Origin of the sequence: Enhygromyxa salina (genome assembly GCF_002994615.1) — a bacterium.
GTDB lineage: Bacteria > Myxococcota_A > Polyangia > Nannocystales > Nannocystaceae > Plesiocystis > Plesiocystis salina_A.
The window spans coordinates 1-55,410 of record NZ_PVNK01000017.1 but is presented as its reverse complement, the minus strand read 5'-3'; the positions used below and the strand labels follow the sequence as shown (position 1 = coordinate 55,410).

The 55,410-nt window shown below is 69.4% G+C and carries 45 protein-coding genes; 20 read left to right on the top strand and 25 right to left on the bottom strand.

The genetic code is table 11. The features are described from left to right. The 13 genes from ENSA5_RS02150 to ENSA5_RS02090 form a co-directional block, all read right to left on the bottom strand. Positions 1–1,027: Rossmann-fold NAD(P)-binding domain-containing protein (locus ENSA5_RS02150; RefSeq protein WP_219906713.1), on the bottom strand; the 1,027-nt coding region annotated here is incomplete at its 3' end. An 81-nt stretch (positions 1,028–1,108) separates the two neighbouring features. Next, positions 1,109–1,594: a hypothetical protein gene (locus tag ENSA5_RS02145; protein WP_106389884.1), complete on the bottom strand. Its 486-nt coding sequence runs from the start codon at positions 1,592–1,594 to the stop codon at positions 1,109–1,111. 6 nt (positions 1,595–1,600) lie between these two features. After that, positions 1,601–2,560 (bottom strand): DUF8581 family protein, encoded by a 960-nt coding sequence (locus tag ENSA5_RS02140; protein ID WP_106389883.1) that lies wholly within the window; start codon positions 2,558–2,560, stop codon positions 1,601–1,603. 11 nt (positions 2,561–2,571) lie between these two features. Then, positions 2,572–2,967, bottom strand: coding sequence for a hypothetical protein (locus tag ENSA5_RS02135; RefSeq protein ID WP_106389882.1), 396 nt, complete (start codon positions 2,965–2,967; stop codon positions 2,572–2,574). Positions 2,968–3,120: 153 nt separating this feature from the next. Then, positions 3,121–5,490: an FG-GAP repeat domain-containing protein gene (locus ENSA5_RS02130; RefSeq protein ID WP_146155224.1), complete on the bottom strand. Its 2,370-nt coding sequence runs from the start codon at positions 5,488–5,490 to the stop codon at positions 3,121–3,123. A gap of 240 nt (positions 5,491–5,730) precedes the next feature. Then, positions 5,731–6,240 carry a hypothetical protein gene (locus ENSA5_RS02125; protein WP_106389880.1) on the bottom strand — a complete coding sequence of 170 codons (510 nt, stop codon included), beginning with the start codon at positions 6,238–6,240 and terminating at the stop codon, positions 5,731–5,733. Positions 6,241–6,570: 330 nt separating this feature from the next. Beyond that, positions 6,571–7,176, bottom strand: a complete 606-nt coding sequence (locus tag ENSA5_RS02120; RefSeq protein ID WP_181197212.1) for a glutathione S-transferase family protein — start codon at positions 7,174–7,176, stop codon at positions 6,571–6,573. Continuing rightward, positions 7,173–7,853, bottom strand: a complete 681-nt coding sequence (locus ENSA5_RS02115; protein WP_106389878.1) for a YukJ family protein — start codon at positions 7,851–7,853, stop codon at positions 7,173–7,175. The genes ENSA5_RS02120 and ENSA5_RS02115 overlap by 4 nt, the downstream gene beginning before the upstream one ends. A gap of 8 nt (positions 7,854–7,861) precedes the next feature. Next, positions 7,862–9,085: a JmjC domain-containing protein gene (locus ENSA5_RS02110; RefSeq protein WP_106389877.1), complete on the bottom strand. Its 1,224-nt coding sequence runs from the start codon at positions 9,083–9,085 to the stop codon at positions 7,862–7,864. Positions 9,086–9,135: 50 nt separating this feature from the next. Beyond that, positions 9,136–9,423, bottom strand: a complete 288-nt coding sequence (locus tag ENSA5_RS02105; RefSeq protein ID WP_106389876.1) for a hypothetical protein — start codon at positions 9,421–9,423, stop codon at positions 9,136–9,138. 47 nt (positions 9,424–9,470) lie between these two features. Continuing rightward, a complete protein-coding gene (locus tag ENSA5_RS02100) occupies positions 9,471–11,828 on the bottom strand; it encodes an FG-GAP repeat domain-containing protein (RefSeq protein ID WP_146155222.1) in 2,358 nt (785 codons plus the stop codon). A gap of 24 nt (positions 11,829–11,852) precedes the next feature. Continuing rightward, on the bottom strand, positions 11,853–15,539 hold the full coding sequence (locus tag ENSA5_RS02095) for a WD40 repeat domain-containing serine/threonine protein kinase (RefSeq protein WP_106389875.1): 3,687 nt from the start codon (positions 15,537–15,539) through the stop codon (positions 11,853–11,855). A gap of 141 nt (positions 15,540–15,680) precedes the next feature. Beyond that, the gene (locus ENSA5_RS02090; protein WP_106389874.1) at positions 15,681–17,480 is read right to left on the bottom strand and encodes a peptidylprolyl isomerase; all 1,800 of its coding nucleotides are present in this window, start codon (positions 17,478–17,480) and stop codon (positions 15,681–15,683) included. 278 nt (positions 17,481–17,758) lie between these two features. Between ENSA5_RS02090 and ENSA5_RS02085 the strand changes: the two genes are divergently transcribed. Then, complete coding sequence (locus ENSA5_RS02085; protein WP_106389873.1) at positions 17,759–18,793, top strand: rod shape-determining protein; 1,035 nt, start codon at positions 17,759–17,761, stop codon at positions 18,791–18,793. 17 nt (positions 18,794–18,810) lie between these two features. Continuing rightward, positions 18,811–19,695, top strand: a complete 885-nt coding sequence (gene mreC / locus ENSA5_RS02080; RefSeq protein WP_106389872.1) for a rod shape-determining protein MreC — start codon at positions 18,811–18,813, stop codon at positions 19,693–19,695. 29 nt (positions 19,696–19,724) lie between these two features. On the opposite strand, the gene ENSA5_RS02075 is transcribed toward mreC, so the two are convergent. Then, positions 19,725–21,176, bottom strand: a complete 1,452-nt coding sequence (locus ENSA5_RS02075; RefSeq protein ID WP_219906712.1) for a sodium/proline symporter — start codon at positions 21,174–21,176, stop codon at positions 19,725–19,727. Positions 21,177–21,497: 321 nt separating this feature from the next. On the opposite strand from ENSA5_RS02075, the gene ENSA5_RS02070 reads away from it, so the two are divergent. The 3 genes from ENSA5_RS02070 (at position 21,498) to ENSA5_RS02060 (ending at position 24,404) form a co-directional block, all read left to right on the top strand. Further along, a complete protein-coding gene (locus ENSA5_RS02070; protein ID WP_181197209.1) occupies positions 21,498–22,112 on the top strand; it encodes a DUF4331 family protein in 615 nt (204 codons plus the stop codon). Positions 22,113–22,114: 2 nt separating this feature from the next. Continuing rightward, positions 22,115–22,819: a DUF4331 family protein gene (locus ENSA5_RS02065; protein ID WP_181197207.1), complete on the top strand. Its 705-nt coding sequence runs from the start codon at positions 22,115–22,117 to the stop codon at positions 22,817–22,819. 451 nt (positions 22,820–23,270) lie between these two features. Further along, on the top strand, positions 23,271–24,404 hold the full coding sequence (locus ENSA5_RS02060) for an acyl-CoA dehydrogenase family protein (protein WP_106389869.1): 1,134 nt from the start codon (positions 23,271–23,273) through the stop codon (positions 24,402–24,404). A 3-nt stretch (positions 24,405–24,407) separates the two neighbouring features. Here ENSA5_RS02060 and nhaC read toward each other — a convergent pair whose 3' ends face one another. After that, complete coding sequence (gene nhaC, locus ENSA5_RS02055) at positions 24,408–25,817, bottom strand: Na+/H+ antiporter NhaC (protein ID WP_106389868.1); 1,410 nt, start codon at positions 25,815–25,817, stop codon at positions 24,408–24,410. A 150-nt stretch (positions 25,818–25,967) separates the two neighbouring features. On the opposite strand from nhaC, the gene ENSA5_RS02050 reads away from it, so the two are divergent. Then, on the top strand, positions 25,968–27,323 hold the full coding sequence (locus tag ENSA5_RS02050) for an FAD-binding protein (protein ID WP_181197205.1): 1,356 nt from the start codon (positions 25,968–25,970) through the stop codon (positions 27,321–27,323). 44 nt (positions 27,324–27,367) lie between these two features. Then, positions 27,368–28,759, top strand: a complete 1,392-nt coding sequence (locus ENSA5_RS02045) for a tryptophanase (protein WP_106389866.1) — start codon at positions 27,368–27,370, stop codon at positions 28,757–28,759. Between the two features lie 108 nt (positions 28,760–28,867). On the opposite strand, the gene ENSA5_RS02040 is transcribed toward ENSA5_RS02045, so the two are convergent. After that, the gene (locus tag ENSA5_RS02040; RefSeq protein WP_146155220.1) at positions 28,868–29,329 is read right to left on the bottom strand and encodes a hypothetical protein; all 462 of its coding nucleotides are present in this window, start codon (positions 29,327–29,329) and stop codon (positions 28,868–28,870) included. 249 nt (positions 29,330–29,578) lie between these two features. Beyond that, positions 29,579–30,568 (bottom strand): tryptophan dimethylallyltransferase family protein, encoded by a 990-nt coding sequence (locus tag ENSA5_RS02035; protein ID WP_181197203.1) that lies wholly within the window; start codon positions 30,566–30,568, stop codon positions 29,579–29,581. A gap of 555 nt (positions 30,569–31,123) precedes the next feature. Here ENSA5_RS02035 and add point away from each other — a divergent pair. Next, positions 31,124–32,197, top strand: a complete 1,074-nt coding sequence (add, locus tag ENSA5_RS02030) for an adenosine deaminase (protein ID WP_181197201.1) — start codon at positions 31,124–31,126, stop codon at positions 32,195–32,197. A 2-nt stretch (positions 32,198–32,199) separates the two neighbouring features. Here the strand turns inward: add and ENSA5_RS02025 are convergent, their stop codons facing one another. Further along, a complete protein-coding gene (locus ENSA5_RS02025) occupies positions 32,200–33,600 on the bottom strand; it encodes a carboxymuconolactone decarboxylase family protein (protein WP_146155219.1) in 1,401 nt (466 codons plus the stop codon). A gap of 15 nt (positions 33,601–33,615) precedes the next feature. Further along, on the bottom strand, positions 33,616–34,365 hold the full coding sequence (locus tag ENSA5_RS02020) for a pseudouridine synthase (RefSeq protein ID WP_106389861.1): 750 nt from the start codon (positions 34,363–34,365) through the stop codon (positions 33,616–33,618). Positions 34,366–34,435: 70 nt separating this feature from the next. Between ENSA5_RS02020 and ENSA5_RS02015 the strand changes: the two genes are divergently transcribed. The 9 genes from ENSA5_RS02015 (at position 34,436) to ENSA5_RS01975 (ending at position 43,715) form a co-directional block, all read left to right on the top strand. Next, a complete protein-coding gene (locus ENSA5_RS02015; RefSeq protein ID WP_181197199.1) occupies positions 34,436–35,044 on the top strand; it encodes an RNA polymerase sigma factor in 609 nt (202 codons plus the stop codon). A gap of 114 nt (positions 35,045–35,158) precedes the next feature. Next, positions 35,159–35,827: a hypothetical protein gene (locus ENSA5_RS02010; protein WP_106389859.1), complete on the top strand. Its 669-nt coding sequence runs from the start codon at positions 35,159–35,161 to the stop codon at positions 35,825–35,827. Between the two features lie 2 nt (positions 35,828–35,829). Beyond that, positions 35,830–36,378 (top strand): tetratricopeptide repeat protein, encoded by a 549-nt coding sequence (locus ENSA5_RS02005; RefSeq protein WP_106389858.1) that lies wholly within the window; start codon positions 35,830–35,832, stop codon positions 36,376–36,378. Further along, a complete protein-coding gene (locus ENSA5_RS02000; protein ID WP_106389857.1) occupies positions 36,375–37,139 on the top strand; it encodes a hypothetical protein in 765 nt (254 codons plus the stop codon). Before ENSA5_RS02005 ends, ENSA5_RS02000 begins: the two co-directional genes overlap by 4 nt. Beyond that, positions 37,123–37,659: a hypothetical protein gene (locus ENSA5_RS01995; RefSeq protein WP_146155218.1), complete on the top strand. Its 537-nt coding sequence runs from the start codon at positions 37,123–37,125 to the stop codon at positions 37,657–37,659. The genes ENSA5_RS02000 and ENSA5_RS01995 overlap by 17 nt, the downstream gene beginning before the upstream one ends. 52 nt (positions 37,660–37,711) lie before the next feature. Next, entirely contained in the window at positions 37,712–38,392 is a 681-nt protein-coding gene (locus ENSA5_RS01990; protein WP_181197197.1) for an HAD family hydrolase, read from the top strand. After that, a complete protein-coding gene (locus tag ENSA5_RS01985) occupies positions 38,385–39,620 on the top strand; it encodes a hypothetical protein (RefSeq protein WP_106389854.1) in 1,236 nt (411 codons plus the stop codon). Before ENSA5_RS01990 ends, ENSA5_RS01985 begins: the two co-directional genes overlap by 8 nt. Positions 39,621–39,911: 291 nt before the next feature. Continuing rightward, entirely contained in the window at positions 39,912–42,380 is a 2,469-nt protein-coding gene (lon, locus tag ENSA5_RS01980; RefSeq protein WP_106389853.1) for an endopeptidase La, read from the top strand. A gap of 546 nt (positions 42,381–42,926) precedes the next feature. Then, positions 42,927–43,715 (top strand): hypothetical protein, encoded by a 789-nt coding sequence (locus ENSA5_RS01975; RefSeq protein ID WP_146155217.1) that lies wholly within the window; start codon positions 42,927–42,929, stop codon positions 43,713–43,715. A gap of 99 nt (positions 43,716–43,814) precedes the next feature. Here ENSA5_RS01975 and ENSA5_RS01970 read toward each other — a convergent pair whose 3' ends face one another. Together ENSA5_RS01970 and ENSA5_RS35465 are read right to left on the bottom strand one after the other, a co-directional pair. Then, a complete protein-coding gene (locus ENSA5_RS01970) occupies positions 43,815–44,765 on the bottom strand; it encodes a serine/threonine protein kinase (RefSeq protein ID WP_106389851.1) in 951 nt (316 codons plus the stop codon). 19 nt (positions 44,766–44,784) lie between these two features. Beyond that, positions 44,785–45,024 (bottom strand): hypothetical protein, encoded by a 240-nt coding sequence (locus ENSA5_RS35465; RefSeq protein ID WP_146155216.1) that lies wholly within the window; start codon positions 45,022–45,024, stop codon positions 44,785–44,787. 148 nt (positions 45,025–45,172) lie between these two features. Here ENSA5_RS35465 and ENSA5_RS01965 point away from each other — a divergent pair, with 148 nt between their 5' ends. Together ENSA5_RS01965 and ENSA5_RS01960 are read left to right on the top strand one after the other, a co-directional pair. Further along, entirely contained in the window at positions 45,173–45,805 is a 633-nt protein-coding gene (locus tag ENSA5_RS01965) for a cell surface protein (protein WP_106389850.1), read from the top strand. Positions 45,806–45,869: 64 nt separating this feature from the next. After that, the gene (locus ENSA5_RS01960) at positions 45,870–47,996 is read left to right on the top strand and encodes a phytanoyl-CoA dioxygenase family protein (RefSeq protein WP_106389849.1); all 2,127 of its coding nucleotides are present in this window, start codon (positions 45,870–45,872) and stop codon (positions 47,994–47,996) included. A 173-nt stretch (positions 47,997–48,169) separates the two neighbouring features. Here ENSA5_RS01960 and ENSA5_RS01955 read toward each other — a convergent pair whose 3' ends face one another. The 4 genes from ENSA5_RS01955 to ENSA5_RS01940 form a co-directional block, all read right to left on the bottom strand. Next, positions 48,170–49,381 carry an NHL repeat-containing protein gene (locus ENSA5_RS01955; RefSeq protein ID WP_106389848.1) on the bottom strand — a complete coding sequence of 404 codons (1,212 nt, stop codon included), beginning with the start codon at positions 49,379–49,381 and terminating at the stop codon, positions 48,170–48,172. Further along, the gene (locus ENSA5_RS01950; RefSeq protein ID WP_106389847.1) at positions 49,381–51,057 is read right to left on the bottom strand and encodes an AMP-binding protein; all 1,677 of its coding nucleotides are present in this window, start codon (positions 51,055–51,057) and stop codon (positions 49,381–49,383) included. Before ENSA5_RS01950 ends, ENSA5_RS01955 begins: the two co-directional genes overlap by 1 nt. A gap of 33 nt (positions 51,058–51,090) precedes the next feature. Next, the gene (locus ENSA5_RS01945) at positions 51,091–53,244 is read right to left on the bottom strand and encodes a TonB-dependent receptor plug domain-containing protein (RefSeq protein ID WP_106389846.1); all 2,154 of its coding nucleotides are present in this window, start codon (positions 53,242–53,244) and stop codon (positions 51,091–51,093) included. A 104-nt stretch (positions 53,245–53,348) separates the two neighbouring features. Next, positions 53,349–54,476, bottom strand: coding sequence for a TolB family protein (locus ENSA5_RS01940; RefSeq protein ID WP_106389845.1), 1,128 nt, complete (start codon positions 54,474–54,476; stop codon positions 53,349–53,351). 675 nt (positions 54,477–55,151) lie between these two features. Here ENSA5_RS01940 and ENSA5_RS39650 point away from each other — a divergent pair. Next, the coding region (locus ENSA5_RS39650; protein ID WP_146155215.1) for a type II secretion system protein at positions 55,152–55,410 on the top strand (259 nt) is incomplete at its 3' end.

Here is a 55,410-nt window from a genome sequence, read left to right as displayed (position 1 = left end):
GGCCTTTTCGCCGAGGGCTTTGTCGCCAAAACTTGCAGTACGCCCGGTACAGCGGCGTTTTGGCTTCGCGCCCTCGGCGAAAAATCCGGCGCGAGGCGACACGATGCATTGCACCCCGGGCTGCTAGGGCGGTAGCGAGCGCCTCTTGCATCGAGGTCGGCGCGAGCCCGAGCTCGCGCTGGAGCTCGAGGTCGCGCGCGATCATCGGGTGCTCGAGGCTCTCGATCAGCGGCGCGACGAGGTCCTTGGGCGCGCCCGTGATCAGCGAGACCCACAGCCGCGAGAGCCCCGTGGTCATGAAGGGCACGGGGATCATGCGCCGGGTCTTGCCCAGCGCATGGGCCGTGGCCTCCATCATCTCGCGGTAGGAGACGGCCTCGGGGCAGCCGATGTCGTGGGCCCCGGCGAGCTCCTCGCGCCCGAGGCAGGCGTCGAGGATCCGGATGACGTCGGCGAGGGCGATCGGCTGGGTCTGCGTCGCGGTCCAGACCGGACACAGCATCAAGGGCAGCCGGACCACGAGCCGCTGCATCATCACGAAGGACGAGCCGCCGCGACCGATGACCAGGCCCGCGCGCAGGGCCGTGACCGGGACGCCGTGGTCGGCGAGGGCCCGCTCGGTCTCGAGCCGGCTCGCGAGGTGGCGAGACAGGGCCCCGCGGGCCTCGCTCGGCGGCGTCAGACCGCCGAGGTAGATGATCTGTTTGACGCCGACCTCGCTCGCGGCGCGGCCGAAGTTGTCGGCGCAGATCAGATCGAAATTCTCGAACCGGCCCTGCGTGAGCCGGTCCGAGGGCATCATCGAGTGGACCAGGTAGACCGCGCGATCGCAGCCCTCGAGGCCCCGCTCGGCGTCGGCGAGGGAGAACAGGTCCGTCGCCCGCCACTGCGCGTAGCCGCCGCCGGGCGGCCGCGCTCGGCGAGACAGCCCGACCGTGTCAAAGCGGCGAGCGAGGACCGGACCGAGCGCGGAGCCGACGTAGCCGGACGCCCCGGCCACGGCGACCCTCTCGCGGACCTCACCCACGCGAGCACTTTAGTCCTGAATCGAACGCTGCGCGCTCGAGAGCGCTGCGCCCTCTCGAGGCGAGCGCCGAGGCCAGGGGCGTCATGGTCGCGCGGTGCGGCGCAGGAGGCTGCGGACGACGGCGCGCGCGAGCACGGCGAACAGCGCGCTGGTGGCCGTCGCGGCGCTCAGCAACACGAGCTGCCGCCAGACGTCGTGGACGACCACGCTGGCCAGGTCGCCGCGGACATCCAGGGCCAGGCCGAGGCCGTAGACGAGCGAGAACCCGAGCGCGCCGCAGATCCACGCGGGCGCGCGGACCCACCGACGCAGCGCCCTCGTGTGCCGGGCGAGCTCCTCGCGGACGTGGGCGATGTGTCGCGCGCAGGTCGCCGCGAAGTCCGGATCCGCGAGCGCCTCGGCGTGGATCGACATGCAGATGTCACCGTCGAGCTGGATGAGGGTGCGAAAGGCGACCTGCTCGCCCTCGACCGGGCTCGGGGGTTCGGTGATCACGACCCCACCTTCGATCAGGTCGACGAGCAGCTCGCGGAGCTCGGCGAGGCGGGGTGGCTTGGGCGCTGGCATGGCCGATCAGCGCGCAGAGATCCTGCCGAAGACCTTGTCGACGAGCTCGATCGCGACCTGGACGAGCGCGCGCCAGTGGCTGAGGCCGGTGTCGACGCTGCGGTGGTGACAGCCGAGGACCAGCTCCTGGACGGCGGCGGTGTGCGCTTCGATCAGGTCCTCGGAGATCCGCGTGATCACGTCGCCGTCGAGCTGCACGCAAGTCTGGGCGAGCACGCTCTCGGTCCCGACCTCCCAGATCTTGCGCACCGTGCTCTGATCCTCGGGCGAGAGGTGGTGGACGGGGACGCGTTGTTGACGCTGGTCGCGGCGCAGCAGGTCGTTGCGGGTCTTGTTCAGCAGCTCTGGCCAGCTGGCGAAGCGTCGGTCGCGACCGCGCAGGAGCTGGCCCAGGCGCTCGCCGAGGCTCAGCCTGGGCGCGTGGGCCGGCGCGTAGAATTGCTGCACGCCCTGGACGATGTACTTCAGCCGCGAGCACGCGCCGACGATCCGCGTGATGAGGACCTCGTGGCCCGCGCTCAGCTTGGGATCGGCCGCGAGCGCGGCGATGCGCAGGCGCTCGAAGCTGTCCCACCCGTTGGTGACCCCCGCCATCGAGAAGCTCCAGCCCTCGGTCGTGGGCCAGGAGTTGAGGCTCGGGTCGAGCGCCGGCCACAGGTCGCCGAGGTAGTCGTAGAGGTCGGACTCCTCGCGCGGCTGCCCGCCCCCGTTGGCAGCTGCATAGCTCGCGCGGGCGTCTTCGAGGTGCTGAGGGTCCGCGCGAATCTTGGCCCAGCACTGCTCGCGCGTGGGCGTGAAGTAGGGCTCGAGATCGACGCCGAGCTTCAGCAGCGCGGTCGCGAAGTTTTCGATGATGTCGAGGAGCGCGAAGGGCAGCGAGGGCATCTTCGCCGCCGTCATGTTGGGCTTGACGATCGTGTTGACCTCGACCGTGAGCAGGTCGCTGAAGATCCCGTGGGGGTCCATGGTCGGGCCGTCTAGGACTTGGGATCTTCGAGGGCCTTGAGGTCGCCGATCGCCTTGGCCAGGCCCGCGCCGAGCTCACCGATCAGGCGAAGGTTGCGCTCGACGATCGCGTTGCTCTTGTCGACCTGATCTTGGTGATACTTGCGGACGACGTCCTTGTCTGGGGTCCAGAAGCGATCGGGGACCACGCTGTTGATGTCGCCCTCGACCAGGTTGATCGAGGTCACGATCGCGTCGCCCTTCGCCCCGTCGAGGTTGACCTGGGGCTTGCCGATGTCGCCCTTGACGTTGGCGTCGCCGACGTAGGTCACGACGCGCAGCTCGACGGCAGACTTGATGCCGCTGAGGAGCTTCTCCCACAACTTTGTTGGCGCGCTGGGCTCGGTGGTGGCTGGTGACTCGGGCATGTCGACTCCTCACCTGACTCTACCCCTTCTAGGGGCCGCGAAGCTCATACCAGCCCACCGAGCGAAGGAGCGGAGCGACGCAGCGACCGGCCGCTCGCGGCCGTGCGTGGCAGAGTCGCCAACGCCCGGGGGGGTCTAAAGCACCACCCCCGATCAGCCGATACTGGGGCACACGTCCTGCGGCCCGATGCCGTTGTTGTCCTCGATGCACTCGTTGAGCGCGCCCTCGCCCATGCCGTCGTCGTCGATCACGGCCGAGACCGAGAACGGGTTGACACCCGGCGCGGGGACGGTGAGCTCGACCTTCTCGCAGGCCCCGGCCGGGATCGCGCCGTCGGTCAACACGGTCCCGAGCAGGCCCGCCTGGTCCTCGAAGAACGCGACCTCGACCCCCGGGCCGACGCCGAGGCAGCCCTGATTGCACACGCGCACGCGCACGGTCAGATCGGGCTGACAGGGGCCGACCGCCTCGAGGTCCTGGGCGACGAGATCGGGCGCGCAGTTCTCGACGCCGCCTTGCGAGTTGCGGCGATAGGAGTTCTCGGGCTTCTCGACTGGGAACAGCCAATTGGCCTCTTCGAAGATCGGCACGCCGCCCTTCGCGTCGATGTTGGTCACGTGGTAGGTGTGCTGATTCCAGATCGGCAGGGTCGCAACCCAGTTGTCGAGGCGATCCTCGAACACCTCGATCCCGGCGTCGCCGATGTTGCCCTGGCCGCTCCAATTGTTGGTCGCGACCACGATCTCGGCCTTGAAGTCGCCGTCGACGTCGGCCACGACCGGGTACTCGCTGCGGGTCTGGGACGAGTTGATGTCGATGAACAGGACCTCGGCGTCGGTCATGATCCCGTCGCATTCGGGCCCGGGCACCATCAGGGCGCAGTCGGGCTCGACGCCCGGGTAGATGCGCAGGTACCACTCGTCGAAGTACACGACCTCCGAGCGGCCGTCGCCGTCGAAGTCGAACACCGACGAGCCCGTGCGGCTCGACGAGCCGTCCTTGGTGTCGGCCCGCCACAGCTCGGTCAGGGTGTTGAGCCCGTCGTACTGCACGACGACGTAGAAGTCGCCGCCCGCGAGGCCGATGTCGGGGAGCTCGTCGCCGTCGAAGTCGGCGATGTTGGGCGGGCCCCCGGCCCCGCCGCCGGGGATCTGGATGCTGGCCACGGTCGTGCCGTCGACCGCGTCGAGCACGTCGATCCAGCCCGAGCGCACGACGACGATCTCGGGCACGCCGTCGACGTCGAGGTCGCCGAGCCCGCAGTAGCCGTCGCCGCCGTGGTCGACGTTGGACCACAGCGTCGAGCCGGTGAAGTCGACGCCGACGGTCCCGCTGAAGTCGTAGGCCGTGCCCCCGGCGATCAGCTCGGGGCGAAAGTCGTTGTCGATGTCGGCCACGCACGAGAGCTTGCCGACGCTGCCGTTGTTGCCCTGGGCGCCGTCGCCCTCCCACAGCAGCGCGCCCTCGCTGTCGAACACCGCGCGGCCGTAGGCGATCTCGGCGTCGCCCTGGCCGTCGAAGTTGGCGATGCTGGCCCCGCCGGACTTGCCGCTGCCCGAGTAGTTGTCGGACTTCCACAGCGGGGTCCCGTCGGCCGCGAACGCGAGCAGGTTGCGGCCCTCGCCCGGGGTCACGACCTCGGGCACGCCGTCGTAGTCGAGGTCGCCGATCGCCGGGCTCGCGGCCGAGTCGGTGTGCCACGCGGGGTCGTCGATCGTCCACAGCTTGGCGCCCGTGTCCCCGCGGATCACCCGCAGGCGGCCGTTCTCGAGGTAGTTGGGCGGGGCGAAGGAGTTGAACACGATCTCGGGGATGCAGTCGCCGTCGAGGTCGCCGACGACCGGCGTCGCGACCGACTGGACCGCGGTCGGGACGTCGTCGGGCTCCGGATCGATGTGCGGCCAGGTCACCGCGCAGGTGCCCATGTCGCAGATCTCTTCGGTCTGGCAGTCCGTCGCGTCGTCGCAGGCCCGGACCTTGCGCGCGCCCCAGGTGAAGCGCGGGACCGGATCGAACACGCCGGGCTCGGGGGTGAACACGCAGGTGTTGTCGGCGAGGTCGGGCACGCAGGCGCCGAGGTCGGGATCGCAGACCTCCCCGATCGCGCAGACCGAGCGGGTGTCGGTCGCGCAGGTCGAGGGCTGGCAGTCGTCGCCCGGGGTGATGCAGCCGCCCGCGAAGCAGACCTCCCCGGCGGCGCAGCACTGGCCCGGGTCGTTGCCGCAGACTGGGTCGTCGCCGCAGTCGAGCACGCACATCGTCGTGTTGGGGTCGCAGATCTCGTCGTCGCCGCAGCAGTCGTCGCCGCAGGGGACCGCGCAGGCGTCCCCGTCGCCGTCCCCCGGATCGCCGTCGCCGTCGCCTTCACCGATGGACTCGCCGGACTCGGCGGTGGCGCCGACGGTCTCGTTGCCGACCGTGACGCCCGTGCCCTCGTCGTCGGCGACGGGCGCGTCGTCGCTGCACGCAACGGTCAGGGTCAGGAGCAGGGGGGCCAGGCCAAGCGAGCTGCGGGGGCGCACAGCGAGAGCATACGCCGAGGGCGCCGCGCCCTGCCAGGAGAGCTGCAGAGTCCCCCGAGCTGCTAGCCCTGAATCAAGCGCTGCGCGCTCGACTCAGGCCTTCTAATCTTCAAGGGGCCTTTCGAAAAGGCCCCTCGCTGCGGCGGCAAAGCCCCCTCCGCTCACCCCAAACGCTCGCCTTGCGGCTCGTACTAGCCCTAAATCATTCAGCTTTTGAAATCAGCGCTTGATTTAGGGCTGCTAGATCGCCCCGGCTCGGAGCGCGCCGCAGCTCGACATCATGCGCACGAGCTCTTGGGCGTGCTTCTTGGGCGCTTCGAGGGTCAGCAACACGCGGCCCGCCGTGACCTCCTCCTCGAGCTCGCGGACCTGCGCGCGCTTGCCCGCGGTCCCGGCGATGCCCGACAAGATCGCGCCGAAGGACCCGGCCGCGAGGGTCACGAACACGACGTCGACCGGCTTGCTGCCGAGGATCGTCGCAGGTCCGCCGATGCTGGAGAAGGCCCCGGTCATCAGCAGCCCAAGCATCACGCCGACGCCGGTCCCGACGGCCAGCCCGCCCGCGAGGGCCGAGCGCGTGGCGAAGGTCCCGGACGGGGGCAGGTCGTTGGGACGAACCTCTTCGACGTGGATCGCCGCGCTCGCGGCCTCTTCGATGTGCTCGGCGTCCAGCGCTCGCTCGTGGATCGTCTGTCGCGCGGCCTCGGCGTTTTCACGGCTTGGGAAGACCCCGTAGATTAGCCGTTGCATTGGTGTGCTCCCTGAATGTGGTGACCGTGGAATATCGCTCGGACGGTGGGGGGAATTCGCTCAGATCCCAAACGCGCACTGTACGCCAGCGTCGATCGTGCATCCGATGAAGTCGTCGCAGCTCTCCTTGGCGCACGCGTGAGAACGCTTCTTGGACTTGGGCATGGGCTTCTCCTCGCTCGGAGAGTCCGCAATACCCATGCCAGGTGAGCGCGCTTCGACGCGCCCGCCAATTCTTGCCGTTCGCAGCTTGCTCGCACGAGCCGAGAGGCGAGCGTTTGGGCGAGCGAAGGGGGCTTCGCCGCCGCAATTGAGCGCGCAGCGCCTGATTCAGGCCGAGACAGGCGGCCGGGTCGCAACCAGGCTCGGGCGCGCGGCGTGGTGCTCGGCGACCCGGACGATCGCCGCGTGGCGCTCGATCGGGTAGGTCTGGCGAAAGCGCATCCACTCGACGGCGGTACACAACGCGAGCTCCGCGAGGCCAAAGCCCGCGGCCCGCGTCAGCGACAGGCCGTCGATGCGGGCGTCGACCCAGGCCATCGCGTCGGCCGCTCGGGCGTGCTGCTTCGCAATGTAGGACGCCGCGTCGGCCGCGACGCCGTCCTTGGCCAGGTAGACGGTGTTGACGAGGGCGTCGAGGGCCCCGTCGATCACCGTCACGAGGTTGCGAGCGTCGAGATCATCGGGCTCGTGGGGCGCGAGCGGCCCCGGCCCGTGGCGGGCGATCAGCTCCTCGTTGATCACCCGGGAGTCGAAGATCGCCTGGCCGTCGAGCTCGACGGTCGGCACCTTCCACAGCGGGTTGATGGCTCGCATCGCGGCCTGACCTTCGTCGCTCGCGGCGTCGACGAGCTCGACGCTCAGCCCGAGCTCGAGCGCGACCACGCGGACGCGGCGGACGTAGGGAGATGTCAGGGTCCCGTAGAGGCGGATCACGGCGTGAGCATGCCAGGCTCCGGCTCGCTGTCCCAGCGCTGCGACGCGAACGCGACGAAGACCGCGACCCAGCGCTCGGCCAGCTTGGTCCGGCCCTGCTCGATGATCGGCGGGAACCACAGCATCAGCGCGCCGTCTTGCCAGGCGCCGTCACGTTCGTCGTGGGCGCCGACGCTGCCCTGGTTCATGTGGACCCGGTAGATCCCCGTTGAGGGGCGAAAGCCGAAGTGGGGGTCGGGCGTGTGCTGCGGGCCGAAGCGCTCGCCGAAGGCGTAGATCAGCGCGTCCTCGTCGCGCAGGGCGCGGCCGACCCACAGGTGGAGCAGCTCGTTGAAGTCCTCGTCGGGGCCGGGCACGTCCCAGGGCAGCGCGGACATGCGCGCGCGGGTCAGCATCTGCCCGCGGACATAGTCGAGGGCCGCCGCGGCGTCGGGCCGCGACGGCTGGCCGCAAAAGCCCATCGGCAGCTCGCGGAGGCGCGCGAGCACCGGGTGGGTGAAGCGGTCGTCGATCAGGTAGAGCAGCTGCGAGGGCGCGGGCGCCGAGCGGACGGCGATCGACACCCGATAGTCCTCACCGTGATCGATCGCGTGGATGTGGTAGTGCGGCGCGCGGCCCCGACCCTGGCGGCTGGCGATCGGGCGGGCCTTGAGCACCCCGTAGCGTTCGAGCGGCATGGCGCAGTCTACACTCGGCGGAGCCAGCCGAGCCCCGTGAACATCGTCAGGAGCTCGAGCAGGTCGTCCTCGAACAGCGTCGTCGCTTCGACGAGCTCGTCGACGACCACGCGCTCGCGCTCGTTGAGCCCGTCGAACAGCTCGATCGCGGCTGCGATCGAGGCGCGCTCGGGCCACTCGAAGGTCCGACCGCAGACGCCGATGATGAGCGCGTCTTCCCAGCGGGCGTAGGCGATCGGAAAGCTCGAGCGCCGCCGCAGCGTGGTCCCGCGGGTGACGAAGTCGTGGTCCTCGTCGCCGTTGGGGGGCGGGAGCGCGGCCTGGCCCCCCATGGTCTCGACCTCGAGCGCCGCGACGACCTCGGCGCGGCTGCGCGGGCAGGCCCGATCGATGACCATGCTCAGGGCCATCGACGGGCCCTCGGGCGCGAAGCCGTGGACGTGGGTCCCGGGCCAGAACACGATGTCGCCGGGCTCGAGCTCGAAGCGGTGCTCGGGCTCGGTCCGCGGGCGGACGAGGCCGTTGGCGTCTTCGACCCAGTCGGCGTCGCGGTCTTGGAGGATCAGCCCCTCCCAAAAGGACACCTGCCGCCGGCCCTCGACGACGTACTGGAACACCGCCTCCTGGTGAGGATCGACGTGAAAGCCGAAGGGGGTCCGGCGGTAGTCGCCGACGAAGGCGTTGTAGCGATAGGTCCGCGGCCCGGTCAGCGCGAGGGTCGGCCCGAGCAGGGCCTGGAGGCGATCGAGGGCGTCGAAGCACGCGCACTCGAGGCCCGGGGCCTGCATCCCGAACTCGCCACCGAGGGCCGCGTGAGTCTCGCGGACCCAGTCGGCGAAGCTCGCGTGGTCCGGGCGCGGCAAGAAGGGCGCGGGCTCGAGCAGCATCGCGCCGCCTCGATACATCTCGGCCGGGCGGCCCGGGTCACGCGCTTCGCCGGCGCTCGGCAGCTCGTCGACGTCGAGCCCCCAGCCGCGCTTGAGCGCGTGGATCTTGGCCAGCGAGGTGCTCGCGCGGGCCTGGGGGTGGGCGCGCTTGATCCACTCGAACACCTCGGCGGTCTCGAACAGCGGCCCGGCCCCACGGAGCACGGCGGGGCTGCCGTCCTCGAACAGCGCGCGGAGTTGTTCGGCCGTGCGGGCGAGCCGCGAGGCGAGGTCGTCGGAGTCGGTCACGGCCTCGGTCTCGCAGCTTTGCGCGGCGCCGTAAAGTGAGCCCTCGACGTAGGCCAATTGCGAGGCGGTCTCGAGCCAGTCGCGAGGGCTTCGAAGAGCCCAACCCGCTACCAGCCGCGAGGCTGCTGGTGGGTCCCGACCTTGTTGACGATCACTTCTTCGGTATCGCTATTGAGCGTGAACCACACGCGGTGGCTCTGAGACATGCGGATCGTGCCCTTGGTCCCGGCGCCGTTGTAGAGCTCGTAGTTCGCGTCGCCTACCTCCTCCGCCGCGTCCTTGGGGTGGATGCCGCGGTCGCGGATCGCTCGACGCCACGCGTAGTAGGTCGAAGCGCAAGTCCGCGGCAGGTTGGGGGTTGGGGTAGCGTGAAGGTCGTCGATGGTCCACGGCATGATGGGGCGACGCTACCGCAAATGCGCGCGTGTCGCCATCGCGGAGCTCAGCCGATGTTTGGGCACAGCTCGACGGGCCCGAGCGCGTTGTTGTCTTCGATGCACTCGTTGAAGGCCCCGCTGCTCATGCCGTCGTCGTCGACCGACACCGTCACATTGTAGGGCGCGGCCCCGGGCGCGGGCACGGTCAGCTGGACCTTCACGCACCCGCCCGCGGGGATGGCCTGGGCGGTCGGGACCGTCCCGAGCAGGCCGGCGTCGGCCTCGGTGAAGCTCACGTCGACCCCAGGCCCGACGCCGAGGCAGCCCTGGTTGCAGACCCGCGCGGACACGGTCACGTCGTCGCGGCAGATGCCGATGGTCTCGAGATCCTGGGCGACGAGATCGGGGGCGCAGTTCTCGACCGCGCCCTGGCTGTTGCGGCGGTACGAGTTGTGGGGATCGCCGGCCGGGAAGTCCCAGTTGTCTTCTTCGATGATCGGGATGCCGCCGGCCGCGTCGACGTTGGTCACGTGATAGGTGTGCTGGTTCCAGATCGGAAGGGTCGCAACCCAGTTGTCGAGGCGATCCTCGAACACCTCGATCCCGGCGTCGCCGATGTTGCCCTGATCGAAGTTGTTGTTGGTCGAGACCACGATCTCGGCCTTGAAGTCGCCGTCGACGTCGGCGATGACCGGATACTCGACGCGCGTCCCCGACGAGGTGATGTCGATGAACAGGATCTCGGCGTCGGTCATGTCCTGATCGCAGCCGGGGCCGTCGGGGTCGAGCTGGCAGTCGGGCTCGACCCCGGGGTAGATCCGCAGATACCACTCGTCGGCGTAGATGACCTCGCTGCGGCCGTCGCCGTCGAAGTCGAACACCGACGAGCCCGTGCGGTTGGACGAGACGTCCTTGGTCACGGCGTCCCACAGCTTGGTCAGGGTGTTGACGCCGTCGAACTGCACGACGACGTAGCGCGCGCCCCCGGCGAGGCCGATGTCGGGGAAGCCGTCGCCGTCGAAGTCGGCGATGTTCGGCGGCCCGCCCATGCCGCCGCCGGGGATCGGGAACTGGGCCAGGAGCGCGCCGCTCGGGCCGTCGAGCACGTCGATCGAGCCGCCGCGGACGACGACGACCTCGGGCACGCCGTCGAGCTGGAAGTCGGCCACGCCGCAGTAGCCGTCGGCGCCGGTCTGCCACATGGTGCTGCCCATGAAGTCGACGCCGACCGTGCCCGTGAAGGTGTAGGCCGTGCCGCCGCCGATGAGCTCGGGCCGCAGATCGCCGTCGAGGTCGGCGACGCACGAGAGCGTGGCGTAGTTGGGGTTGGTCCCGATCCCGCCGTCCCCGGCCCACACGAAGCTGCCGTCGCTGGCGTAGATCTCCCGACCGAAGGCGATCTCGGCGTCGCCCTGGATGTCGAAGTTGGCCAGCGAGGGCGCGCCCGAGGTGAAGCTGTAGCCGACGGGATCGGCCGTCGCCCAGACCGGGTTGCCCTGGTGGTCGATCAGCTGGAGCCGGCTGTCGCCGCCGACGTTGATGATCTCGAGGTCGCCGTCGTAGTCGATGTCGCCGATCGCCGGGATCGCGGTGCCGTCGCTGCGCCACGCCGGGTCGCCGAGGGTCCAGACCGGCTCCCCGGTGTCGCCCCGGAGCGCGCGGAGGATCCCGTTGGTCGTCCAGGACGCCGGCTCGTAGCTGTTGAACACGATCTCGGGGATGCAGTCGCCGTCGAGGTCCGCGACCATCGGCGGGGCCATGGCCTGGTGGAAGGCCGGGTAGTCGTCGTCGCCCGGGACGTGGTGGGGCCAGGTGACCTCGCAGTTGCTGTCGACGCAGGCCTCCTCCTTTTGGCAGTCGGAGTCGTCCATGCACGCGCGGGGCTTGCGGACGCCCCAGGACCAGCGCGGGACCGGATCGAACACGCCCGGCTCGGGCGCGTAGGTGCAGGTCTCGTCGGCGAGGTCGGGCACGCACTGGCCGAGCTCGGCGTCGCAGATCTCGCCCTCGCCACAGTCGGACTCGGTCTGGGTCGCGCAGCTCAGGACCGAGCAGGGCCCGCCCGGGACCACGCACTGGCCGACGTAGCAGATCTCGTCGCCGCCGCAGCAGGTCTCGGGGTCGATCCCGCACGGCTCGGCGTCGCCGCAGTCGAGCACGCAGGTCAGGGTGTCCTCGTCGCAGGCCTCGCCCTCGGTGCAGCAGTCGTCGCCGCAGGGGGTCGAGCAGCTGTCGCCGTCGCCGTCGCCGGGGTCGCCGTCACCGTCGCCGACGCTCGTCGACGTCTCGTCGCCCGTGCTGGTGTCGCCGAGGGTCGCGACGCCGCTGTCGGTGCTCGGCGCGTCGTCGCCGTCGGCCCCGCTGTCGCCACAGGCGAAGAGGAGGGTTGCGGTGCTGGTCAGGATCAGGGTGCGGGTTCGCATGGCTTGGGTCCTCGAGGCAGATTCTCACGGCGTGGAGAGGGAGAGGTTGTGGCAGGCGGAGCTGGCCGCGGTCGCGGCCTCGGGCGACTGTCCGACGAGCTGCATGCGCTGCTCGGGGCTGAGGCACAGCGTCGACTCGTGCGCGAGGCGCTCGCGGAGGCTGTCGACGTCGAGATCTGTGCCGAGGTACCACAGCGGCAGGTCGGCCCCGAGGCCGCCGACGGCGACGCGGCGGCCCTCGTCGACGAAGGCCAGCGCGCTCAGCGGGAACCCGGCGTCGAGCTCGATCGCTTCGCCGCCCTCGCGCGGCCAGATGCGGAGGCTGCCGTCGAAGGACACCGCGCCGATCCAGCGACCGTCGGGGCTGAACTCGACGTCGCGGATCTCCCCGGACGCGCCCGTCAGCAGCGTCGGCGTGCGCGGGTCGTCGAGGTCCCACAGATAGGCGTTGGTGTCGCTGCACGCGGTGGCCAGCCAGCGGCCGCTGGGGTCGAAGCTCGACGCGTTGACGAAATAACCGTGGTCGAGGGCCAGGGGCTCGGCGTCGGGCTCGGCGAGGTTCCAGACCCGGGCGGTATCGTCGGTGCCGGCCGACACGAGCAGGCGGCTGTCGGGCGAGAAGCGGAGGCTGTAGACCCGCGAGGTGTGACCCGCGAGGACCGTCGGCGCCGGGGGCTCTTGGCCGGCCTCGGCGGACAGCAGCGCCGCGCGGTCCCAGACATTGACGATCCCGTCGCGACCGCCTGACGCCAGCTTGGTCTGGTCGGGCGAGAATTGGACCGGCGTGAAGGCCGTGGCGCCGCTTTGGTGGTGGCCGAGGCGGAGGGGATCGGGCGAGGCGCGGGCAGGGTCGGAGCCGAGCTGCCAGAGCAGCACGGCGCCGTCGGATGAGCCGGCGGCCAGGAGCTGCCCGGCGCCGTCGAGATCGAGCGCGCTCGGGATCTCGCCGTCGGTCCGCAGGGTCGCCAGGGGGCGCTGCGGATCGAGCACCCAGGTCCCGGAGATCCGCCACAGCCGCACGTGGTTGGGGGTCTCGTCGGCGCTCGCGAGCAGGCGGGGGTGGTCGTCGAGGCTCAGGGCCACGCGGCCGCGATGTCCGTCGAGGACCGCCGGGCCGGCGGTCACGGCCATCGTGGGCCCGGGGTCGAGCACCGGCCAGACCCGCACGGTCCCGTCGTGGGCGCCGCTGACGAGGACCTGACCGCGCTGCTCGATCACGGTGACGTGGTCGCGGTGGCCTCGCAGGAGGCGGCCGGTCGTGTGCCAGTCGGTGCTCCACACCCGGACCGTGCCGTCGTAGGAGCCCGAGTACAGCTGGCGCCCGTCGGACGAAAAGCGGACCCGGAACACGTCCGAGGTGTGGCCGGTGAGCGAGAGCGGCGGTCCGCCGTCGAGGGTCTGGACCTGGACATCGCCGCCGCCGAGACCGAGCGCGAGCAGTCGCCCGTCAGGGCTGAGCTCCGGGCTCCAGACCACGCCCTCGTCCGACGCGAACACCTGCGGCGGGCCCCGGAGCTCGCCGGCCTCGTCGAGGGTCCAGGCCTTGGCCGTGCGATCGCGCGAGGCCGTGACCAGGGTCAGACCGAGGATCGAGGGCCGGATGCGAAAGACGTCGGCGTCGTGGTTCAAGACCGCGTAGGCCTGGACCGGGCCGGGGTCGTCGCGCTCGAAGCGAAACAGGCGCGCGCTGCCGTCGGCCGAGGCCGTTGCGATCACGCCGAGCTGGTCGATGAAGTGGACGTCGCCGACGCTGGCGGTGTGGCCCTCGAGCAGGACCGGCGGGCGCTCGGGCTCGTCGACCGACCACACGGCGACGGTGCCGTCGGACCCCGCGCTGACGACGAAGCGGCCGTCGGCCGAGAACTCGGCCCACCAGATGATGTGCTGGCCCTGCTCCCACACGATCGGCGCCTCGTCGGGCCGGTCGAGGGGCCAGACCCGGACCGTGCCGTCGCGCGAGGCGGTGACGACCCTGGTCCCGTCGAGGGAGAACTGCGCCGACCACAGCATGTCGGTGTGGCCCCGCAAGACCAGGGGCTCGGGCGCCGGGTCCCCGGGCTGCGCGGGCAGGTCCCAGACCGCGGCGGTGCGATCGCGCGAGGCCGTGACCACGCGCGTGGACCCGCTGTCGAAGCTGACCGAGATCACGCTGTCGTCGTGGCGCAGGACCGTCGCGGGCCCGCCCTCGCGCGGCCACAGCCGCGCGGTCCCGTCGAAGCTCGACGAGGCGAACCACGCTCCGCTGCGGGCGGCGTCGAGGTAGGTGATGCGATCGCTGTGGTCCCGGAGCACGCCCTCGGTCAGGGGGTGCTGGAGCGCGTTGACCGTCGCCGAGCGCCAGCCTGGCGTCGCGGCCGGGTGCTCGACGTCTCGGAGCAGGGCCGCGGCCACGTCGGGCTCGCCGTCGAGGCCGCGGGCGGCGAGGACCCGGGCGGTGTCCCGAGCCCGGACCGCGCTGGCCTTGGCCTCGAGCAGGGCCTGATCGCGGGCGGCCTCGGCCCGGGCCTCGCGGGCCTGAGCCTCGGCCTTCGCGCGCTGCGCCTCGACCCGCGCGGCCTCGGCCAGGTCCGCGCTGCGCATCTGGCCCCGGGCGTACCAGCCCGACGCGGCGATCGCCGCGACCACCAGCGAGGTCGAGGCGAGCAGCTGCAGCCGTCGTCGTCGGCGTCGCGCGGGGTCGCGGCCGAGCGCGTCGAGCAGCGCCGCCATCGAGGGCCAGCGCGCGTCGGGGTCGACCTCGAGCCCGCGCATCACGATCTCGCGGACCCAGCCCGGGACCTCGGCGTGGGCGGGCGGCGGGCGGGTGTCGCCGCTGAGGACCGCGCACATCAGCGTCGCGGGCGTGTCGCCCGAAAAGGGCCGCTCGCGGTAGAGCGCCTCGTAGAGGGCGACGCAGAAGCTGAACTGATCGCTGCGCGCGTCGACGGCCCCGCGCTGGAACTGCTCGGGCGACATGTACGCGGGCGTGCCGACGAGGGCGCCGGTCATGGTCAGCGGCGTCGACATGGGATCGTCGAGCCCGCCTCGGTCGCTGGGCCCGTCGGGCCTCGGGTCGTCGGTCGCTTTCGGCTCGACCGGGGCCGGAGCGTCGCGGGCAGCGGCGGCCTCGGCCGGGGCCCGGGCGATGCCGAAGTCGAGCACCCGCACGCGCCCGTCGTCGCCGACGATCGCGTTGGCGGGCTTGAAGTCGCGGTGGACGATGTGCGCGTCGTGGGCCGCCGCGAGCCCGCGGCCGACGTCGACGTACTTGTCGACGATCGCCCGCCAGCGCCCGGGGCCGGGCTCGAGCTCGCGCGCCCACTCGGCCAGGGTCGGGCCGGTGACGAACTCCATGGCCACGAACACCTGGCCCTCGTGCTCGCCGACCTCGTAGACCTGGACGACGTTGGGGTGCGAGAGCCGAGCCATGGCCTGGGCCTCGCGCCGGACCCGGGCTCGGGTGTCAGCCCGGGCTCGGGCGAGGTGGACGAGCTTGATCGCGAGGCGCCGGTCGAGCTCGTTGTCGTAGGCCGCGTAGACCACCCCCATCCCGCCCTGGCCGACGCGACGCAGGACCACGAAGCGAGCGATGTGGACGGGATCCTCGTCGAGCCTGACCTCGGCCGAGCTCGCGCCCGTGCTCAGCAGGGTCTCGAGCCCCGACGCGGGCTGGCCAGCGTCGATCGAGAGACCGCCGCTGTCGTCCGTGCCGTCGAGCGTACCCTCGTCCACCGATCCCTCCGCAGGGCGGTGGTTATACAACGCCGATGACGCCTGGCCCCGCTGTCCTCGGTCGCGTGAGTCCGAAGCGCCCGGGCCGGGGATGAGCGAGGTCGAGGCCCCGCGCGTTCGCGCGCGCGGGGACTGCGGGGGTCACCCGCCGGCGTTGGTGCGGCCGCGCATCAGCATCGCGAGCTGGAGCAGCCCGCCGCGGTCACCGACGCGATCGCACACGTGGTAGGGCGGGACCAGCGGGACGCCGTTCGCGTCCTTGGGCGTCTCGCCGCCGTAGCTCATCAGCGCCTTGACCTGCTTGTCGTTGACGCGGATGTCGACGCGGGCCTTGCCGAGGTAGCACTGGTACTTGGTGAACCCGCTGATGACCCCGTTGGCCCGCTGGATCGTGAGCTCGCGGTAGAGCTCGCTGCGGGCCTCGGCGAAGCCCTCGCGGGTCGCGATCTGGCGCTCGTCGACCGCGGCGATCAGGAAGCCGCCGGGCACGTCGAAGACCTCGTCGATGATTGGGGCCTCGGGCTCGGCGTCCCAGGCCTGGCGGGTCAGGGTCGGCTGGCTGCCGATGCCGGGGATCGCCTGGCCGCGGTTGAACAGCCCGGTCTCCTCGACCTTGTGCTCGGGCCCGGCGAGGGGCGCGGGCGCGTCGTAGTCTTCGATGTTCTCGCCCGGTCCGCTCGGGCCGCCGAGGGCGGGCTTGGTCGGGCTGAACAGCTCGTCGAGATCGGCGCCCTCCTTGACCGCGAGCAGGGCCTCGTCGGCGGCGCGCTTGGCCAGCTCACGGCCGCGGGCGTCGCGGACCGCGTCGGTCGCGAGCTCGCGCTTGGCGATCTCCTCGGGCACGTCGCCCTCGCGGTGGCCGGCGACCAGGACCAGGTACAGGCCGTCCTCGCCGACGAGGACCTCGGACAGCTGGCCGTCCTCGAGGGTCCGCGCGGTCTCGTCGATGATCGGCTCGAGCCCGCTGCCGGACTCGGTGACCTGGGCCCAGCCGTAGCGTCCGCCGGTCCGCGCCGTGCCCGGGTCGCGCGAGAGCTCACGGGCGACGGCCGCGAAGGACTCGCCGCCCTCGGTGATCCGCGCGCGGGCGGCGGTCGCGGCGGCGCGGGCGGCCTCGAGCTTGGCCTCGTACTCGGCGACCATCTGCGCGGGCGCACCCTCAGGTGGCGCGACGGGCTTGGTGAACTGGATCAGGCGCAGATCGACCTGGGCCGGGAGCTTCAAGAAGCGGGCTTGGTTGATCTCCCACGACTCCTGCAGCGCGTCGGCGTTGTTGAGCACGTAGGCGTCGATCTCGTCGTCGCTCGGATCGACGAGGTCCGCGAAGTCCCCGATCCCAAACCGGACGTAGCGCAGCGAGAGCTGGTTGTTGTCCTTCTCGTACTTGGTCCACAGCTCGGCCTCGGGGATCGTGACCGAGGCCGCGATCAGATCGCGGACCTGACGGGCGAGCAGCTCCTGGCGCTGGATCTCGAGGTAGCGCTTCTCGGTCACGTTGAAGGACGCCAACCCGCGCTTGAACATCTCGTAGTCGAAGCGCCCCTTGTCGGCCCACGGCCACGGGCGATCTTGATCGAGGACCAGCAAGAAGCCCTGCTTGGTCAGGAGCTCGGCGTCGCGGGTCTCGACCGCGAGCCCGAGCTCCTCGCCGACGTGGGCGAGGACGAGGCGCTCGATCACAGCCTCGAGCACCTCTTCGCGCACGCCCATCGTCTGGGCCTCCTCGCCCTCGGGCAGCGGGATGACCCAGGAGATCGCGCGCTGCTGGTAGACGAAGTCTTCCTTGGAGACGTTCTCGCCGTGGACCTTGAGCAGGCCCGACTCGCCAAAGGAGAGCTGGTCCGAGGGCAGCCCGAAGGTCAGACCGAAGGCCAGGGCGAGGACGCCGAGGATCAACCAGACGACGAGGTTGCCGCCCTTTCCGCGCTCGATGCCAAGCATGAGTGCCGGGGACCTTAGCCCAGTCTGCCACGTCCGCGAACCCGGTCGGCGCTCGCATTCGCAACCATCCGCCAAGATCGACGAAGATCGGGGCAAAATAGCGCTGGTGGCGCAATTGACTGGCGCCGAGTGCCCGGATCGGGCCCGCGCGGGCCCCTTGCCGGCCGCGACAGACACGTGTATTTCAGGACGGTTGCGAGCTCCGGCGGCGCCGCCCGCTCGCGCACGGCCTCCTTCTGAGGACGGCAGGCGCCCCCCAACTCCCCCGCGCAAGTCGCATGCTCTTCGACTGGGTATACGGGCTCTTCTCCAACGACATGGCCATCGATCTCGGGACGGCCACGACCCTGACCTACGTCAAGGGCAAGGGGATCGTCGCGCATGAGCCCAGCGTCGTCGCTGTCCAGAAGCAGGGCGGGGTGATCAAGCGGGTGCTCGCGGTTGGCAAGGAGGCCAAGGAGATGCTCGGGCGCACGCCCGGCAACATCGTCGCCATCCGGCCGATGAAGGACGGCGTGATCGCCGACTTCGAGGTCACCGAGGCGATGATGCGCCACTTCATCAACCGCGCGCACAACCGCCAGACCCTGGTCAAGCCGCGGATCATCATCTGCGTGCCCTCGGGCATCACCGAGGTCGAGAAGCGAGCGGTGCGCGACTCGGCCCTGGCCGCGGGCGCGCGCGAGGTCTTCTTGATCGAAGAGCCGATGGCCGCCGCGATCGGGGCCGGCCTGCCGATCACCGAGCCCGGCGGCAACATGGTCGTCGACATCGGGGGCGGGACCGCCGAGGTCGCCGTGATCTCCCTCGCTGGCATCGTCGCGTGCAAGAGCGTGCGCGTCGGCGGCGACAAGATGGACGAGGCGATCGTCCAGCACATCAAGCGCAAGTACAACCTCCTGATCGGCGAGCGCACGGCCGAGCGGGTCAAGATCGAGATCGGCACGGCCGCGCCGACCGAGGTCGTGATGACCATGGAGGTCAAGGGCCGCGATCTCGTCGCCGGGATCCCCAAGACCGTGCTGATCGACTCCGACGAGATCCGCGAGGCCCTGTCCGAGCCGGTCTCGCAGGTCCTCGACGCCGTCCGCGTCGTGCTCGAGCGCGCGCCCCCGGAGCTGTGCGCCGACATCGTCGACAAGGGCATCGTCCTGACCGGCGGCGCCGCGCAGCTGCGCAACCTCGACGTCTTGTTGTCGGCAGAGACCGGGCTGCCCGTGTTCTTGTGCGATGAGCCCGAGTTCGCCGTGGTCCTCGGCTCTGGCGCGGCGCTCGACGAGATCGACATCCTGCGCGAGGTCGCCGTCGAGTAGCCGGCGCGTGTGTACTCGTGGCTGTCTCCCTCCGAGACGTTCGTAGCGGGGCGATCATCGCCTTGCTCCTCGGCGTGCCGATCATGCTGCTGCGCTCGACGATGCAGGATCCGCATCACATGAACGGCTTCGATCGTGCGGTCCATCGGATCGGCGCGCCGCTCGAGGCCGGCGTGACCTACTCGGCGCGCTGGGTCGGCAGCTTCTTCGAGCGCTGGGTGTTTCAGGCCCGGATGCTCGACGAGAAGGAGGCGCTCGAGGAGCAGACCCGCGAGTTCAAGCGCCAGCTCGTCGAGCTCGCCCAGCTGCGCGAGGAGAACCGCCAGCTACGCCGGGCCCTGCAGATGCGCGATCAGGTCCCTGAAGATCTGCTCTCGGCCGCGGTCACCGGGGTCGAGCAGTCGCCCTTCTTTCGCGTCGTCAAGATCTCCGTCGATCGCGGCGACGACTACGTCCGCCCCGACATGGCCGTGCTCGCGCCCGACGGCGTCGTCGGCCGCATCAACCGGACCCACGCCCAGCACTCGGACGTCATGCTGATCACCGACCCCGAGAGCAAGATCGCCGTCGAGGTCGCGCGGACCCGCTGCCCGGGCATCCTCGAGGGCGCGGGCGAGGATCAGTGCAAGGTCCGGATCATCTCTTGCGACGAGCCCGTCGTCGAGGGCGACGTGATCCAGACCTCGGGCGTCGATGACCTGTTTCCCAAGGGCCACCCGGTCGGCCGCGTGGTGTCCGTCGACCACCGGGTCAACGCCCAGCTCGTCGACGTCGTGCCCACGGTCCGCTTCGATCGCCTCGACATGGTCTGGGTCGTGCTCGCCAACGCGCCCGCGGCCGACCCCGAGGCCGGCAAGCCGCGCCCCCGGCTGCCGGCCCGCGGGCTCTCGCCGATGCGCTGAGCGTCAGGCGTCCGGCGAGCGCCCTCGGCTCAGGCGGCCGCTTCGTCGAGCTCGGTCGCAACCTCGCGCAGCTGCTGCGCGCCTTCGGGGTCGCGGAGGCTGACCACGACCCCGGCGATCAGCGACAGCACGATCGCCGGCGGCAGCTCGCTGAGCTCGGCGAACAGGGCCCCGGCCGGGCCGAGCTTCGGGATCACGAAGGTCAGGACCGGGACCGCCAAGAACCCGGTGATCATCGCCGCGAGCGCGCCGCGCTTGGTCATCCCGCGCCAGAACACCGAGAGCATCAGCGTCGGGCAGAAGGTCGCCGCGATCCCGGACCAGCCGAACAGCACGTACCAGAACACGGACTGACCCCCGGTCACCGCGGCCACGCTGAAGGCGATCGCCAACGCGACCAGCGCGAGGCCAAAGGTCACGCGGCGGCTGAGCGGGACCAGAGCCTCGTCGGAGAGCTCGGGGTTCTTGACCTGCTGGTGGTAGTCGCGGACGACGGCGCTCGCGGCCAGGACCAGGAGCGAGTCGACCGTCGACATGATCGCCGACAGCACGATCGCGATGAACAGCCCGACCAGCGCGAGCGGGAGCAGCTCCTCGACGAGGAGCGGGAGCACGTTCTCGGCTTTGAGGCCGAGCACGGCCTCGACCTCGTCGCTCGGTCCGGTCAGGAGGTGGCGCCCGACGAGCCCGGTCAAGACCGCGCCCGAGTCGGCCAGCAGGGTCCACAAGATGGCGACCGCGGCGCCCTTGTTGATCTCGCCCTCGTCGCGCAGGGCCAAGAAGCGCACGAAGATCTGGGGGGAGCCCATGAAGCCCACGCCGATTGTGACCAGGCCGATCACGCTCAAGACCGCGCCGACGCTCCAGCCCGCTTCACCCGACCAGCTCAGCAGCTTGGGATCGATCCCCGCGAGGCCGTCGCTGACGGGAGCCCAGCCCCCCGCGACCGCGAAGCCCACCAGCGGCAGCCCGACCAGGCCCAGAAACATCAAGAGGCCCTGGAACACGTCGGACCAGACCACCGCCACGAACCCGCCCGAGGTGATGTAGATCAGCACGACGACGAAGCCCACGAGCGCGCCCAGGTAGTAATTCCAGCCCAAGAAGCCCTCGAAGGCGGCACCCGTCGCGTGGATCTGCGCCGATACATAGATCGTCACGAACACCGCGAGCCCGACCGCCGCGACCCGACGCAGGAGCTGGGCGTCGTCGCGGAAGCGTGCCTCCAAGTAGTCGGGGATCGTGATGGCGTCGTAGCGATCCGTGAGCCGCTTGAACCGGCGGGCCATTAGCAGCCATGCGCCGGACACTCCGACAACCTCTCCCAGTACCACCCAGAAGGCCTTCACGCCCACGAAGGCGCCCATTCCAGTGAGGCCCAGCAACAACCATGCAGACTCGCCGGTGGCCCTGGCCGAGAACGCGACGCCGAGGAAGCCGAGGTTCTTACCGCCCGCGAAATAGTCACGCATATCTTTCATGCGTCGAGACGCCACCGCGCCAATGCCGAGGAGTACACCTAAGTAGAGGATGACACCGACCAACTTGAAGACCGTCTCGAGGGAGTCGCTCATGCGGCGCGGACCCTACCATGCGTGGAAACTAAACTGATCGAATGGCCATGATCGAATGGCCACATGTCGACTGTACTGCAAAGGAGCGGGCCCAGCGCCGGATGAAGAGAAATTCCCATTTGTGAGCTGAGAACTTCGCCGACTCGTACTGGCCGGTGAACCAACCAAAGCTTCGCGCGCGCGCGCGAACTCGGAGACCAACCAAGAATGAGTAAGAAACAAAATTACATGAGGCTGGCAGCAGTCCTCGGCCTCGGGGCAGCGATGCTGTTCATGAACGATGGGGTCTACGCTGCCGATCACGCCGACGCCCCGGGCAGCGGCGCCGACCCGGCTGCCGACATCGGGGACCTCTACGCGTGGCGCACCGACAGCGACACGCTGGTCGCTGTGGTCACCTTCGCGGGTCTGGCGGAGGCGGGCGCCCCGGCGACCTACGACGCCGAGGTCCTCTACGGCATCCACATCGACAACACCGGCAACGGCGTCGCCAACATCGACATCTGGTGCCGATTCGGGCTCAACATGGCCATGGAGTGGGGCATCCAGTGTCTGAACGTTCCAGGGGCCGACGGCCCGGTCGACGGCCCGGTCGACACCACCAACGAGGGCGGCAACGGCACGATGGTCTACGCGGGGCCGCGCGAAAATCCCTTCTTCTTCGACTTCGAAGGCTTCGACGGGACCTTGATGTCCGGTGATCTGATGTTCGATCCCATGAACGACACCTTCGCGGGCACCAACGTGACCGCGATCGTCGTCGAGATGGACGCGGCGGCGGCCGCCGGTGGCGGGACGACGCTGGAAGTGTGGACTTCCACGGGAAGGCTGGGGGCACCATGACCATGAAGTACACAAACAAGATCGCGCTGCTTGGCCTGTTCGCTGCGCCGTTGATGCTCAACGCCTGCAACGGCGACGACCCCGTTGAGGGTGATCTGGCCGCGACCGAGACCGGCGACGGCGACGGTGAGGGCGAGGGCGAGGGCGAGGGCGAGGGCGAGGGCGAGGGCGAGGGCGAGGGGGACGGTGACGGCGACGGCGACGGCGACGGCGACGGCGAGCCGCCCGATCCCTTCGTGTATCTCGACAACCCGCCCGAGGACTACGTCCGTGTCGACCGCGGCGGCATGCCTGGGATCAACTCGGCCGTGATCACCTCGAAAGACGCCTACAATGCGGCCAGCCCCGCTGACGACGCCAACGGGGACTTCCTCGCCGAGATCACCACGAACCTCCAGGCTCTCCACGCGGCCCTCGACGAGGACCTCATCTTCTACAACTTGACGCCCTGCGTCGTCGCCGACTGCCTGGCCCAGGCGGGCCCGCTGCTCGTGCCCGACACGCTCAAGATCGACTACGCCGAGCCCGCCGGCTTCCCCAATGGCCGGGCCCTGGCAGACCCGGCCATGGACATCATCTTGACGGTGATCCTCCTCGACCTCGACGCTCCGGGTCAGGAGGAGCTCACCACCCTCGTCGGCACAAACCCGACCATGAACGACGTGGCCTTCCTCGACACCTTCCCCTACCTCGCGGAGCCCAACTGAGCCGGCTCCGAGCGAGCGGTGGGTCCGGGCATCATGTCTGGCCCCACCGCTTTACGACGACCACGCCGCGGGCGAGGGCGCGCTCGCCCGGGCCTTCGAGGGCGCGCGGGCTCCGGCCCGGTCCGGAGCCGCGCAGCCCTCCATCTCACGCTCGGTCGAAGTCGCGCCGATCGAGGCCGACCTCGGGCGAGCGAGCGCGAGCGCCGACGCTCAGAGCCTCGTCGCAACGAAGGGCGCGAGCTGCTCGGCGAGGGGCTCGCGCTCGCGCAGCGGCGTCGAGCAGGTCCGCGCCGAGCACATGTAGATCGCGGCCGCGCCCGTGTCGGGGGAGCGCTGGTCGGGCTCGCTCCGCTCGAAGTCGCGCGGGGCTTGCCTGGCCCCAAATCAAGCGCTGCTCGCCACAGCGCGTCGCCGTGATTGGATCGGCCCGGGCTGTTAGAGTGCCTCGCAGATGCACTTCGAGTGGTCAGACGATCAGAACGAGTTGTTCGAGGGCGCGCTCGCGTTCGCCCGCAAGCAGTTGCCGAGCGACGCCAGCGGAGGCGAGGCGTTCCGCGCCGCGTTTCGCCAGCTCGGTGAGTTTGGCGCCCTCGGACTTTGCATCGACGCGTCCCTCGGTGGCATGGGCCTCGACAGCCTGACCGCGGCGCGGACCGTCGAGGTCCTCGGCGAGGGCTGCCCGGATCTGGGCCTGCTCTTCTCTGCCGCCGCGCACCTGTTCGCCTGCGTCGTGCCGATCGCCGAGCACGCCAGCGACGAGCTCGCCCAGCGGGTCGTGCCCAAGCTCTGCGCGGGCGAGTGGATCGGCGCCAACGCGATCACCGAGGCCGAGGCCGGCTCCGACGTCGGCAAGCTCGCGACCCGCGCCCGCCTCGACGGCGACGACTACGTGCTCAACGGGAGCAAGAGCTACGTCACCAACGGGCCCGTCGCCGACCTGTTCCTCGTCTACGCGACCGTCAACCCGGCCCACGGCTTCATGGGCGTGACCGGCTTCGTGGTCGAGCGTGACCGGCCTGGCCTGACCGTCGGCGAGCGCTTCGAGACCATGGGCCTCGACAGCTCGCCGATCGGCTCGATCTACCTCGACGACTGCCGGATCCCCGCCGCCAACCGCGTCGGCGACGAGGGCTCGGGCTCGAAGATCTTCGCCGAGTCGATGCACTACGAGCGGACCGGGCTGCTCGCCGCCTGGGTCGGCGCGATGGAGCGCGGGCTCGAGCGGGCGATCGAGCACGCCCGCGAGCGCAAGCAGTTCCGCCGGCCGATCGGCAAGTTCCAGGCCGTGTCTCACAAGATCGTCGACATGAAGATGCGGCTCGAGTCGGCGCGCCTGCTGCTCTACCGCGCGTGCTGGGCCCGCGACCGCGGCGAGCAGGCCACGATCGAGGTCGCCCTCGCCAAGCTCGCGATCAGCGAGGCCGCGGTTCAAAACGCCCTCGATGCCATCCAGGTGTTTGGCGGCGCCGGCTACATGAAGGAGATGGGCATCGAGCAGGCGCTGCGCGACGCGGTGCCGACCACGATCTTCTCGGGGACCTCGGAGATCCAGCGCGACTTGATCGCCAAGGGCCTCGGGCTCTGAGGCTCACGCGGCGTCGGCCGGCCCGTCGCCCTGGTCCTCGTCGAGCCGCGCGATCGACAGCCCCGTAAACCCGAGGATCATCCCGATGATCGGGTTGGCCAGGTTCAAGAAGCACCACGGCAGGTAGGCGAGGGTGGCGACGCCGAGGGTCGAGGCCATGAACGCGCCGCAGGTGTTCCACGGGATCAGCGGCGAGGTGATCGTCCCGCCGTCTTCGAGGGCGCGCGACAGGTTCTTGGGGTCGAGCCCGCGCTCGGTGTACTCGCTCGCGTACATGCGCCCGGGCACGACGACCGCGAGGTACTGATCTGCGGCGAGCACGTTGACGCCGATCGAGGTCAGGATCGTGGTCGCGATCAGCGAGCCCGTCGACCTCGCCGCCGCGAGGGTCTTGCCCGCGAGGGTCTTGAGCTGGCCCGTGCGCTCCATGACCCCGCCGAAGGACATCGCGCACAGGATCAGGAGCACGGTGTCGGCCATGCTGCTCATGCCGCCGCGCGCGAGCAGCTCGTCGACCTCGGCCGAGCCCGTGTCCGGGGCGAAGCCCTTCATCGCCGCAACCAGCACGTCTTGGATCGGCGTGCCCTGGACCGCGGCGAGGACCCCACCGAGCAGCGCGCCGGTCAGCAGGGTCGGCAGCGCCGGGAGCCGAAAGCCGACCATGACCGCGACGACGGCCGGGACCGTCAGGTGGATCAGGCTCGGGTTGAACTGGGTCTCGAGCACGTCGGTGATCGCCGCGATCGAGCTCGGGTCGGCCGCGCTCTCGAGCCCCGCGCCGACGATCGAGAACCCGATCATGGCCAGGACCCACGACGGACCCGTCGACCACAGCATGTGGCGGATGTGCGTGAACAGATCGGTGCCCGCCATCGCCGGGGCGAGGTTGGTGGTGTCGGACATCGGCGAGAGCTTGTCGCCGAAGTAGGCCCCGCTGATGACCGCGCCCGCGGTCATCGCCGGGTCGATGCCCATCGCGTTGCCGACGCCGATGAGCGCGAGTCCGACGGTGCCCGCGGTCGACCAGGACGAGCCCGAGACCAGGCTGACGACCGAGCAGACCGCGCAGCTCGCCGGGAGGAAGAAGCTCGGGGACAGGAGCTCGAGACCCCACGCGATCAGCGCAGGGACGATGCCCGAGGCGAGCCAGGTGCCCATCAGCACGCCGATCGTCAGGAGGATCAGGATCGCACCCATCGCGAGGTGGATCGCGCCGGTGACGCCCGCTTGGATGTCCTCCCAGGTGTAGCCGTGCGCCCAGGCGACGAGGCCCGCGACGCAGGCGCCGAGGACCAGGGGGAGGTGGCCGGTGCCGCCGAGGAGGATGATCGTGGCGGCGAGGAGGGCGATCAGCACGACCACGGGAACGAGGGCCCACGCGAAGGGGATCGCGGGGGGGGCCTTGGGCGTCATGAACGCACCTTGCCCGCTTGAACCGTTCTGAGCAAGCCGCGTCCTCGCGCCACTTTTGGGTACCCACCTCGCAAGAGCTGTGGTCTGATGCTCGAGTCAGGCATTTGCACCCCTCGAGTGGGTCGGCCTCATCGACAGCGACAAGTTCAGATGACCGATAGCCTCGAGAACTTTCCAGTCCTGCAGGGAGATTGGACGCGGTCCGAGTCGGTCCTTCAAGCCGCCGCGAGTGACTACGGCCGCATTGTCAACCATCGCCCACTTGCGGTGATCAGGCCTCGGGTTACTCACGATATTCAACTCGCAATCCAATTTGCCAGGAGGCAGAAGATCTCAGTGGCCGCGCGCGGTCGAGGACACAGCACCTTCGGTCAGGCTCAGGCCCATGGCGGACTGATCCTCGACATGAGCTCATTTTGCGAGATTCGTGAGTGTGACGAGGATAGCGCGTGGCTTGGAGGTGGCTGCTCCTGGGCTCAGGTCGTCGACCATTTTTGCCCGCGCGGGCGCGGGCCGGCCGTATTGACAGACTACCTTGGCCTGAGCGTGGCCGGAACGCTCTCCGTTGGTGGTGTGGGAGGTGCGAGCTTTCGCCACGGCGCACAGACCGACAATGTCCTCGAGCTGGAGGTCGTCACGGGAGCAGGCGACTTCGTGAGCTGTTCGCCCGATCGCAACGCGGATTTGTTCGACGCTGTCCGCGCGGGTCTCGGTCAGTGCGGTGTGATTGTTGCGGCGCGAATGCGCCTCGTCCCGACCGGTCACTGCGTGCGAGTGCACGAATTTGTCTACCCCGATTTTCACCAGTTCATCGAAGCGGCTCGCGGCTGCGCCAAGGTCGCGACCGTTGACTATGTCGATGGGACAATCGTGGCCACAGGCGATGGTCGGCACACCTTCGTCCTGACCGCCGCCGAGTTTGAGCGGTCGCCGGGGCAAGATGTTCTTGGTCAGGCTGGTGCGCCTGTCTCACACTCAACCGTCAGCAAACCCTATGGGGAGTTTGTCCGTCGCGTTGATCACTACGTGGAGCGGCTCAAGCAACGGGGGCTCTGGGACGTGCCACACCCCTGGCTTGACCTCTTTGTTCCTGCTCAGGGGCTGAGTCGGTTCATGGAAGAGGCCCTGCGCGAGCTACGTTCGGAGGATGACGGGATGATCCTCATCTACATGCTCGACCCGTCCAAGTCCAATACCCCCTTGCTTGCTTTTTCGGAGGGCGAGGAGCACGTTCTGGTCGACCTGCTGCGCAACACGCCTCAGGTTGGTGAGCTCGAGCGGCAGCTCGGGCGGAACGACCAGTTGACGGAGCTCGGAGCGGAATTGGGCGCGAGCATTTACCCCATTGGATCGATGCCGAATGCGAATTGGGATAAACTGTATCGTGGGCGGGGCCAGCTCGCAGATGCCAAGCGTCGCTTCGACCCGGATCACATCCTCACGCCCGGACAGGGAGCGCGCGGTGCAGGTGTCGGTCATGGCGTGGGCGCAGCAGGGACCTCTTGACGGCTCATGGCGGGGGAGTATCATGGGCTGGGGCGTTTGTAGACATGACCACAAAACAGACCGTCGAACACGAAGAAGAGTGGGTGGAGCCGTACCGAACCAAAGTTGTTGAGCGGATTCATCTGCCATCACGTGCTGAGCGGGAGAGGCTCCTGCGAGAGGCGAACTACTCGATCGTGTTCCTCAACTCGGCCGATGTCTATATCGATCTCGTTACGGATAGTGGCACGGGGGCGATGAGCGACAAACAGTGGGCTGCTCTGATGCAGGGCGACGAGGCCTATATGGGGTCTCGCAATTTTGCCGACTTCGAAAAGACGGTTCAGGAGATCACGGGCTACGATCGCGTTATCCCGACGCACCAGGGGCGGGCGGCGGAGCGAATCATGATGGAGCTGCTGGTGAGCCCGGGCGACATTGTCCCGAACAACTCACATTTTGACACCACGCGGGCGCACGTGGGTAAACGCGAGGCCGTGCCGCTAGACCTGGTCGGTGACTGGCTGTGGGAATTCCACTCGGACCACCCGTTCAAGGGGAATTTCGATCTGGATAAGCTGAAGACCTGCCTCGATCGGTACAGTGATCGCATTCCGTTTGTGGCGATCACGGTTCTGAACAACATGGCGTGCTCTTCGCCGGTCTCAATGGCGAACATTCGTGAGGTCAGCCGGCTTGCGAAGGCGGCGGGGGTCCCTGTGTATTTCGACGCATGCCGATTTGCGGAGAATGCATGGTTCATCAAGCAGCGCGAAGAGGGCTACGCGGATCGCTCGATCGACGACATCGTGCGGGAGATGTTCTCCTATGGCGATGGGTGTTGGATGAGCGCGAAGAAAGATGGGATCGTCAACATCGGCGGGTTCATCGCGTTGCGCGATGAGGCCCTCGCTGGCCGTTGCTGTGAATTGCTGGTGCTCTACGAGGGCTTCCCGAGCTACGGAGGCTTGGCGCGTCGTGACCTCGCCGCGATCGCGGTCGGTCTGCGCGAGGGAATGAGTGAGGAGCACCTGTCTCACCGAATTCGGCAGGTCCAATACCTCGCGGATCTATTTGAGGATTGCGGGGTCAGGACGAGCCGCCCGGTTGGCGGGTCTGGTGTCTTTGTAGACACGGAGGCTCTCTACCCACACCTCACTCCCGACCGCCTCCCGACCGTGACCCTCTGCTGTGACCTGTATCTCGAAGGGGGGGTCAGGGCAGGGGCCATCCCCATGGACATGAACGTGATCGACGAAGCGGGCGAGATCACGACACGGGTCTTTCAGTTCGCGCGCTTTGCCGTGCCTCGGCGAGTCTACGGAAAAGGACACCTCGACTACGTCGGGAGGGTCGTCAGGCGGGTCAAGGAAAATGCCGCGCGCAGTAAGGGCTATCAAATGGTGTACGTGCCCGACATCCTGCCCCACTTCTTCGCGCGCTTCGCTCCTTTTTAGGGGGCTGCTAGGGCGGAGCTCATCCCACCCGGCCGAACGCGGCAACCGAGCGTCCGGCCGTGCGTGGGAGAGTCGCTGAGAGCCGCGGGGGTCTGAGCTTTTCTCTTGCTAGCCTTCGATCGCCTTGAGCGTGTCGAGGGGTGCCAACTTGTGGCCCATCTCTCGAAGCGTCCGGAGCACTGCTTCTCGGTGGTCGCTGACTTCGAGGTGCGCGAGCGCGTTGTCGAACTGGTCGGGCGGGTACGCACGGAAGTTCGGGTTCAGCCAGAAGATCGCGGTGGCGATGCCACGCTTCAGGCGGTTGGTAAGGACCGAAGTAACTACAGCCGACTTTGCCTTACCCTCGAGCAAGGTCGTGAACAGCTCCTGGCGTTGCAGCGCATTTGGGGCTCCACCGTCGGAGATGGCGAGCGTGCGAATACTCGTCACGTCACCTGCGAGTTCCTTTTTTAGTTCCTCGACTCGTTCAATTGCTGAGGCCCATTCATGTTTTGGCGGGTCTTGGGCTGCGTGCAGCCACAATAATAGATGATGGGGTCCGCAGACCACAGTTTCCATGACCATGTCCATGGTTGTGCTGGGCTCGGCCAGCACTCTACCACAGACGCGGGGCGCGTCGAAGTACGAGACGACGATCTGCGCGGCACGCGATGCATGACACTGGATGTCCCGCGCGCGTCAGCGCTCGTCGCGCGATATAGGTAAAACGCTGAGTTTCAACGTTCGCGGCCCCATGGTGGATCCGCCACAGCGTCGGGCTCGCGCTAAGCCAGGATCGGCCCCGGCGCACTTGATAGGGTCTTCAAAGGGGTCGCCGCTTCACGCGGGGCGATAGACCTCGGGCGAGAGGTAGACCGTGAGCCGCTCGCGGCCGTGTTGACGCCGAAACGAGGAGTAGGTCTGCATACCCGTACCGCGCTCGAGCGGCCGGTCGATCATGCCGGTGACAGCGAGCCGGTAGATCTTGGCGGACTCCTCGGGCAGAAACTCGCAGATTCGCTCGAGCGCCACGTGGTCGCTGTCGAGGTACGAGCGAACGGGAAGGTGGAGAGTGACGGTTGACGGTGTCGACTGGTGGCCCACAAAGGCCGCGCAGGTGATCGGAGGACGCCCAGCGTAGACCTCCCGGTCACCAGTCATGGCCTGGCAAAAACGCTCCGTGTCGCCCTTGCGATGCTGTGGACTCGTGGCCATCACAGCGTCGAGCTCTTGGACGGTCGCTTGGCGGTGGGCGACATAGATCTTGGTCCGAGCCTGCCCGTGGTCGGCAAGGTCCAAGGAGAAGTACACGATGTGATCTTGGGTGCCCCTGGCCAGGCCGACCTCCCGCAGCCACTCCATGGCTCCGTGCATCCCGAGACGGGCCAGGGCCAACTCGGTGGTCCCCTGCGCATGTTCCGGGCCCTTCGCGTCGGGGTTGAAGTAGAGCTTGAAGTCCGGCGCCTGACCAGGTCGGAGGCACGCGGCGTGCCACAAGCCGAACTTGGCGTTGCGGTGCTGGGGCGAAAAGAGGTCGGCGATGAGGTGTGCGCGGCTTAGAGAGACGTTGAAGTCACGCTCCAGCCGACTGTTGAGCTCCCAGGCTGCGCGCCAGTTTGAGGCGAGCGACGGAATCGAGCCCTGAGCCTCGGTTAGCATGCGCAGTTCACGTTGTCCGTCCAGCGCGACCGAGAACTCGAAGGGCGAGCTGTCATCGGTGATGTCTGAAAGGATCTGGCCGTCGCCGACCATCCGACGCGACCAACTCTCGGTCAGCACCTCGAACACCGCCCTGGCTACTGGGGACGTCGAATGCATTCCGAGGGCCATGCATAGGCTGTGGAGCTTCGAGTCACCGATGGCTCCCAGTTGTCGGTTTCCGCTGCGAGCTTGCGTCGCCAGCCCGGGCAGGTAGTCGAGCGTGGAGTGCGGGGTCTGCGTCGGCCCGGCATGACTCAATCCAGTGGGAGACTGTGCTGATTGGTGCTGAATGAGTGATGATTCAAACATGATAGTACCGCATCCATCCACCTCGGCTCGAGCGCGAGGTGCTCGCCCCCAGGGGTGTAACAACTACAGTGCTATCATAATGGGGTACTTTGCCACAACAATTTTCAGAAAAATTCTACTTCCACTGAAATTCGCTCATGGAAATTGATCTTTTGAACACTTTTTCCGGGCGGATCCGCTCGCCGCGCGCGAGGCGACGTTCGGGATTCGACTGAAGACTTTTGCGCATATGATCCTTGGAACAGTGTGCATTCCGCATCAGCATCAGCTGCGGGACAACTTCATCAATTTGGGGAGTATCCGAGAGTATTCGATGCGCGCCGGCCGTATGACTTGCTACTTGCGCGCATCTTGCCAAGGGCACAAGCTACGGCGGTGCTCGACCGGGAGAACCAAGGCGGTGGTGCGGCGGCGCGTGGGCTCGCCGATCCGGGCCTCGAGGCGCTCGTCCGGGCCATCCCCAAGGCCGAGCTCCACGTCCACCTCGAAGGCTCGATCGTCCCCGAGCTCGCCCTGAGCCTCGCAAAACGCCGTAACGTCGCGCTACCCGGGGCCGAGCGGGGCGTCGAGGGCCTCCGCGAGGCCTACCGCTTCGCAACCTTCAAAGACTTCCTGCGCGTCTACGTCGCGCTCTCCAACACCCTCCAACAAGCCGAGGACTTCGCCGACGCGGTGTACGGAATCGCTCAGCGCCTGGCCCGACAGCAGGTCCGCTGGGTCGAGATGACCTTCACGCCGATGACCCACGTCGTGCAGGGCGTCAGCGTCGACGCGATGCTCGCGGGCCTCGCCGACGGGCGGGGGCGCGCCCGCGAGGAGCTCGGTGTCGAGTTCGCGTGGGTGTTCGACGTCGTCCGGAGCTTGCCCGAGCAGGGCGAGCAGACCCTCGAGATTGCGCTGCGCGCACGGGACCAAGGCGTCGTAGCGATCGGGATCGGCGGTCCCGAGGGGCCGCAGTGGTCCGTCGCCCCGCTCGCCTCAACGTTTGCGCGCGCGAGGGCCGAGGGTCTCAAGAGCGTCCCCCACGCGGGCGAGCAGCATGGCCCGCCCAGCCTGCGCGAGACCCTCGACCTCCTCGCCCCGGATCGGATCGGCCACGGCGTGCGCTGCATGGAAGATCGGGAGCTGACCGCCGAGATCGTCGATCGCGGGATCCCGCTCGAGGTCTGCCCGAGCAGCAACGTCGCGCTCGGGGTCACGCCGAGGCTCGCGGACCACCCGCTCCCGCAGCTGCTCGCGGCGGGCGTCCAGCTGAGCCTCGCCAGCGACGACCCGCCGCTGTTCGGCACGACCTTGGTCGACGAGTACCTGCGCTGCGCCGCGACCTTCGACTATGGCCGCGATGAGATCCTCGCGCTCGCCCGCGCGGCGGTCGAGCACAGCTTCATGCCCGAGGCGCGCAAACGCGAGCTGCAGGCCGAGCAAGAGCGCGTCGCCCGGGGGGCCTGAGCTCAGCCCGTCAGCCGAGCCTTGGCGGCCTGCTGATCCCAGCTCGTCCCGTGGGTGCAGGGCACCGCTGGTTTGAGCCCGAGCGCCTCACCATGTTCGGCGACGAAGGCCTCGACCTCCGGCTCGTAGCTGTCGACCGGGTAGGTCGAGGTGTAGCGGTTGAGCAGCCCGTGAATGCTCAGCGCCACGACCAGCTCGATGATCTCTGCGGGGCTGAAGTAGCTGGTCAGCCCCGCGACCTCCGCCGCGCCCACGGTCGCCGGCGAGGTCGCGCCCGCGTGGGCGAACATGAACGCGGCGACGTCGCGGCCCTGGTCCTCGCTGGGCACGAGCGCGCTGGTCAGCCGCTTGAGGGTCGCGCCCGCGCGCACGGCCCAATACGCGAAGTGGGCGGCGAGCAGCGGGTTGTTGCTCTTCTTCGCGGCCACGAAGCAGACCGCGTGCTTGAGCCAGATCGCGACCGAGCCAGCGTCCGATTGCAGCCGCTCGACGAGGCAGTGGGTGATCACGCGCTTGGTCGAGACCCGCTCGATCCGCTCGATGTAGTAGGGCACGAAGCCCATCGTCTCGCGCAGCTGGGCATAGATCCGTGCGGGTCGCCCGGCGACGCCCTCGAGCGCGCCGCGGTCATAGGCGATGATCCCAGCCATGGTCCGCGCGAGCGCGAGGGGGCCGAGGGTCTCGCCGTCGTCGGTGTTCTTGTCGGCGTCGATGACCTCGCGGTCGTAGGCCTCGACGTAGTTCTGGGCGGGCTGCCAGGCGCTGGGCGTGAGGTACTGCTGGGCGTTCTTCAACACCCCCCACTCGAGCACCATCCCGAGCGTGTCCATCGCGCAGTTGAGGAAGCCCATCAGCGTGGCCGCGAGCACGATCGCCTCTTCGTGGGTCTCGCTGTAGTGGCGGGCGAGCCCGACGCGGTGGTCGAGGGTGACCTCACTGGGGATCCGGCCGACGGCGGTCGCATAGTTGATCGCGGCGATGTCGGCGGCCCCGAACAGGTTGCAGGCCTCGGCGTCGAGCGCCTCCTTATTACGGGCGAGCGAGCCGCCGGGCCCCCGGAACACCGTACCGATCCCAGCCGAGTGCGCGGCGCAGTACGAGCAGCCGTAGGAGCGGCTGGCCACGTAGAGCACGAGGCTGCGCAGATCCGGCGAGATCCCGCGACCGAGATCACAGCGTGGGATGTCGAGGAAGCTCGGGACCAGGACGCTGTAGGTCGTGAACGCGGGCGGCCAGATCTCGAAATAGCTCATCGCGTGGGGCACGACGCCGAGGATCTGCCGGACCATCATCATGACCGGTCGGTAGCGCTCGACGAGCACCTCGCGGCTCACGGCGTGGGGACGCAATGCATACTCGAGCGTCGGCTTCGCTCCCACTGGGGTCTCGATCTTGGTTGCCACCGCGCGCCTTGCATATCACGCCGCCGCGTTCGGTAGCGAGTCGAGCTCGCGCCAGGCGCCCGCGGCGAGGTCTTCGGGCAGCCACAGCCCCGCGTGGGCGACTCGAGCCAGGCGCAGCACGTGGCTGTCGAGCGCGGCGAAGATCCGCTTGACCTCGTGGTAGGCCCCGTCGAGCAGCGTGATCGTCGCGAGCGCTCCGGTGCCCTCCGGAGGCTCGAGGGCGGGGTGACGCGCGCTCTCGGCGAGGGGCTCGAGCTCGACGATCCGCGGCCGAGATCGGTCGGCGAGCTCGAGCTCGATCGACCCGTCGACCCCCCGGGGTGGCGGCGTCCAGCCCCGCGCGAGCGCGACGTGATAGGTCCGCGGGACCCGGCGCTTGGGGTGGGTCAGCGCGTGGATCATCGGGGTGTCGGTGGTCCACAGCAGCAGCCCGGCCGCGTCGAGGTCGAGGCGACCGACGGCCCGGAGCAAGGCGTGCATCGGCGCCCCTTCGAGCAGGTCCAGCGCGGTCGGGTGGAGCGGGTCGTTGCGGGAAGTCACAACCCCGACCGGCTTGTGCTGGATCAGGTGGGCGTGCTCGCGCAGGCGCACGGGGACCCCCGACACGAGGAGCTCCACGGGCAGCTCGGCCAGCTCGATCGGCGTTCGGCCGGCGCGGAGCGTCTCGCCGCCCGGCCGGGAGACGGCCCCGCGCCGCAGGAGTCGGGTGACCTCGCGCCGGGAACGACCGAGGTTGCGGGCCAGGAGTTGGTCGAGGCGGGGCATCGCGGTGGGTTGGGGTCGGTCGGGGCCGCGCCTGGCCCGTCGGTCCCCATATTAGGGTATGGTGCGCGGCGTGGCGCGCCCGCAGCCCCTCGCCGACGAGCGCGCGACCGTCGAACGCGCGATGCAGGGTGACAAGCGGGCCTTCGAGCGCCTGTATCGTCACTACGCGCCCGTGCTGTTCAGCTACGTGCTGATCCCGATGCTCGGCAACAAGGACGACGCCCACGACTGCGTGCGCGAGACCTTTATCTCGGCCAACCGCGCGCTGCCGCGCTACGAGTGGCGCGGGACCAGCATCTACCCGTGGCTCAAGGTCCTGGCCAAGAACAAGGCCCGGGATCTGCTCCGGGCCTCGGGCCGCCGTCAGCGCCTGCGCGGGGCGTTCTCGCATCACCTCGACGTGTTCGGCGACCGCGAGCCGTCCACGCCGATCGAAGAGGTCGTCCAGCGCCAGGCGCTGCGCAAGCGCATCGACGGCGTACTCGACACCATCAATCCCCGCTACGCGAGGGTTCTGCGCCTGCGCCTACTCGAAGATCGCAGCCGCGAGGACTGCGCCGAGCTGCTCGAGGTCAAGATCGGGACCCTCGATGTGCTCTTGTTTCGGGCTGTGCGGGCGTTTCGCAAGGCCTGTGATCAGCAGGGCGTCGAGTTTGACGCCGCGGAGGCGCGCCTGTGACCGCTCCTCAAAACGGATTGTCAAACCGACGTAAGCTCAAATTCCAGGCTGGCGTTCTCGGGCGCGCCACCCCAGCCTCGCTTACACGCACCACCACCCCGAAGGGTGTCTCCGATGACTGAATCCAAGCACAGCACGCGCGCAGGCCCGCCGAGCGGGCATGTCCTCGATCCCGAGTGGGAGCAGGTGCTGCGTCGCGGGCAAGCGGAAGAGGGCGAGGCCGGCAGCGTCGACGCCGAGCTCGCGTTCGTCCACCTACTTCGCCACACCCGAGAACCCGAGGCGATCGCGCCCGATCAGCTCGACGCGATCTGGGCTGGGATCGAGGCCGAGGTCGCGCCAGCTGGGGAACCCTGGTGGCGCAAGGCCTGGGTCTGGTGGTCGGCGCCGGCCCTCGCCGCGGCTGCGGTGCTCTTTGTCGTGGTCGTCGAGCCTGGCTCCGACAAGGCCGAGAGCGTCGCGCAGAATCAGGCCGCGGACCTCCAGTCCAACGAGGAGCTCGCCGAGGCCGCGCCGCCTGGCGCCGCCCCGAGCGAGGCCGCCCCGAGCGAGGCCGCGCTCGCCGAGGCCGCGTTCGCCGAGGGCGAGGCCGCGCCGAAGTCCGCCGAGCGCCGGGCCGGGAGCGCCGACGCGGTCACTCGCACCGGCCAAGCGAGCGGATTCGAGACCAACTTCGCCCGGCTCGCTCCTCACGGGCGCGTGGCGATCCGCGTCAGCGTCGACCACAGCCGTGACCAGCTGCGCGCGCGACTCCTCGACAAGGCCAAGGGAGGTGGACGATGACCATGGCAAGCAAATCGCGCGCGCTCGGTCAGCTCTTGACCGGTGCGATCCTCGGCGCGCTGCTGACCGTCGGCGGGCTCTCGCTCGCGGGCAAGCTCAAGCCGCCGGGTGAGCCCGACGCCCTGGTCGCGCTCGCCCAGACCGTCGACACGACCGACAAAAAAGTCGACGTGATGCTCGCGCGCGGCGACGTGTCCGGGGCGATCGCGGCGCTCGAGCAGCTCCGCGCGACCAAGTGGCCGGGCCGCGATCGCGGCGGCGATGCCTGCGTGCAGCTGCGCCACGACGCCTACGGCAGGCTCATGCGCCTGCGCCTCGATCATCCCCAGATCGACGCCAAGACCCCGCAGCAGCTGCTCGAGCTGGCCGAGGAGGGCCTCGGGCGCGAGTGGGAGCTGCTCGACCCGAACCCCTTTACCGCCCACCTGTTGGCGCTGCGAGGCGAGGTCCTCGAGCAGCTCGGTCGCGATGACGACGCGCTGTTGGTCTACCAGCGAGCCCTCGACATGAACCGCGACATCCTCGACGAGGTCATGGAGGGCGGTCGGTGAGGCCGCCCCACGGCCACGGTCACGCGCGGCTGCTGACGCTCGCCGCGTTCACGCTGACCCTCGCTTGCGCGGCGCAGCACGAAGAGGCCAACACGATGCCGAGCCGCGAGGCCGAGCGCGCGGGCGACTTCGAAGATCGTCCGGCTGCGTCGGAGGCGGTGGCCGCGGAGCCGGCCAGCGAGGCGGAGCCCGAGCGCAGCCTCGACGACATGGAGCGCGAGCTCGCGCTCAACGCCGCCAAGCTCCGCGCGCTCGGGGTCGCGCTGCCCTCGGATGGGGTGGTGGAAGACGCCGGGGGCGAAGAGGCGAGCTTGGGTCGCGCCGACAAGCGCGGCGATGGTTCGGGGCCGAGCGGCGGCGGCGGGGCGCAAGGTGAGTCCGCGAAGCCGAGCTCGTCGGGGGTCCAGCCCGGCCCGAAGCCGACGAAGAAGCCCAGGCACAGCGGGGGCGGCCGCACGGCCGAGAAGGAGGCCGCGCCGCAGGTCAAGAACAAGGACGAGGACAAGGGCTTCGCCGAGCCGCCGTCACCCGAGGCGGCCAAGGCGACCCCGCTCGGGCCCGACCCCAGCGAGCGCGAGCAAGACGTGATCGGCCGCTGCGAGCAGGTCTGCGTGCTCAGCCAGATCACCTGCGAGCTCAACGCCCAGATCTGCGAGCTCGCGGGGCGCCACCCCGACGAAGACGACTACGAGGCGGCCTGCGAGCGCGCAGCCGCCGACTGCGAAGTGGCTCAGGAGGCGTGCAATGAGTGTGTTGGGTAGCAGCCGTCTGGGCTTCGTCCTGGTGGCCGCGGCGTGCGTGACCGCGACCGGGTGCAAGAAGAGCGGCGAGGGGGCGACCTCGCCCGACGTGGAGGTGGCCGAGGTGGCCGAGGCCAGCAGCCAAGATCCGCTCGCCGAACTCGACGCGCTCGAGGGCCGCATGGTCGAGCTCGGGCTGCCCGTCGCCCGCGCGAAGGCGGCGGCCGAGCCCCCAGCCGAGGCCAGCCCCGACGACGCCTTCGTCACGGAGGGCGAGGCCGAAGGCGCCGACCTGCCCGTCGGGGAGCCCGGGCCAGCGGGGGTCGCAACGGACGCCAGCGTCGCCCAGGCCCCGCGCCGCGACGAGGGCGACCGGTGCATGGATCTGTGCGGTCTCAGCGAGTCGATCTGCGAGCTCGAGGTCCGCATCTGCACGCTGTCCGAGTCGCACGCGGGCGATCCGATCTACGCCGACGCGTGCGAGCGCGCCGTCGACGACTGCGCCACGGCCGGTGACGCCTGCGACCGCTGCGAGAGCTGATCTGCGCTGGGGCCTCTCGCCATCTCCGAGATGGAGACCTATGCTCGGGCCGATGCTCCCGGCAGCCGTGCTCTTCGACATGGATGGGACCCTCGTCGACAGCGAGGCCGTCTACCAGCAAGCGATCACCCGCTACATGGCCTCGCGCGGCGTCGAGCTCGACGCGCGTGAGCGCAACTTCGTGATCGGCCACGCGTGGCAGGAGATCTACGCCGAGCTCCGCGTCGCCGAGCGCGTCGGCGTCGATCTCGAGACGATGCAAGCTGGCTCGATCGCGATGCGCGCCGAGCTCCGCGCCGAAGGCATCGACTTGACGGTGCTCGACGGCGCGCGCGAGCTGGTCTCGACTCTCGTCGAGCTCGACGTGCCGGTCGCGGTCGTCTCGGGCTCGTGCCGGGCCGAGCTCGCCGAGGCGATCGAGCTGCTCGGGATCGCCGAGCACCTGCGCATGTACCTCGGCTCCGAGGACTACCCCCGCGGCAAGCCTGCGCCCGACGGCTACCTCGCGGCGGCGGTCCAGCTCGAGGTTGCGCCCGCCCGGTGTGTGGTGTTCGAAGACAGCGAGGCCGGCATCGAGTCGGGCCTCGCGGCGGGCATGCGCGTGGTCGCGACCGCGGCCGCCAACCGGCCGGTCGGCGACCCGGGCCGTCAAGATCAGCGCAAGGCCCACCGGGTCGTCGAGGGCCTCGAGCGCCTCGACGCCGCGTTCTTGCGGGCGGTGATGCTTGGCTGATGAGCTCGCGCCGGAGTCGCCCGCGGGCGGGCCGACCCTGGTCTTGTTGCCCGATCCCGAGGCGCGCGCCCGGCTCGCCGCGCCCTTGATGGGCATCCCGCTGGCTCAGCGCACGACCTCGGCGGCGCGCGAGGCGGGCTTCTCGGAGGTGGTGGGCGCGCCGGGCTTGGCCGTCGCGCCCGACCGCGCCCGCGAGGCTGCGATCGGCGAGGAGCTCTCGGGGCCGGGGCTGGTCGTGTTCGAGGGCACCTTCGTCGATCCGCAGTTGTTGCGCCTGATGGTCGAGCACCCGCTCGAGCCGGATGAGCGCTTCAGCCTCTATGACGGGGTCTCGCGCCCGGCGGGCTTCTTCGCCGGGGAGCTCGGCGCGATGCCGGCGATCATGCCCGTGTCCGAGGAGCTCGACTGGCCCGAGGGCCTCGGCCCCGACGACATCGCGCGCGTGGTCTACGACGAGGACATCGAGCGCGCCGAGTGGCTGGTGCTGCGGACCGAGGCCCGGCGCTCGCGGACCAGCGGCTGGCGCGGGACCGAGACCGAGCACGTCCACCGCAGCCTGGCCGGGGAGTCGCGCTGGCACCGCGAGATCAGCGTTCGGACGCTGCGCTGGCTGGCCCGGTCGAACCTCGCGGTCGCCCAGCTCGAGCTGCTCGCGCTCGGGGTCGCGCTGGCCTCGGGGCCAGTCGCGCTGGCCAACACCTGGGCGACGCTGGTCCTGGCCGGGGCGTTGCTGCTGATCGGCGTCCACGTCTCGCGCCTGCTCGCGCCGCTGCGCTTTTTGCGGGACGAGGCCATGAACCCGCGCGACGAGTATGGCCGGCCCGAGATCTGGGTCCCAGGCGACACCCTCGCCGGGGCCACGCGACCCCTGGCTCACGCGACCCTCATGGTCTGCCTGACCTACGTGCTCGTGGCCGAGACCGACCGGTCCAACGTCGCCGCGCTGGTCTTGCTGGCCGTCGGCGGTGTCGCGGCGCTCTTGTCCCTGGCTCACGCCCGGGCCCGGCTGCGCGGTGACGACGCTCGCGTGTTGGAGCTGCCGCGCTCGGCGGCGCTGATCAAGCGGCTCGGAGTGACTATGCCCTCGTGGCTTCAGGGCGCGCCCCTGCTCGAGATGGCCGCGACCCTCGGAGCCCTGACCGGCGAGCCCGGGGTGCCGTGGACGGTGCTGACGGGGGCCGCGGTCGCCCGCTTGTGGCGGTGGTTCACGAGCCCGCCGCCTGGTTGACCGAGAGCCCGAGCTCGCCCAGTACTCGGTTCACGGGCCGGTTCGCGAGGACTCGCCCGGAACCTGCCGGACGGGGAGGCCGCGACTGGCGGCGTCGGTGCCCCGTCGCACGTGCGCAAAGCTATCCGGGCGTGGGGCCGCGGGGACCGGGGGGTGCCGCCAAAACCGCGGTAACTAGCAAGAAACGGCTGTTTTCAGGCATGCGCGAGGTTTGACCACCTCTGGCCCCGGTGCTAGCGTTTCCTCGGCCACGGCCCCAGGCTGAACAGCCTTGGCGGTCGCTGCGGAGTCATGGCAACTCTCAAAATACCCCTCCTCCCGCTGCGTGAGCTGATCGTCTTTCCCCACGAGGTCGTGCCGCTATTTGTCGGGCGCGAGAAGTCGATCAACGCCCTCGAAGAGGCCATGGCGGCCGATCGCCAGATCCTCTTGTGTGCCCAGAAGAAGGCCAAGGTCAACGACCCCAAGCCCGAGGGCATCCACGAGTTCGGCACGATCGGGACCATCGTCCAGCTCCTGCGTCTGCCCGACGGAACCGTGAAGGTCCTCGTCGAGGGCAAGACCCGGGCCCGGATCACCGAGTACCTCGACACCAGCAAGTACTTCGAGGTCGAGGCCGAGATCGTCGAGACGCCCGAGATCGACCCCGAGCAAGAGCCCGAGTTCCAGGCGCTGATGCGCTCGGTCCAGGCCACCTTCGAGAACTACGTCAAGCTCAACAAGCGCGTGCCGCCGGAGCTCGCCGTCAGCGTCCAGAGCATCGACAACCCCTCGCGCCTCGCCGACACGATCGCCGCCCACGTCAATTTCAAGCTCGCCGCCAAGCAAGACCTGCTCGAGACCGAGAACGTCTGGACCCGGCTGGAGACCCTCTATGAGCTGATGCAGAACGAGATCGAGATTCTCCAGGTGGAGAAGAAGATCCGGACTCGCGTCAAGAAGCAAATGGAGAAGAACCAGAAGGAGTACTACCTCAACGAGCAGATGCAGGCGATCCAGAAGGAGCTCGGTTCGCAAGACGAATTCAAGAACGAGCTGCAGGAGCTCGAAGACAAGATCCGGCGCAAGAAGATGACCAAGGAGGCGACCGAGCGCCTCAAGAAGGAGCTGCGCAAGCTCAAGATGATGAGCCCGATGTCGGCCGAGGCCACCGTCGTGCGCAACTACATCGACACGGTGCTCTCGCTGCCGTGGCAGGAGCGAACCGGCGACAAGCTCGACATCAGCGACGCCGAGCAGATCCTCGACGAAGATCACTACGGGCTCGAGAAGCCCAAGGAGCGCATCGTCGAGTACCTCGCGGTTCAGGCCCTGGTAAAGAAGATCAGGGGCCCGATCCTGTGCCTGGTCGGCCCGCCCGGCGTCGGCAAGACCTCGCTGGCCAAGAGCGTCGCTCGGGCCACCGCCCGCAAGTTCGTGCGCGTGTCACTTGGTGGCGTCCGCGACGAGGCCGAGATCCGCGGCCATCGCCGGACCTACATCGGCGCGATGCCGGGCAAGATCATCCAGGGCCTGCGCAAGGCCAACTCGTCGAACCCGGTCTTCCTCCTCGACGAGATCGACAAGATGTCGATGGACTTCCGCGGTGACCCCTCGGCCGCGATGCTCGAGGTCCTCGACCCCGAGCAAAACTCGGCCTTCGTCGACCACTTCCTCGACCTCGACTACGACCTCAGCGACGTGCTGTTCCTGTGCACGGCGAACAGCCTCCACTCGATCCCGCTGCCGCTGCAGGATCGCATGGAGATCATCGAGCTGTCGGGCTACACCGACGAAGACAAGCTCAAGATCGCTCGGCAGTACCTGCTGCCCAAGCAGCGCGAGCTCAACGGCCTCGACGAGGTCGAGGTCAACGTCTCGGACGCCGCGATCAAGGAGCTGATCCACCACTACACGAAGGAGGCCGGTGTCCGCTCGCTCGAGCGCGAGATCGCCTCAGTCCTGCGCAAGGTCGCCCGCGACTACGTCAAGGACGGCAAGAAGAAGAAGTCGTTCAAGGTCGACACCAAGGGCGTGCAGAAGTACCTCGGGCCGCGCAAATTCCGGTACCAGCGCGGCGAAGAGGAAGATCAGATCGGCATGACCAACGGTCTCGCGGTCACGATCTTCGGCGGCGATCTGCTGCCCGCCGAGGTCACGATCACCCCCGGCAAGGGCAAGGTCACGCTGACGGGCAAGCTCGGCGAGGTCATGCAGGAGTCGGCCCGCGCGGCGATCACCTACGTGCGCTCGCGTTGTCTGACCTTCGGGCTCGATCCGGACTTCTACGAGTACGTCGACTTCCACATCCACTTCCCCGAGGGCGCGGTGCCCAAGGACGGCCCGAGCGCTGGCGTCACGATGGTGACCTCGGTCGTCTCGGCCCTGCTCGGCGTGCCCGTGCGCAAGGAAGTCGCGATGACCGGCGAGATCAACCTCCGCGGTCGGGTGTTGCCGATCGGCGGGCTCAAGGAGAAGATCCTCGCCGCCTACCGCAGCGACATGAAGATCGTCGTGTGCCCGGCCGACAACGAGAAGGACCTGCACGACGTGCCCAAGAACGTGCTCAAGGCCCTCGACATCCGCTTCGCCCACAACGTCGACGAGGTCCTGCGCTGGGCGCTGACGACTCCGCCCGAGGAGCACCCCAACAAGGCCCTGCGGCGCTTCTTGTCGGGCGAGGTCCCCGGCCACCCGACCGACTGGGTCGAGGCCCGCGAGTACGTCGAAGAGCGCGACCGCAAGAAAAAGCTCGAGGCCGAAGCCAACGCAATTCACTGAGCCTTAGACCCCCCTGGGGGGGCCTTAGAGGCGAACCGGCGTCGAGGGTGGGGATGCGAACCAGCCTCGAGCGTCGGCAGCGTCCTCGCAAGCGCGTTTTGAGCCCCCTCCTAGCAGCCCGGAGTGCAATGCATCGTGTCGCCTCGCGCCGGAATTTTCGCCGAGGGCGCGAAGCCAAAATGCCGCGAGGCATTGCACCCCGGGCTGCTAGGGGGCCACACACACCGCCGCGAAGCTCACAACCAGCCCACCGAGCACCACCTCCGCCCACAGCTGAACAAGCCCCCTTCTAGGGGGCCACACACACCGCCGCGAAGCTCACAACCAGCCCACCGAGCGACCGAGCGCAGCGAGGGCGCGACCTGCCGCGCAGCGGCAGTGCGTGGCAGAGTCTAAGGTGGCCGGGGGGGTCTAAAGAAAGATACGCTTGGGTTTGTGTGGCGCCGAAGCCAGGTCTCCATCCTCGCGGTCTCGATGCTGCTTGGCGTGTCCGCTTGCGACAAGTCGGGTGGTGGGGGCTCAAACGCGAGCCCCGATGAGGTGACGGTGCCCGGTTACGAGGACGCGTCGTCGGCCGACATGGCGGCGATCCCGTTCGCGCTCGACGACGGCGACCTCGCCGGGGTCCACGCGCGGGGCATGACGATCTGGCGGATGCAGCGGGCGATGCGTCTCGGGGATCGGGCGTTCGCTGGCTTCGTCGGGGTGACCGCGGCCAAGTTCGTCTCGATCGCGTCGGTCGATCCGGGCGGCAGCTCGGGCCAGGTCGCGTACTACCGGTGGGACGAAGAGGACCTCGCCGACGGTCAAGCCAGCGCCAGCGAGGCCCGCAACTGGGTGATCGCGTCGGTGACCCTCGATCCCGACGAAGCCCTCGATCCGCAAGAGCTCGACGGCAAGCCCGACGGCGAGCAGCGCCGGACGATCGCCGCGCTGCTCGTCGCCCAGGGCGCCGCCGCGGCCGAGTACCCCGAGGCCCGCTGGGTCGCCTACACCTTTCGTGAGCAGGTCGTCGCTGGCGGGGAGCCGACGGGGCTGCGCCAGACCCGGGTCTACATGATCGGCGCCGACGACCAGTCGCCCGACATCGAGTACACCGTTCACGATCCGAGCAAGCGCAAGCAGCCGGTCGAGATCGTCAAGTCGGAGCTGCAGCTGGCGGGCGACGCGACCAGCAAGCTGCCGCTCACGACCTCAGCACAGTCGGTCGGTCCGAGCACCGTCGCGCGGGCGGTCGCGATTGCGACGGTGACCAAGAAGCCGGTCAAGATCGTCGACGCCGCGGGCGGCGAGTGGGAGGTCGCGCCCAAGACCGGCGAGCTCACCAAGCTCTAGCAGCCCGGGCTGCGTGGCCTGCCAGAAGAGGGCTCGGGACACGCCCTCGACGGTCGATTTTCCTGCGCCCACGGACGGGCCGCGCGCGGAGCGAGCAGCTCAGGAGGCGGGCTGCGGATCGACGACGTGCGCGAGCGCGCGGCTCATGATCTCGGCGCTGGGAAAGCGCTCGTTGGGGTCTTTGGCGGTCGCGGTCGCAAAGAAGCCGTCGACGTCGCTCTTGTGCTCGGGGTCGACGTCGGGGCCCATGAAGGTGCTCGGCGGCTGGGGGATGCGCTCGCGCTGGGCGAGGAGGGCCTCGCGGGGGTGCTCCTCGAACAGATCCTCGAAGGGGTGATGGCCGCCGGTCACGAGCTCGTAGAAGGTGATGCCGAGGGCGTAGAGGTCGGAGCGGGCGTCGAGGGTCGGGTTGGCGTAGGTCTGCTCCGGCGGCATGTAGAAGGGATCACCCATGATCCGGCGGCTCGGCGGCGGGCTGTCGTCGGATAGATCCCGCGCGACGCCAAAATCGATCAGCTTGACCAGGCGGAGGCCGGGGTCGTAGAGGTCCGTGGCCACGAAGATGTTGGCCGGCTTGATGTCGCAGTGGACGAAGCGGCGGGCGTGGACGTGGGTCAGGGCGTGGAGGGTTTGGGTGAAGACCTCGCGCAGCTGGGGGAAGGTCAGGGTCTGGCCGCGGTTCAAGTACCCGAGCAGATCGGAGCCCTCGAGGTACTCCATCGCAAACCAAAACAGCCCCTGCTCTTTGGTCGTGCCAACCTCGAGCGTGCGGATGAGGTTGGGGTGCATGAAGGTGCCGCACAGGCGGGCCTCTTGGCGGAAGCGGCGACGCTCCTCCTCGGGCACGTTCATCTTCATCATCTTGAGCGCCACGTAGCGGTTCATGATGGGATCGAAGACCTTGTAGACCTTGCCGAAGCCGCCCTCGCCGAGGTGACCGACGACCTTGTAGGCCTTCGACTGGGTGATCATCGTCCCGGGCGCGAGGTCGATCTTGTCGAGCTCTTCTCCGATCGGAGCGTCTTCCTGGGCTGCGGGCTCGGGGCTCACTGGAGCCACCTTATCGTTGTCACGCGCGCCGAGGCCAGGCCGCGCATGATCTTGAAGCTGAACAGCAGCGAGGCCAGGAGCGAGCGCATTGAAGGGGGCGCTGCTCGGGGCTGCTGGCGAGCCCGCGCTCGAGCAGGTCGCGGATCCACCCGGGCACGTGGGCGTGGCTGGGCGGCGGGAGCAGGCGGCCCTTGGCGACCGCGTCGGCGATCTGGAAGTCGAGGGTCGGGCCCTCGATCAGCTCCATCGCGATGGACACGGCCTCGTCGACGAGCTCGGGAGGGCGCTGGCTGGGACGCCACCCGTGCTCACGCTCGGGACGTTAGCACAGGCGATGGTTGGGAGCGTCGTTGACGGGCGTTCGGTGCGGCGCTATCGAGGAGCGCTCGCGCTCCGAGCGAGGCTCCATGTCGACACTCAGGCCCACGACGATCGTGCTGCTGATCACCCTCGCGCAGCTGGGCGCGTGCACGGCCGATGACGAGGGGAGCGATCCCTACGCCGACGCGGTCGTGGAGTTCACGCCAGCCGAGGCCACCACCTTTGGCCACGAGGGGCTCCCGGACGTGGTCCTCGGGCCGCCGGGTGGGATCTACGACGTAGCGAGCCTCGGCTGCGGCGGCTCGATCGTGGTCGAGTTCGACCCGCCGGGGATCGTCGATCGGCCCGGCGTCGACTTCATCGTGTTCGAGAACCCGTTCACCGAAGACTTCCCCGAGCCCGGTGAGGTCGCCGTCAGCGCCGACGGCGAGCGCTGGTCGGTGTTCCCGTGTGCGCCCGAGTCGCTCGAGGGCTGCGCAGGCGTGAGCCCGACCCTCGCGCTGCCCGGGGCCGACATCGATCCGACGGATCCGGCCCGCGCGGGTGGGGACGGCTTCGATCTGAGCGCGCTCGCCGACGCGCCCGCCGAGGTCCGCTTCGTGCGGATCCTCGACCGCAGCAGCGAGTACTGGGATTCGAAGGGCGAGATCAGCTACTGCGACCCGGGCAACCAGGGCGCGGGCGGCTTCGATCTCGACGCGGTCGCTGCGGTCCACTGACCTCCTGGCCTCCTGACCTCCTGACCTCCTGGCGCTGGGCGGCAGACTTGGCGACCATCGTGGCGTGGCGGCCTCACAGGGAGCGGACGAGCTGCGCGCGCTCGCTCGGGCGAGCGTCGAGGAGCTCGACTCGTGGTTGTCGCAGGAGATCCAAGACGAGCTCGGGACCCGGGCTTACATCTTGCGGGCGATCGCGTGGTGTCGGCGCGGCGCGCTGGCGCGGGCTCGGGCCGACGTCGACGCGGCGCTGGCCAAGGTCCCGGCCCACGAGCTCGTCGAGCTGACCGGAGCGCTGATCCTCTATGTCACGCGTGACTACGATCGCGCGCTGGCGCTGCTCGAGGGCGTGGCCCGGCGTCACCGCTACATGGCCGCTCAGACCCTGCGCGTGCTCGTTGCCCGGGCCGCGCGGCTCGGGTGGACGGCGGACCAGCGCGAGGCCCAGCGTGCGCTCGCCGAGCTCGGGGTTCGAGATCTTCGCGCGCACATCCAGGGCCTGCAGGCCTCGCGCGGGGCTCGTCCGGGGGCGTCGGTCGAGGCCGAGGGCGAGCGCGCGTGGGCCCGGCTGGGCGAGCATGGACCCGAGGACGTGGGCGCGCGGCTCGAGGCTCTCGAGGCTCGCGCGCCTGGCTCGGTCGTGGTTCGGGGCTTGCTCGCGCGGCTGGCCATGGTTTGCGGTCGCCTCGACGAGGCCGCGCGCTTGCTCGGCGACGACACGGGCCCGCTCGACGAGCGGATGGCGCTGGCGCTGGCGCGAGGCGAGCTCGAGGCGGTCACGCGGCGGCGTCTCGACGCGAGCGCGAGCGCGCGGGCGTGGCGTGTCCGCGGCGAGGCGCTGCTCGAGCTCGCGACGCGCCTCGACCCCGAGGCCAGTGAGCGGGCCCGGCATCTCGACGCCGCGAGCGAGGCGCTCGCCCGCGCAGCCGAGCGCGAGCCCGACAACGCGATCACCGAGCTCCTCCGCGCGCTCGTGGCGAGCGCGCGCGGCGAGGCGGACCCGAGCGCGGGCCGGCGCTTTGTCGAGCTCTACGCCCTCGCGCCGGGGCTGCTGTCCGACGCGGCCCGCGAGCTCGCGCTGCCGCTGTGGGTCGACGGCGGCATGATCGATGACCGGGCCCAGCTCGGTCGAATTTGCGAGCGCGCGCGGACCTTGCTGACGGCCGATCGCTCGTCGAGCCCGATCAGCTACCGCACGGTCCGCGAGCCCGGCGAGGACCCCGGGACCGCGAGGCTCCGCCACCTCGCCGACCCAGCCGTGGCCCGGGCGACCCACGCCGCCGACGCCGTGGATCTCGGCAAGGCCGCGCAGCTGTTGCTGCGCTCGATCGAGCGGGGCCGAAAGGGCAGGGGCGCCCACCGAGCTGCGAGCGGGCGCTCGCTCGACGCGGCGCAGATCGAGGGCTTCATGGCCGACGGCTACGTCCACCTGCGCGGGGCCTTTCCCCGCGCGCTGGCCGAGTCGATCGTCGCCAGCGCCCACCGACGCCTGCGCGAGGATCCTGCCCGCTGGCTCGGCGGCCGAGAGGTCGAGCGTCGCGCCGCCAAGCTCCGGGGCTACGATCCCGAAGATCCCAAGACCTGGCCGCAGGGTCGCCTCGACGTCCTCGGCGAGCGCTCGTTCACGATCAGCGAGTTCTCGCCCTTCGCCGAGCGGGCCGTGTTTCAGCTGCTCGGCGACGCCGCCCGGGTCCGGACGCGCTCGTGGACGAGCAACCTGATCGCCCAGTACCCCTACCGCGAGCCGCTGCGGGACTGGGTCCCGGAGCCCGATCAGGAGAGCTGGCACCTCGACTCCCCGAGCACCCACACGCGCATCGACGAGCTGCGCACGGGCTTGTTGGTGTTCATCCTGTTCTCGGATCTGAGCTCGGCGGGCGGCAACAGCTGGCTGGCCCTCGACTCGCCAGCCAAGGTCGCGCGGGCGCTCGCGGCTGCGCCCGAGGGCGTCGATTTTTGTCACGACGACGCGGGCTCGGCGATCACCCGGACCTGCGAGCGCTTCTTCGAGGTCACGGGCGAGGCCGGCGACCTGCTCCTGGTCCACCCGCTGATGCTGCACTCGGCCTCGCCCAACCCCTCGACGCGGATCCGATTCTTGGGCAACCCGATGGTCTACCTCCAGGCGCCGCTCGACCACCGCCGCGCGGACCCCTCGCCGGTCGAGCGGGTGATCGCGCGAGCGCTAGAATAGTACGAGCCGAGAGGCGAGCGTTTGGGGTGAGCGGAGGGGGCTTTGCCGCCGGAGCGAGGGGCCTTTTCGAAAGGCCCCTTGAAGAGGAGCACGAGCCGAGAGGCGAGCGTTTGGGGTGAGCGGAGGGGGCTTTGCCGCCGGAGCGAGGGGCCTTTCGAAAGGCCCCTTGAAGACTACAAGGGGGCGAGGCTGAGCGGCGGGAGGCCGACGGCGAGGGGGGACTCCGGCAGCTCGACGACGGGGCTGTGGCTCAGATCGAACACCCGCAGGCCCGACGCGCCGAGGGTCGTGTCGGCGAACCATGCCTCGTCGCCGACGATCTCGAGCGCACCGCTGACGCTGTCGAGGCCCTCGACCTCGGTGATCAAGACGGGGTCGGGCCCGCCGTCGAGGTCCACACGCAAGAGCCGGAAGCTGGCGAAGTTCTCGCTCGCGGCGCTGATCCAGGGTCGGCCCGCGCTGTCGAGGTCGAAGCCCGACAGCTGCAGGCGCCCGTAGCCCGCGTCGGCGAACACCTGCTGATCGACGACCCACTCGCTGGTTCCGCTCGCGAGGTCGACGCGCTCGAGCCCGGAGTTGAGCAGCAGGAGCGTGTGCCCGTCGGGGTCGGCCGGATCGAGGCGCCAGGGCCCGACGCCCTCGCCGAGCAGGGTGATCCCGTCAGGGCCGGGGTTCGCGGCGTCGAACTCGAACAGCGAGGGCTCGGCGGCCGCACGAAGCGGGATCAGCACGGTCTGCTCGGCGGGGACCCAGGCGTCACGATCGACGCGCTCGGCCGAGACGAAGAGCAGCGAGCCACAGGCGAGGGTGAGGCTGAGCTCGGGGATCCCGTCGGCGTCGGCGAAGCTCGACAGGTCGAGGGCCAGCTCGGCGTTGACCTTGGCGTTGGCCAGGGTCGGGAACGCGAAGCGCTGGAGCTCGGGCGCGCCGTGGAGGGAGACCCAGGCGTGGCCCTCGGGGTCGAGGGCCAGCGCGTGGGGGTTGCTCGGCGCGTCGACGCTGGCCGCGAGGATCGGCCACTCGTGGATCAGCGCGAGCCCGTCATCGGCGTCGAGCTCGTCGACGTAGTCGAAGCCGAAGCGGTTGATCACGAACACGCGCCCGCCGTCGACGACCGCGACCGCGTCGGTCGACGCCAGGGCGAGATCGGCGTCGACGCGGCGGGCCGCGAGCTCGACGAGGCCGACGGCCCCGGTGTTGAAGTCGGTGCTGGTGACGACGAGGTGGGTGGGCTCGGCGACCGGGCCGCGACAGGACGCGTCGAGGGCCGGGTAGCCGGGCTCGACCGCGGCCTCGATCCGTGGCGGGGGCGCGCGGGTCGGGGCCGGCTCGGGGCCGCACGCGCTCGCGAGGGGCAGCAGCAGCCAGCAGATCTTGGCGCGCACTAGTCTTCCCAGATGACCTTCGACTTCGAGGCGTACCAGGCGTCTTGCTTGGGCCCGTACATCTCCTCGATCGTCGCGCGCTTGATCTTCATTGTTGGCGTGAGCTGGCCGTCCTCGATCGTCCAGCGATCCTTGGCCACGACGAGGAAGCCGAGGACCTCGAAGGACTCGATCTCCGAGTTGGCGTGGGCGAGGAGCTGCTCGAGCTGCGCGGTGATCCGGTCCTTGACGCCGGGCTGGTCGAGCGTGGGCAGGAGCTCCTCGCTGAGCTGCAAGACCGCGTGGGTCATCGGCATGCCCGAGCCCGAGACCAGCGAGAGCTCGACGCTGGGGTCGTTGTTGAGGATGTTCTCGATCGGCGCGGGCGCGACGTACTTGCCCTTGCTGGTCTTGAACAGCTCCTTGACGCGCCCGGTGATCTTGAGCCGGCCCTTCTCGTCGATGCTGCCGCGGTCGCCGGTCTTGAGGTAGCCGTCGTCGGTGAACGCCGCCTTGGTCAGCTCTTCGGCCTTGTAGTAGCCGACCATGGTGCCCGGGCTCTTGACCAGGATCTCGCCCGCGTCCGAGAGCCTGCAGTCGACGTCGTCGTAGGTGTTGCCGATGTAGCCCGCGCGGCCGAGGCCGGGCCGGGTCAGGTGCGAGTAGTTGAAGTTCTCGCTCATGCCGTAGCCCTCGAGCAGCTCGAGCCCGAGGTCGCGGTACCACTGGATCAGCTCGGCGGGGATCGGCGCGGAGCCGCTGCCGGCGATGCGGACGTTGTCGAGGCCGAGGGTGGTCAGGACCTTCTTTTTGACCTTGCCCCGGATGAAGGGGATCTTGAGCAGGAGGTCGAGCTTCTTCTTGGGCAGCTTGGCGTAGACGCCGAGCTGAAATTTGAGCCACAGGCGGGGGACCGAGAGAAACAGCGTCGGCCGGGCGCGGTTGAGATCCTTGACGAAGGTCTCGAGCGACTCGGCGAAGAACACGTGCGAGCCGATCGAGAGCGACACGCAGCCCGACAGCCAGCGGTCCATGGCGTGGGCCAGGGGCAGGTACGAGAGCTGGCGCTCGTTTTGGCTCAGGCCGAGCTGCTTGATCAAGCCCTTGGTCGGGACCGAGATCGTGCGGAAGCTGTGGAGCACGCCCTTGGGCGTGCCCGTGCTGCCCGAGGTGTAGATGATCAGTGACTCGTCGTCGGCCGCGCGGGTCGGCTTGCCCGCGACCGGCTCGGTCTTGGCGGTGATCTCGTCCCAGGTCGTGAAGCTGGTCTTGGGCGCGAGCGGGAACGCGATGCAGGGCAGGTCCTCGGGCACGGCGGGCTCGAGCTCGGGCCAGGTGTCGAGCTTGCCGACGAAGAGCAGCCGCGAGTCGCTGTGGTCGAGGATGTAGCGGGCGGTGCCCTCGTTGAGGGTCGGGTAGAGCGCGACGGTGACGTGGCCGGCCATCCAGATCGCGAGCTCCGCCATGATGAAGTGGGCGCAGTTCTTCGAGATGATCGCGATCTTCGACTGAGGCTCGAAGCCCAGGCTCTCGATGTGCGCGGCCATCCGCGCGGCCTGGTCGAAGACCTCGGCGAAGCTGTAGTCGACGACCGCGCCGCCGCCGAAGGGCTGGGTCAAGTAGACGTCGCCGCCGCGCTTGTCGACGTGGCCGTAGAAGCGCTGGAGGAGCAGGTCGGAGTCGCTGAAACTGGACATCGTGGGGTGGGTCTCCCGAGCGAGGACATCCTACTACGCGCCCCCGAGCTCGACCCGGACGCTGCCCCACACGCTCAGTCCCGGGAGCGGGAAGCCGATGAAGTCGCTGATCGCGGCTCGGTAGGGCGTCGAGGGCCCGGACGCCGGGCGAATGAGCGCGCTGGTTTGGGCGCTGAGATTGCGACCCTCGACGGTCAGCTCGACCCGATCGGCGATCCGCAGCGAGAGGCCGAGCCCGTGGAGAAGTCGCGGCGGCAGCTCGACGCGACCCGAGAGATCCAGGAAGGTCCCGGCGATCCACTCGAGCTCGTAAAACATGCGGGGCTCGAGGCCGAGGCCGCGCCGCCCGACGCTGAAGCGGTGGCCGCCGCCCGGTCGCAGGACCACGCTGTGTTGCGGTCGCCCGGGCAGCGGCTTGCCCTGCTGCTCGAGCTCGGGGCTGTCGTTGCGGCTGTCGAGCAGGGTGTAGGCGGCGTCGACCGAGAGGTCACGCCCGAAGGCGCGCAGGCTCAGGCCCGACTCGAGCCCCCGCACGCGGGCGCCGACGACGTTGACCGGACGCACGACCGGGCCGCTGCGGACCCACTGGATCAGATCCTCGCTCCAGGTGACGAAGCCGACGACTTGGGCGAAGAGCGCGAGCTCGCGGCCGCCGATCTGGTCGAGATCGAGGATCAGGCCGCCATCGAGCTTGGTCCCGCTCTCGGGTCGCAGGCCCTCGTTGCCGACGACGTAGCCGCGGTCGCCGAACAGCTCGCTGAGGTTGGGGAAGCGCAGGTAGCGGCCGGCGCTGGCGCGCAGATCGAGGCCCTCGATGAGCATGATCTTGGTCCCGACGCGGGGCGAGAACCCGAGCGTGAGCTGATCGACGCCGCGGTCGTCGACCTCGCCCTCGCCCTCGGGCACGGCGAAGCGGCTGTCGGCGAGGTCGACGCGCAACCCGGCGGCGATCGACCAGCGCCGCTCGAACAGCCACTGCTCGAGCTCGGCGCCCGCGGCCGCGGACAGGCGCGAGCGCGTGGCGTCGCCGGACGCGAGCGCCGGGGAGGGCCCGTCGTCGCCGACGCGCTCGTCGACGTCGATCCACTCGCCGCGGAGCTCGCCGACGAGCTCGAGCCAGGCCATCGACCACAGCGGGACCCGGAGGCGCGGGGACAGCCAGCCGTCGACGCTCAGGGCGTGCTCGTCGTCGGCCGCGAGCCCGACCTGGCCGCCGCGATCACGAAACACGCGATCTTCGACCGCCAGGCTGCCGATCCACTCGACGTGGCCCGGCACGCCCGCGCGGTTGCTCAGGCCCCTGCGGATCGTGGTGATGCTGCGGGCGGCGACGTTGCGCTGGCTCGCGTCGCCGCTCGGGGCGGCGGCCGTGCCCGGGATGCCCTGGAGCTTCCACCACGCGATGTCCTGATGGGCCACGCGGAGGCGGCCGCGGCGGGCGTCGACGCGGAGCTGGCCGAACAGGCGATCGTAGCCGTTGTTGTCGCGGCGCAGCATCCCGTCGTCGTCGTCGAGCAGCGGGGTGCCGCCGTCGTCGAAGTACAAGAAGTCGCCGCGACTCCCGGCGTAGCCCAAGCGCGCGGCGATCGAGACCCGCTTGGACACCGCGGCTGCGAAGCCGAGCCGGGCCTCGCGCGCGAGGTAGCTGCCGAAGCCGCCCGCGACCCACAGCTTCGGCGGGCCGCGATGGACCGCGCCGACCAGATCCATGGCCCCGCCGATCGCCGCGCTGCCGTAGCGGATCGGAACGTAGCCCCGGTAGAGCTCGACGCGGGCGAGGGCGTCGAGGGGCTGGGTCGAGAGATCGACGAGGCCCGAGAGGCTCCCGGTCAGCGGCGCGCCGTCGAGGAAGACCGGGACCTGCTGGCTGGTGCTGCCGCGGACCGTGATCGCGCTGAACTGACCGAGGCCGCCGATCGAGCGCACGGTCACCCCGGGGGCGCGGCTGACGACGCGGGCGAGGTCGTCGGCGGGCGGGCGACCGGGCTCGAGCTCGAGGTCGATCGCGGTCACGAAGCCGACGTTGCGTCGGCTCAGCGCGCGCTGGGCCGCGAGCCCGTCGCCGCGCTCTTGGCCGACGACGACCTCGGTGCGGTAGGCAGGCTCCGGTCCAGGCTCCGGCGGGCTTTCGGGGGGCGCGAGCGCGATCTGGATCGCCAGGGCGCACACGAGCGGTGTGAGGACCATGGCGCGGGAGCCTGGTTCGCACGCGTGACCGCTTCGGTCAACCGCGTGTCAAAGATGCGCTCGAACTCGTCGATCGAGAGGTTGGGGGCGTGGGCGGGCGGCGCTCAGTCGACCCAGTCGGCGATGAAGACGTTGGTGTCGCCTTCGTTCTCGTGCTCGCGATTGCTCGCGAAGATCAGCTGTGTTCCATCGCCTGTGAACATCGGGAAGCCGTCAAATTCATCACTGAAGGTCACACGCTCGGCTGTTTGGTCGGGACCCGCGCTTTCGTTGACGATGTAGAGGTCAAAATTGCGTCCCTCGGGATCACCGACGTTGCTCGCGAAGATGACCCGCTCGCTGTCGGGGTGCCAAAAGGGCCCGAAGTTTGCGGCGCCGTTGGCTGTAATCGCGCGCTGATCCGAGCCGTCGGCGTTCATGACCATCAGCTCGAGGCGGGTGGGTCGGACCAGGCCCTCGGTCCGCAGCTCCTCGTACTTGGCGAGCTCGTCCTCGCCCTCGGGACGGTTGGCTCGCCACACGATCTTGGTCCCGTCGGCGTTGAAGAAGGCCCCGCCGTCGTAGCCCGGCGCGTGGGTCAGACGGCGGACGTCGGAGCCGTCGGGCTTCATCAGGTAGAGTTCGGGGTCGCCGTCGCGCGTGGAGGTGAACACGATCTCGTCGCCCTTGGGCGAGACCGTGGCCTCGGCGTCGTAGCCCTTCGAGGCCGAGAGCACCTTGACGTCGGAGCCGTCGGCGTTGGCGACGTAGATGTCGAACTCGTCGTAGAGCTTCCAGACGTAGCCCTTGCTGCGATCGGGCGGCGGCAGGCAGCCCTCGGCGACGGCGTGGGTCGAGGCGTAGAGGATCTTCTGATCGCCGGGCAGAAAGTACGAGCAGGTCGTGCGGCCCTTGCCCGTGCTGACCATGCTCAGGCCGGAGCCGTCGAGCTTCATGGTGAAGATCTGGTCGCACTCGAGCTCGTCGCGGGTGCTCTGGAAGATCAGCTGATCCTCGGCGAAGGACAGGTAGGCCTCGGCGTTCTCGCCACCGAAGGTCAGCTGGCGCAGGGCCGTGAAGTGGACCTCTTGGGGGAGGGGCTCGCGGGCGACCGAGGGGCCGGCGTGCTCGGGTTCGCGCTCGGGCTCGGGTTCGGGATCGACTACTGCGGTCGAGCTGGGCTGCATGTTCGGCTCGGCGTGGCACGCGAGCAGCAGCAGGGACGAGGTGAAGATCGCGACGCGGCGGGGCATGGGCCGCGAAAATAGCGGACGCGAGCGAGTTCGGGAAATCCGCGCGTGGGCGATTTGGCGCTCGCGGAGCCGCCGAGCGACGATGCGATCTCGGATCTCGGATCCGAGGTGCGCGCAGCCGCCCACCGCGGCGCCCCCAGGCCGGCGCCCACGACGACGGCGCCCACGACGACGGCGCCCGCGGCCGAGCCGCTCTCACCATCCACCGGGCAACAGGCTCCGCCGCCCGGGCAACAAGCTCCGCCGTCCGAGGTCGCTCAATGGGCGCGGCTGCGACCGGCCAAAGAGCGGGCTCAGGCTCAGAAAAAGCACGCCATCGGGACAGTCATGGCGGGCGGCGGCGCGGCTTTGTTTGTCATAGGTGACATTATTGTTGGTATTGGGGCTGCGAGCTTCGGCTTCGGCGCGACGGGAGCGATTGTCGCGCTCAGTCTTGGCGGGGTTGCGATCAGCGTGGGGCGCTGTGATGGCGGTCGAGGTCGAGAAGCTGCTCGAGCAGGCCTGAGGGTCGAGATCCGGCCGAGTGATACAAAATCGCTCATGTGTTTGTGTGATCTGTGAACGGATGCAGAGATTTGCATGATGTGTAGTCTGGATTACAGTCGATTCATGGGCACGGTGCTTGAATGATGTCCGGTTACCCGGCTCTTCGAGGCCGGAGATTGTCTCGTTCGAATGCGATCTAGCGGCTATGACGCGATGGAGGCATGCCCCCAATCCAGGGGTTTGCGGTCGCGCTCGCAATCATTCGAAATACTACGAAATGATTGCATAGTATCAAATGCGTCGCGAACGCATGACGAAAGGGGCTTCACGCTCACGGAGATCATGATCGTGCTCGCGGTGATCACGATCGTGGCCACGATCGCCTTCGTCGGTCTGCGCAACAACCAGTGGGAGGGCGCGTATCTGCGCTTCACCGACGATCTGGTCG

Excerpts from the sequence above, each read along its gene's own strand:
- ENSA5_RS01950 (WP_106389847.1), bottom strand. The coding sequence starts at position 51,057 with ATGTCCAGTTTCAGCGACTCCGACCTGCTCCTCCAGCGCTTCTACGGC.
- ENSA5_RS02090 (WP_106389874.1), bottom strand. The coding sequence starts at position 17,480 with ATGCTTGGCATCGAGCGCGGAAAGGGCGGCAACCTCGTCGTCTGGTTG.
- ENSA5_RS02010 (WP_106389859.1), top strand. The coding sequence starts at position 35,159 with ATGACTGAATCCAAGCACAGCACGCGCGCAGGCCCGCCGAGCGGGCAT.
- nhaC (WP_106389868.1), bottom strand. The coding sequence starts at position 25,817 with ATGACGCCCAAGGCCCCCCCCGCGATCCCCTTCGCGTGGGCCCTCGTT.
- ENSA5_RS02075 (WP_219906712.1), bottom strand. The coding sequence starts at position 21,176 with ATGAAAGATATGCGTGACTATTTCGCGGGCGGTAAGAACCTCGGCTTC.
- ENSA5_RS02085 (WP_106389873.1), top strand. The coding sequence starts at position 17,759 with ATGCTCTTCGACTGGGTATACGGGCTCTTCTCCAACGACATGGCCATC.
- lon (WP_106389853.1), top strand. The coding sequence starts at position 39,912 with ATGGCAACTCTCAAAATACCCCTCCTCCCGCTGCGTGAGCTGATCGTC.
- ENSA5_RS01995 (WP_146155218.1), top strand. The coding sequence starts at position 37,123 with ATGAGTGTGTTGGGTAGCAGCCGTCTGGGCTTCGTCCTGGTGGCCGCG.
- ENSA5_RS02005 (WP_106389858.1), top strand. The coding sequence starts at position 35,830 with ATGGCAAGCAAATCGCGCGCGCTCGGTCAGCTCTTGACCGGTGCGATC.
- ENSA5_RS01990 (WP_181197197.1), top strand. The coding sequence starts at position 37,712 with ATGCTCCCGGCAGCCGTGCTCTTCGACATGGATGGGACCCTCGTCGAC.
- ENSA5_RS01945 (WP_106389846.1), bottom strand. The coding sequence starts at position 53,244 with ATGGTCCTCACACCGCTCGTGTGCGCCCTGGCGATCCAGATCGCGCTC.
- ENSA5_RS02070 (WP_181197209.1), top strand. The coding sequence starts at position 21,498 with ATGAGGCTGGCAGCAGTCCTCGGCCTCGGGGCAGCGATGCTGTTCATG.
- ENSA5_RS02140 (WP_106389883.1), bottom strand. The coding sequence starts at position 2,560 with ATGGACCCCCACGGGATCTTCAGCGACCTGCTCACGGTCGAGGTCAAC.
- ENSA5_RS02145 (WP_106389884.1), bottom strand. The coding sequence starts at position 1,594 with ATGCCAGCGCCCAAGCCACCCCGCCTCGCCGAGCTCCGCGAGCTGCTC.
- ENSA5_RS02045 (WP_106389866.1), top strand. The coding sequence starts at position 27,368 with ATGACCACAAAACAGACCGTCGAACACGAAGAAGAGTGGGTGGAGCCG.
- ENSA5_RS02040 (WP_146155220.1), bottom strand. The coding sequence starts at position 29,329 with ATGGACATGGTCATGGAAACTGTGGTCTGCGGACCCCATCATCTATTA.
- ENSA5_RS01940 (WP_106389845.1), bottom strand. The coding sequence starts at position 54,476 with ATGCCCCGCCGCGTCGCGATCTTCACCTCGTCCCTGCTGCTGCTCGCG.
- ENSA5_RS02060 (WP_106389869.1), top strand. The coding sequence starts at position 23,271 with ATGCACTTCGAGTGGTCAGACGATCAGAACGAGTTGTTCGAGGGCGCG.
- ENSA5_RS02115 (WP_106389878.1), bottom strand. The coding sequence starts at position 7,853 with ATGCCGCTCGAACGCTACGGGGTGCTCAAGGCCCGCCCGATCGCCAGC.
- ENSA5_RS02035 (WP_181197203.1), bottom strand. The coding sequence starts at position 30,568 with ATGGCCCTCGGAATGCATTCGACGTCCCCAGTAGCCAGGGCGGTGTTC.
- ENSA5_RS02125 (WP_106389880.1), bottom strand. The coding sequence starts at position 6,240 with ATGCAACGGCTAATCTACGGGGTCTTCCCAAGCCGTGAAAACGCCGAG.
- ENSA5_RS02020 (WP_106389861.1), bottom strand. The coding sequence starts at position 34,365 with ATGCCCCGCCTCGACCAACTCCTGGCCCGCAACCTCGGTCGTTCCCGG.
- ENSA5_RS01965 (WP_106389850.1), top strand. The coding sequence starts at position 45,173 with ATGTCGACACTCAGGCCCACGACGATCGTGCTGCTGATCACCCTCGCG.
- ENSA5_RS02105 (WP_106389876.1), bottom strand. The coding sequence starts at position 9,423 with ATGCCGTGGACCATCGACGACCTTCACGCTACCCCAACCCCCAACCTG.
- ENSA5_RS02050 (WP_181197205.1), top strand. The coding sequence starts at position 25,968 with ATGACCGATAGCCTCGAGAACTTTCCAGTCCTGCAGGGAGATTGGACG.
- ENSA5_RS02135 (WP_106389882.1), bottom strand. The coding sequence starts at position 2,967 with ATGCCCGAGTCACCAGCCACCACCGAGCCCAGCGCGCCAACAAAGTTG.
- ENSA5_RS02065 (WP_181197207.1), top strand. The coding sequence starts at position 22,115 with ATGAAGTACACAAACAAGATCGCGCTGCTTGGCCTGTTCGCTGCGCCG.
- ENSA5_RS02100 (WP_146155222.1), bottom strand. The coding sequence starts at position 11,828 with ATGCGAACCCGCACCCTGATCCTGACCAGCACCGCAACCCTCCTCTTC.